This window comes from Acinetobacter sp. WCHA55 (genome assembly GCF_002165305.2).
In the GTDB taxonomy this organism is placed as follows: Bacteria; Pseudomonadota; Gammaproteobacteria; order Pseudomonadales; family Moraxellaceae; genus Acinetobacter.
Genome location: NZ_CP032286.1, coordinates 1,441,791 through 1,499,461, shown reverse-complemented (window position 1 = coordinate 1,499,461; position 57,671 = coordinate 1,441,791). Strand labels below are relative to the sequence as shown.

General features: G+C 40.9%; 54 protein-coding genes and 1 pseudogene (2 of these 55 cut by a window edge). 27 read left to right on the top strand and 28 right to left on the bottom strand.

Features of this window, described 5'->3' with window-relative positions:
• Together CDG62_RS10095 and CDG62_RS10090 are read left to right on the top strand one after the other, a co-directional pair.
• On the top strand, nucleotides 1–1,157 hold the 3' end of the coding sequence (locus CDG62_RS10095) for an LPS-assembly protein LptD (RefSeq protein WP_087527108.1). The gene continues 1,303 nt to the left of window position 1, outside the view; the window shows 1,157 of its 2,460 coding nt (coding positions 1,304–2,460); the start codon falls outside the window, past its left edge; its stop codon occupies nucleotides 1,155–1,157.
• The gene (locus CDG62_RS10090) at nucleotides 1,157–2,461 is read left to right on the top strand and encodes a peptidylprolyl isomerase (RefSeq protein WP_087527107.1); all 1,305 of its coding nucleotides are present in this window, start codon (nucleotides 1,157–1,159) and stop codon (nucleotides 2,459–2,461) included. Before CDG62_RS10095 ends, CDG62_RS10090 begins: the two co-directional genes overlap by 1 nt.
• 111 nt (nucleotides 2,462–2,572) lie before the next feature.
• On the opposite strand, the gene hfq is transcribed toward CDG62_RS10090, so the two are convergent.
• The 4 genes from hfq to tsaE all read right to left on the bottom strand — a co-directional run bounded on the left by hfq (nucleotide 2,573) and on the right by tsaE (nucleotide 6,530).
• A complete protein-coding gene (hfq, locus tag CDG62_RS10085; protein ID WP_087527106.1) occupies nucleotides 2,573–3,085 on the bottom strand; it encodes an RNA chaperone Hfq in 513 nt (170 codons plus the stop codon).
• 93 nt (nucleotides 3,086–3,178) lie between these two features.
• Nucleotides 3,179–4,123 (bottom strand): tRNA (adenosine(37)-N6)-dimethylallyltransferase MiaA, encoded by a 945-nt coding sequence (miaA, locus tag CDG62_RS10080; protein ID WP_087527105.1) that lies wholly within the window; start codon nucleotides 4,121–4,123, stop codon nucleotides 3,179–3,181.
• A 6-nt stretch (nucleotides 4,124–4,129) separates the two neighbouring features.
• On the bottom strand, nucleotides 4,130–6,061 hold the full coding sequence (gene mutL, locus CDG62_RS10075; RefSeq protein WP_087527104.1) for a DNA mismatch repair endonuclease MutL: 1,932 nt from the start codon (nucleotides 6,059–6,061) through the stop codon (nucleotides 4,130–4,132).
• Nucleotides 6,054–6,530, bottom strand: a complete 477-nt coding sequence (gene tsaE / locus CDG62_RS10070; RefSeq protein ID WP_087527103.1) for a tRNA (adenosine(37)-N6)-threonylcarbamoyltransferase complex ATPase subunit type 1 TsaE — start codon at nucleotides 6,528–6,530, stop codon at nucleotides 6,054–6,056. The genes mutL and tsaE overlap by 8 nt, the downstream gene beginning before the upstream one ends.
• 123 nt (nucleotides 6,531–6,653) lie before the next feature.
• Here tsaE and CDG62_RS10065 point away from each other — a divergent pair, with 123 nt between their 5' ends.
• The 3 genes from CDG62_RS10065 (at nucleotide 6,654) to CDG62_RS10055 (ending at nucleotide 8,550) form a co-directional block, all read left to right on the top strand.
• Nucleotides 6,654–7,568, top strand: coding sequence for a pseudouridine synthase (locus CDG62_RS10065; RefSeq protein ID WP_213070688.1), 915 nt, complete (start codon nucleotides 6,654–6,656; stop codon nucleotides 7,566–7,568).
• Nucleotides 7,569–7,680: 112 nt separating this feature from the next.
• Entirely contained in the window at nucleotides 7,681–8,016 is a 336-nt protein-coding gene (locus CDG62_RS10060) for a type II toxin-antitoxin system RelB/DinJ family antitoxin (RefSeq protein ID WP_004696803.1), read from the top strand.
• Between the two features lie 93 nt (nucleotides 8,017–8,109).
• Complete coding sequence (locus CDG62_RS10055; protein ID WP_087527101.1) at nucleotides 8,110–8,550, top strand: GNAT family N-acetyltransferase; 441 nt, start codon at nucleotides 8,110–8,112, stop codon at nucleotides 8,548–8,550.
• Nucleotides 8,551–8,569: 19 nt separating this feature from the next.
• Here CDG62_RS10055 and CDG62_RS10050 read toward each other — a convergent pair whose 3' ends face one another.
• Nucleotides 8,570–9,295 carry a pseudouridine synthase gene (locus CDG62_RS10050; RefSeq protein ID WP_087527100.1) on the bottom strand — a complete coding sequence of 242 codons (726 nt, stop codon included), beginning with the start codon at nucleotides 9,293–9,295 and terminating at the stop codon, nucleotides 8,570–8,572.
• Nucleotides 9,296–9,430: 135 nt separating this feature from the next.
• Between CDG62_RS10050 and CDG62_RS10045 the strand changes: the two genes are divergently transcribed.
• Both CDG62_RS10045 and CDG62_RS10040 read left to right on the top strand, forming a co-directional pair.
• On the top strand, nucleotides 9,431–9,889 hold the full coding sequence (locus CDG62_RS10045; protein WP_087527099.1) for a DUF441 domain-containing protein: 459 nt from the start codon (nucleotides 9,431–9,433) through the stop codon (nucleotides 9,887–9,889).
• A 228-nt stretch (nucleotides 9,890–10,117) separates the two neighbouring features.
• Nucleotides 10,118–11,338 carry an MFS transporter gene (locus CDG62_RS10040; protein ID WP_087527098.1) on the top strand — a complete coding sequence of 407 codons (1,221 nt, stop codon included), beginning with the start codon at nucleotides 10,118–10,120 and terminating at the stop codon, nucleotides 11,336–11,338.
• 215 nt (nucleotides 11,339–11,553) lie between these two features.
• Here the strand turns inward: CDG62_RS10040 and CDG62_RS10035 are convergent, their stop codons facing one another.
• The 3 genes from CDG62_RS10035 to CDG62_RS10025 all read right to left on the bottom strand — a co-directional run bounded on the left by CDG62_RS10035 (nucleotide 11,554) and on the right by CDG62_RS10025 (nucleotide 16,447).
• The gene (locus tag CDG62_RS10035) at nucleotides 11,554–12,537 is read right to left on the bottom strand and encodes an ion transporter (RefSeq protein ID WP_087527097.1); all 984 of its coding nucleotides are present in this window, start codon (nucleotides 12,535–12,537) and stop codon (nucleotides 11,554–11,556) included.
• 101 nt (nucleotides 12,538–12,638) lie between these two features.
• The gene (locus CDG62_RS10030; protein ID WP_087527096.1) at nucleotides 12,639–14,354 is read right to left on the bottom strand and encodes an AAA family ATPase; all 1,716 of its coding nucleotides are present in this window, start codon (nucleotides 14,352–14,354) and stop codon (nucleotides 12,639–12,641) included.
• Between the two features lie 128 nt (nucleotides 14,355–14,482).
• Complete coding sequence (locus CDG62_RS10025; RefSeq protein ID WP_087527095.1) at nucleotides 14,483–16,447, bottom strand: hypothetical protein; 1,965 nt, start codon at nucleotides 16,445–16,447, stop codon at nucleotides 14,483–14,485.
• 239 nt (nucleotides 16,448–16,686) lie between these two features.
• Between CDG62_RS10025 and mdh the strand changes: the two genes are divergently transcribed.
• Entirely contained in the window at nucleotides 16,687–17,898 is a 1,212-nt protein-coding gene (mdh, locus tag CDG62_RS10020) for an iron-dependent methanol dehydrogenase (protein ID WP_087527094.1), read from the top strand.
• 192 nt (nucleotides 17,899–18,090) lie between these two features.
• Nucleotides 18,091–19,062, top strand: a complete 972-nt coding sequence (locus tag CDG62_RS10015) for an alpha/beta hydrolase (RefSeq protein WP_087527093.1) — start codon at nucleotides 18,091–18,093, stop codon at nucleotides 19,060–19,062.
• 45 nt (nucleotides 19,063–19,107) lie between these two features.
• Here the strand turns inward: CDG62_RS10015 and CDG62_RS10010 are convergent, their stop codons facing one another.
• Nucleotides 19,108–20,283 (bottom strand): helix-turn-helix domain-containing protein, encoded by a 1,176-nt coding sequence (locus CDG62_RS10010; protein WP_086210169.1) that lies wholly within the window; start codon nucleotides 20,281–20,283, stop codon nucleotides 19,108–19,110.
• A 198-nt stretch (nucleotides 20,284–20,481) separates the two neighbouring features.
• Here CDG62_RS10010 and CDG62_RS10005 point away from each other — a divergent pair, with 198 nt between their 5' ends.
• The 4 genes from CDG62_RS10005 (at nucleotide 20,482) to eutC (ending at nucleotide 25,930) form a co-directional block, all read left to right on the top strand.
• Nucleotides 20,482–21,993 carry an aldehyde dehydrogenase family protein gene (locus CDG62_RS10005; RefSeq protein WP_086210170.1) on the top strand — a complete coding sequence of 504 codons (1,512 nt, stop codon included), beginning with the start codon at nucleotides 20,482–20,484 and terminating at the stop codon, nucleotides 21,991–21,993.
• A 266-nt stretch (nucleotides 21,994–22,259) separates the two neighbouring features.
• On the top strand, nucleotides 22,260–23,705 hold the full coding sequence (gene eat, locus CDG62_RS10000; protein ID WP_087527092.1) for an ethanolamine permease: 1,446 nt from the start codon (nucleotides 22,260–22,262) through the stop codon (nucleotides 23,703–23,705).
• A gap of 13 nt (nucleotides 23,706–23,718) precedes the next feature.
• A complete protein-coding gene (locus tag CDG62_RS09995) occupies nucleotides 23,719–25,104 on the top strand; it encodes an ethanolamine ammonia-lyase subunit EutB (RefSeq protein ID WP_087527091.1) in 1,386 nt (461 codons plus the stop codon).
• Between the two features lie 10 nt (nucleotides 25,105–25,114).
• Nucleotides 25,115–25,930 carry an ethanolamine ammonia-lyase subunit EutC gene (gene eutC / locus CDG62_RS09990; protein ID WP_087527090.1) on the top strand — a complete coding sequence of 272 codons (816 nt, stop codon included), beginning with the start codon at nucleotides 25,115–25,117 and terminating at the stop codon, nucleotides 25,928–25,930.
• Nucleotides 25,931–25,994: 64 nt separating this feature from the next.
• On the opposite strand, the gene CDG62_RS09985 is transcribed toward eutC, so the two are convergent.
• Both CDG62_RS09985 and CDG62_RS09980 read right to left on the bottom strand, forming a co-directional pair.
• Nucleotides 25,995–26,591, bottom strand: a complete 597-nt coding sequence (locus CDG62_RS09985; RefSeq protein ID WP_087527183.1) for a 2-hydroxychromene-2-carboxylate isomerase — start codon at nucleotides 26,589–26,591, stop codon at nucleotides 25,995–25,997.
• A gap of 11 nt (nucleotides 26,592–26,602) precedes the next feature.
• On the bottom strand, nucleotides 26,603–27,370 hold the full coding sequence (locus CDG62_RS09980) for an SDR family oxidoreductase (RefSeq protein WP_087527089.1): 768 nt from the start codon (nucleotides 27,368–27,370) through the stop codon (nucleotides 26,603–26,605).
• A gap of 94 nt (nucleotides 27,371–27,464) precedes the next feature.
• Here CDG62_RS09980 and CDG62_RS09975 point away from each other — a divergent pair, with 94 nt between their 5' ends.
• Both CDG62_RS09975 and CDG62_RS09970 read left to right on the top strand, forming a co-directional pair.
• Entirely contained in the window at nucleotides 27,465–28,028 is a 564-nt protein-coding gene (locus CDG62_RS09975) for a TetR/AcrR family transcriptional regulator (protein WP_087527088.1), read from the top strand.
• 113 nt (nucleotides 28,029–28,141) lie between these two features.
• Nucleotides 28,142–28,846: a glutamine amidotransferase gene (locus CDG62_RS09970; RefSeq protein ID WP_087527087.1), complete on the top strand. Its 705-nt coding sequence runs from the start codon at nucleotides 28,142–28,144 to the stop codon at nucleotides 28,844–28,846.
• 101 nt (nucleotides 28,847–28,947) lie between these two features.
• Here CDG62_RS09970 and CDG62_RS09965 read toward each other — a convergent pair whose 3' ends face one another.
• From CDG62_RS09965 to tkt, 4 genes are all read right to left on the bottom strand, one after another.
• Nucleotides 28,948–29,544: a YceI family protein gene (locus tag CDG62_RS09965; RefSeq protein WP_087527086.1), complete on the bottom strand. Its 597-nt coding sequence runs from the start codon at nucleotides 29,542–29,544 to the stop codon at nucleotides 28,948–28,950.
• Nucleotides 29,545–29,667: 123 nt separating this feature from the next.
• Nucleotides 29,668–30,117: a GNAT family N-acetyltransferase gene (locus CDG62_RS09960; RefSeq protein WP_087527085.1), complete on the bottom strand. Its 450-nt coding sequence runs from the start codon at nucleotides 30,115–30,117 to the stop codon at nucleotides 29,668–29,670.
• A gap of 117 nt (nucleotides 30,118–30,234) precedes the next feature.
• Nucleotides 30,235–30,450 (bottom strand): hypothetical protein, encoded by a 216-nt coding sequence (locus CDG62_RS09955; RefSeq protein ID WP_004696769.1) that lies wholly within the window; start codon nucleotides 30,448–30,450, stop codon nucleotides 30,235–30,237.
• Nucleotides 30,451–30,565: 115 nt separating this feature from the next.
• Nucleotides 30,566–32,554 carry a transketolase gene (gene tkt / locus CDG62_RS09950; RefSeq protein WP_087527084.1) on the bottom strand — a complete coding sequence of 663 codons (1,989 nt, stop codon included), beginning with the start codon at nucleotides 32,552–32,554 and terminating at the stop codon, nucleotides 30,566–30,568.
• Nucleotides 32,555–33,274: 720 nt separating this feature from the next.
• On the opposite strand from tkt, the gene metK reads away from it, so the two are divergent.
• A complete protein-coding gene (metK, locus tag CDG62_RS09945; protein WP_087527083.1) occupies nucleotides 33,275–34,441 on the top strand; it encodes a methionine adenosyltransferase in 1,167 nt (388 codons plus the stop codon).
• A 94-nt stretch (nucleotides 34,442–34,535) separates the two neighbouring features.
• Here metK and CDG62_RS09940 read toward each other — a convergent pair whose 3' ends face one another.
• On the bottom strand, nucleotides 34,536–34,781 hold the full coding sequence (locus CDG62_RS09940; protein ID WP_162904071.1) for a hypothetical protein: 246 nt from the start codon (nucleotides 34,779–34,781) through the stop codon (nucleotides 34,536–34,538).
• Between the two features lie 314 nt (nucleotides 34,782–35,095).
• Between CDG62_RS09940 and CDG62_RS09935 the strand changes: the two genes are divergently transcribed.
• Nucleotides 35,096–35,308 carry a hypothetical protein gene (locus tag CDG62_RS09935; RefSeq protein ID WP_087527081.1) on the top strand — a complete coding sequence of 71 codons (213 nt, stop codon included), beginning with the start codon at nucleotides 35,096–35,098 and terminating at the stop codon, nucleotides 35,306–35,308.
• Here CDG62_RS09935 and CDG62_RS09930 read toward each other — a convergent pair.
• Entirely contained in the window at nucleotides 35,270–35,911 is a 642-nt protein-coding gene (locus CDG62_RS09930) for a LysE family transporter (RefSeq protein ID WP_087527080.1), read from the bottom strand. The genes CDG62_RS09935 and CDG62_RS09930 overlap by 39 nt on opposite strands.
• A gap of 130 nt (nucleotides 35,912–36,041) precedes the next feature.
• Complete coding sequence (locus CDG62_RS09925; protein ID WP_087527079.1) at nucleotides 36,042–36,623, bottom strand: FxsA family protein; 582 nt, start codon at nucleotides 36,621–36,623, stop codon at nucleotides 36,042–36,044.
• A 122-nt stretch (nucleotides 36,624–36,745) separates the two neighbouring features.
• On the opposite strand from CDG62_RS09925, the gene ruvC reads away from it, so the two are divergent.
• Nucleotides 36,746–37,291 carry a crossover junction endodeoxyribonuclease RuvC gene (ruvC, locus tag CDG62_RS09920; protein ID WP_086210186.1) on the top strand — a complete coding sequence of 182 codons (546 nt, stop codon included), beginning with the start codon at nucleotides 36,746–36,748 and terminating at the stop codon, nucleotides 37,289–37,291.
• A 4-nt stretch (nucleotides 37,292–37,295) separates the two neighbouring features.
• Here the strand turns inward: ruvC and CDG62_RS09915 are convergent, their stop codons facing one another.
• Nucleotides 37,296–37,622, bottom strand: a complete 327-nt coding sequence (locus CDG62_RS09915; RefSeq protein WP_087527078.1) for a hypothetical protein — start codon at nucleotides 37,620–37,622, stop codon at nucleotides 37,296–37,298.
• A 131-nt stretch (nucleotides 37,623–37,753) separates the two neighbouring features.
• Complete coding sequence (locus CDG62_RS09910; RefSeq protein WP_087527077.1) at nucleotides 37,754–38,614, bottom strand: LysR family transcriptional regulator; 861 nt, start codon at nucleotides 38,612–38,614, stop codon at nucleotides 37,754–37,756.
• 104 nt (nucleotides 38,615–38,718) lie between these two features.
• On the opposite strand from CDG62_RS09910, the gene CDG62_RS09905 reads away from it, so the two are divergent.
• From CDG62_RS09905 to CDG62_RS09895, 3 genes are all read left to right on the top strand, one after another.
• Nucleotides 38,719–38,931, top strand: coding sequence for a tautomerase family protein (locus tag CDG62_RS09905; RefSeq protein ID WP_087527076.1), 213 nt, complete (start codon nucleotides 38,719–38,721; stop codon nucleotides 38,929–38,931).
• Nucleotides 38,928–39,620 (top strand): aspartate/glutamate racemase family protein, encoded by a 693-nt coding sequence (locus CDG62_RS09900; protein WP_087527075.1) that lies wholly within the window; start codon nucleotides 38,928–38,930, stop codon nucleotides 39,618–39,620. Before CDG62_RS09905 ends, CDG62_RS09900 begins: the two co-directional genes overlap by 4 nt.
• Before the next feature lie 438 nt (nucleotides 39,621–40,058).
• Complete coding sequence (locus CDG62_RS09895; RefSeq protein ID WP_087528927.1) at nucleotides 40,059–40,991, top strand: IS5 family transposase; 933 nt, start codon at nucleotides 40,059–40,061, stop codon at nucleotides 40,989–40,991.
• 398 nt (nucleotides 40,992–41,389) lie between these two features.
• Here the strand turns inward: CDG62_RS09895 and CDG62_RS09890 are convergent.
• From CDG62_RS09890 to CDG62_RS09875, 4 genes and pseudogenes are all read right to left on the bottom strand, one after another.
• Nucleotides 41,390–41,815 (bottom strand): annotated as a pseudogene (locus CDG62_RS09890) (GlcG/HbpS family heme-binding protein).
• A gap of 75 nt (nucleotides 41,816–41,890) precedes the next feature.
• Nucleotides 41,891–43,189: a glutamate-1-semialdehyde 2,1-aminomutase gene (gene hemL, locus CDG62_RS09885; protein WP_087528823.1), complete on the bottom strand. Its 1,299-nt coding sequence runs from the start codon at nucleotides 43,187–43,189 to the stop codon at nucleotides 41,891–41,893.
• Between the two features lie 42 nt (nucleotides 43,190–43,231).
• On the bottom strand, nucleotides 43,232–43,852 hold the full coding sequence (gene thiE, locus CDG62_RS09880) for a thiamine phosphate synthase (protein ID WP_087528824.1): 621 nt from the start codon (nucleotides 43,850–43,852) through the stop codon (nucleotides 43,232–43,234).
• A gap of 517 nt (nucleotides 43,853–44,369) precedes the next feature.
• Entirely contained in the window at nucleotides 44,370–44,753 is a 384-nt protein-coding gene (locus CDG62_RS09875) for a DUF962 domain-containing protein (RefSeq protein WP_087528825.1), read from the bottom strand.
• Nucleotides 44,754–45,038: 285 nt separating this feature from the next.
• Here CDG62_RS09875 and CDG62_RS09870 point away from each other — a divergent pair, with 285 nt between their 5' ends.
• A complete protein-coding gene (locus CDG62_RS09870; RefSeq protein WP_087528826.1) occupies nucleotides 45,039–46,499 on the top strand; it encodes a CYTH domain-containing protein in 1,461 nt (486 codons plus the stop codon).
• Between the two features lie 386 nt (nucleotides 46,500–46,885).
• A complete protein-coding gene (locus tag CDG62_RS09865) occupies nucleotides 46,886–48,346 on the top strand; it encodes a CHAD domain-containing protein (RefSeq protein WP_087528827.1) in 1,461 nt (486 codons plus the stop codon).
• A 68-nt stretch (nucleotides 48,347–48,414) separates the two neighbouring features.
• Here the strand turns inward: CDG62_RS09865 and CDG62_RS09860 are convergent, their stop codons facing one another.
• A complete protein-coding gene (locus CDG62_RS09860) occupies nucleotides 48,415–49,047 on the bottom strand; it encodes a hypothetical protein (protein WP_087528828.1) in 633 nt (210 codons plus the stop codon).
• 114 nt (nucleotides 49,048–49,161) lie between these two features.
• On the opposite strand from CDG62_RS09860, the gene CDG62_RS09855 reads away from it, so the two are divergent.
• Together CDG62_RS09855 and CDG62_RS09850 are read left to right on the top strand one after the other, a co-directional pair.
• The gene (locus CDG62_RS09855; protein WP_087528829.1) at nucleotides 49,162–49,557 is read left to right on the top strand and encodes a DUF3144 domain-containing protein; all 396 of its coding nucleotides are present in this window, start codon (nucleotides 49,162–49,164) and stop codon (nucleotides 49,555–49,557) included.
• A gap of 121 nt (nucleotides 49,558–49,678) precedes the next feature.
• Nucleotides 49,679–50,746, top strand: a complete 1,068-nt coding sequence (locus CDG62_RS09850) for an amidohydrolase family protein (RefSeq protein ID WP_087528830.1) — start codon at nucleotides 49,679–49,681, stop codon at nucleotides 50,744–50,746.
• Nucleotides 50,747–50,825: 79 nt separating this feature from the next.
• Here CDG62_RS09850 and CDG62_RS09845 read toward each other — a convergent pair whose 3' ends face one another.
• The 3 genes from CDG62_RS09845 to CDG62_RS09835 form a co-directional block, all read right to left on the bottom strand.
• Nucleotides 50,826–53,603 carry a M16 family metallopeptidase gene (locus CDG62_RS09845; protein WP_087528831.1) on the bottom strand — a complete coding sequence of 926 codons (2,778 nt, stop codon included), beginning with the start codon at nucleotides 53,601–53,603 and terminating at the stop codon, nucleotides 50,826–50,828.
• Nucleotides 53,604–53,749: 146 nt separating this feature from the next.
• Nucleotides 53,750–54,577 (bottom strand): PhzF family phenazine biosynthesis protein, encoded by an 828-nt coding sequence (locus CDG62_RS09840; protein ID WP_087528832.1) that lies wholly within the window; start codon nucleotides 54,575–54,577, stop codon nucleotides 53,750–53,752.
• A gap of 152 nt (nucleotides 54,578–54,729) precedes the next feature.
• Entirely contained in the window at nucleotides 54,730–56,118 is a 1,389-nt protein-coding gene (locus CDG62_RS09835; RefSeq protein WP_087528833.1) for an L-cystine transporter, read from the bottom strand.
• Between the two features lie 160 nt (nucleotides 56,119–56,278).
• Between CDG62_RS09835 and CDG62_RS09830 the strand changes: the two genes are divergently transcribed.
• Entirely contained in the window at nucleotides 56,279–56,884 is a 606-nt protein-coding gene (locus tag CDG62_RS09830; protein ID WP_087528835.1) for a flavin reductase family protein, read from the top strand.
• A 108-nt stretch (nucleotides 56,885–56,992) separates the two neighbouring features.
• Nucleotides 56,993–57,671 carry the 5' portion of a YbfB/YjiJ family MFS transporter gene (locus CDG62_RS09825; protein ID WP_087528834.1) on the top strand. It continues 524 nt past the right edge of the window, so 679 of the gene's 1,203 nt are visible here — the first part of the coding sequence; its start codon is at nucleotides 56,993–56,995; its stop codon lies beyond the right edge, outside the window.

The window sequence follows — 57,671 nt, the reverse complement described above, 5'->3', positions numbered from 1 at the left end:
TACTCAACTATAAGGCGGGTAATGCACTAGGCTTAGAATACGAATTCAACAACGATACAGCTTACTTTAAAAAGGACTTTGGGACTATCAATGGTGACACCAATGATAGCTTTGAACCAAGCGGTACCCGTGTCTATAATGACTTTTCTGTACGCTATAACTACCGTACACCGTGGGCTTTTGCCATTCCAGAAGTATCTATTCGTAATGTGAACACATTCTACGATCAAGACACCATCAATGAGTTTGACAACACCAACCGCTCATCGAACGACAAATCTTATGTCGTACCACAGGTGACTTTTGATGCAGGTTTAACCTTTGAAAAAGAAGGTACTTTCTTACAGACCTTAAGTCCACGCATGTTCTATGCCTATGCACCCTATAAAAATCAAGATGGTGCGCCTAACTTTGACTCTGCAACAGCATCGATTAACTATGATCAGTTGTTTAGTGCAAATCGCTTCTATGGTCATGACCGCCTAGAAGACAATAACTTCTTGTCACTGGGTTTAAGCTATAGCTTATTTGATACGGTGGGTTTAGAGCGTTTAAAAGCCAGTGTGGGCCAAAGCTATTACTTTGAAGATCGCCGCGTAACGCTTGACCAAACAGCAGATGTCTTTGACAGAGAAAACCACTCTGGTCCGATTGTCAGCGTATCTAGCCAGCTCTCTCAAAACTTTACCCTCGGTGCAAACTCAGCATGGATGGCAAATGGCGATAATGCTCAACGTGACTTACAGCTTTACTTTACGGGTGATAAAGGCAACCTTTATAACGTTGGCTATTTCTACCGTAAAGAAATTGCAGACCGTCAAGAACATTACGACCAAGTAGTTGCATCTTTTGTACAACCAATCCATAACAACTGGCGTATTATGGGCCATGCTCAATATGACTTAGACAACAATGTCGCTCGTGAATACCTCCTTGGTATCAATTATGAGTCTTGCTGTTGGGGCATCTCCGTTTATGGTCGCGAGTACTATAACGACTTGGATGATGTCAATGCTGCAGGCGTAGAACCTAAACGTGCAATTATGGCCGAAATTACGCTTAAAGGTTTAGGCGGACTCAACAGTAAACTTTCATCATTACTAGAAAATCGTATTCTAGGCTTCAACAATATTAATCAGACTTGGACAGACCGTTAATGAAGACAAAACAGTTCAAACAATTTTTTAAAGCGAGTGCTTTGGCTTTAGCTCTCGCAACCGCTATTCCAACTTTTGTACATGCGTCGGATGAAGTTGTTGCTGTTGTCGATAACAGTGTCATTTTAAAAAGTGACTTAGAAGCAAGTATGGCTGAGCTCAAACATCAACTTGAGAGCCAAAAGAAACAAGTCCCACCAGAGCAATATTTGGCACAACAAGCATTAGAGCAACTAATTATTCGTCAAACTCAGCTTGAACAAGTGAAACGTTACAACATTCAACCTGATGAAAAAAGCTTGAATGAAGCAGTTTTAAATGTCGCAAAACAATCTGGTAGCACAAGTCTAGAAGCATTCCAACAAAAGCTCGATCAAATGGCCCCTGGAACCTATGCTTCTTTACGCAGTCGTGTTGCTGAAGATTTAGCCATCAATCGTTTGCGCCAACAAGTCGTTACCTCTCGTATCCAGATTTCAGATCAAGATGTTAAAAACTTCTTAAATACACCACAAGGTCAAGCAGCACTCGGAAACCAAGTGCATGTGCTACATGTGCGTGTTTCAGGTGACAATGCTGACACTGTGGCGAAGCAAGTTAAAGCTGCACTAGCAAATGACAACGATGTCGCTGCAATTGCTAAAAAGTTCAGTACTACTGGCACTAAAGTTGAAGGTGCGGATATGGGTTTTAGAGCACTTTCTGACATTCCTAGCGAGCTTGCAGCACGTGTGAGTCCACTCCAAGTGGGACAAACCACAGATTTAATTACAGTACGAGATGGCGTACATCTTTTAAAGTTAGTTGAACGCAAAGGTGCTGAGCAAAAAGCGATTGTGCCTCAATACAAAGCACGCCATATTTTGATCCAACCATCTGAAGTGGTTAGCCCTGAAAATGCTAAACAAATGATTGAAAGCTTGTATAACCGTGTTCAAAAAGGTGAAGACTTTGCCGTCTTAGCTTCCACCTATTCTAATGACACAGGTTCAGCACGTGATGGTGGAAGCTTGGGTTGGGTTAGCCCAGGTGTAATGGTTCCGCAGTTTGAGGAAACCATGAAAAATACACCTGTAGGTCAAACCAGTAAACCTTTCCAAACCCAATTTGGCTGGCATATTCTTCAAGTGACTGAAACACGTCAACAAGACATGACTGCTGAATACCAAGAGCGTATGGCACGTCAAATTTTAGGTGAGCGTCAATTTGATGCAGAGCTTGATAGTTGGTTACGTGAAACACGCAACAGAGCTTTTGTCGAAATCAAAGATCCAAATTTAGACCGCAAGAACAATAAGTCATAAGTTTGAACACCTAAAAAGACCAGCATTTATGCTGGTCTTTTTTCGTTTGGACGGAAAATAAAAATTAGACATAAAAAAGCCTCTCATGTGAGAGGCTTTTTTAACAATCAATTAACGATTATTTTCATCATCTTGAGTGTCTTCAAATTTTGATTCGCCATCAAAACCAGTCGATTGACCACCGAAGCCACCTTGACCACCGAAGCCACCTTGACCACCGAAGCCACCTTGACCACCGAAGCCACCTTGACCACCAAAGCCGCCTTGACCACCAAAGCCGCCTTGACCACCGAAGCCGCCTTGTTGACCGCCAAAGCCGCCTTGTTGACCGCCAAAGCCGCCTTGTTGACCACCAAAGCCGCCTTGTTGACCACCAAAGCCACCTTGTTGACCAGCGCCAGCAGGAGCACCAGCAGGACGTGGGTTACGTGCAGGAACAACTGTAGAAATTGCATGCTTGTAAACCATTTGGCTTACTGTATTTTTTAATAAAACAACATATTGGTCGAAAGATTCAATATGACCTTGTAACTTAATGCCGTTTACAAGGAAGATAGATACAGGAATACGTTCTTTACGGAGAGAATTTAAGAACGGATCTTGCAAAGTTTGACCTTTAGACATGTTATAACTCCAAAAAATTTTAAAAATCAGCGCAAAAAACTATCTTTATTTTTCAATTAAAAATTATAAAAAAGATAGTAGCTAAATTTTGCTTTATCCGTAGCAGTTTCGCAAGTCTTCTTGTGCCTGCGTGATAGTAGAATACGTTGTAAATTTATGCACCTCTTGCAAAGATCTTAACCAAGTGTATTGACGTTTAGCAAGTTGTCGTGTCGCAAAAAGTGCTTTATCCTCCATTTCACGTTGTTTTTCGACAGTTTTATCTCCTTTTTGTAAAAATTCGAGTGCTTGTCGATACCCCACTGAGCGCATAGAAGGTAAATTTTCATCTAAATCGTATTTTTTCATAAGTGTTTCCACTTCATTCAAAAATCCGATGTCCCACATAATTTTCAACCTTTGTGCAATTCTTTGGTGCAATTCAGCACGGTCTGGCATCAAAGCATAATTATGAAAATTATAGCGATAAGGTACATTTTTAGGCTGTTCAGCTTGAAGTTTAGTAATGGGCTGCCCAGTCAATTTGTAAACCTCTAAAGCACGAATAATCCGTTGTTTATCACTTATTTTAAATTTTTCGCCCGCTAGTGGATCCACAATACATAATTCCGCATAGACCGCAGACCAACCCTCCCTTTCACCTTTTGCTTCTATTTCTGCACGAATAGCATAATCAGCACTTGGTAAATTACTCGAAAGGCCCTCTAATAGTGCTTTAAAATAGAGCATGGTTCCACCGACTAAAATCGGAGTTTTGCCTCGTACATGCATGTCATCTATTAAACGACATGCATCTTCAACAAAGTTTGCAGCCGAATAGACTTCTTCTGGGCTAATAATATCGATAAGGTGATGGGGATATTGTAGCAGCTCTTCTTTGGTCGGCTTTGCTGTACCGATATCCATATCCTTAAAGACCAATGCTGAATCTACAGATATCAGTTCAAAATTTCCTTGCTCATAGAGCTGACATGCCAAAGCAGTTTTACCACTTGCAGTTGGCCCCATTAAATTGATGACCGGCAATTGAGTTGACATGTACAACTACTCTCCTCGAGCAAAAAGCTTATCTAGTTGAGCCAATGGAAACGCACGCCAAGTTGGGCGACCATGGTTACATTGGCTAGCAAATTCAGTTTGTTCCATTTGACGAAGCAAAGCATTCATTTCAGAAAGACCTAAAATGCGATGTGCACGAACAGCTCCATGGCAGGCCATACCCGCTAGAATTTGATCACGCTTTTGCAGTAAGCCCTGTGCTTCATCATTTGGATCCAAATCGTTAAGTAATTCAGGTACCAACGCCTCAAAATTGGCTTTGTGTAAAATCGCAGGCACACCACGAACAATGACCTGCTCATCGCCATATTGATCAATTTCAAGACCCAAACGCGCCAATTGATCTTTGAGTTCTTCCACTCGCATCGCTTGCATTCGCGTGATATTAATCACTTTGGGAATGAGTAACTGCTGAGAAATCCAAAACTCTGGTTTATCCCATGCTGACTTCATTTGCTGTAGCAGAATACGCTCATGCGCTGCATGCATATCAACAATAATCAGCCCTTCTGTATTTTGAGCCAACACATAAATACCATGCAGTTGCGCAATGGCAATTCCCAACGGATGTTCGTCGATTTTAGGGCTTTGCAATGTAACATCATGAGCTTGATCAACAGCAGATGAAGTACCACGCAGAGGTGCTAAATAGCTTTGCAAGGCATTATTGAGCTGTTGTGAGCCATGATAGCGTGAAAGTTGCTCCGAATAATGGACGCCTTGCGGTTGGCTTGAACTAAAGTCACTGAGCACATCCATTGTGACTGGCTCACTGGCTTGTTCAGGTTCAACACAACGATGCAATTGCAAAGGCTCTTGATAGCGAGGCTGCACAGATATCAAAGCTTGATTCTCTGCGATCTTCATTGCATCCGAAAGATCTGCGGTTGCCGTTTGAAACTGCGATAAAGTCTCTTTAGCATAATGACGTACAAATTCATGTACTTCACGTTGATTCAAAAAGCGAATTTCATGTTTGGTTGGATGTACATTGACATCAATATTTTCAGGGTCGACTTCCAGAAAAAGCAAATAACCCGCATGCTGATGTCCATGCAAAATACCATCATAAGCCATACGCAGCGCATGAGCGATGGTTTTATCTTTAACAATTCGACCATTCACATAAACATATTGCAAGTCAGCCTGAGCCCGCGCATCGGAGGGATGTCCCAACCAACCTGTTAAACGCATGTTGATGCTATCGGCATCCATCCAATAAGCATTTTCAGTAAATGCGCGCCCTAGCAACTGCTGTACTCGCTGAAAACGTAGTTCACCACTATCTGCAATCGGCAAGTTCAGTTTGATGCTTTGATTATGTTCAAGTACAAAACGAATATCGAAATGCGTCAGCGCTAAACGCCGGACGATTTCCTCAATGTGACCAAACTCTGTGCCAGGTTTTTTAAGGAATTTTCGACGTGCGGGCACATTGAAAAATAAATCTTGTACCCGAATATGCGTACCTTTCGGTGCAGCTACAGCCTGAATCTCTTGATGGTCAAATGCAGTTCCATTGACTTCAACTTGATAGCCAATTCCATCATCCACTTGACTACTGGTCAAGGTTAAACGCGAAACCGCTGCAATAGAAGCCAAAGCCTCTCCGCGAAAGCCTAAACTGACAATTGCATGTAAATCTTCAGCAGATTGGATTTTACTGGTCGCATGGCGCATCACCGCCAAAGGGAGATCTTCAGCGTGAATCCCTCGACCATTGTCCATGATTTCAATTAAAGTACTGCCGCCTTGCTCTACCCGAATAATCAGCTCTGTTGCACCTGCATCAATCGAGTTTTCAAGTAACTCTTTGACCACAGACGCTGGACGCTCAATGACTTCGCCTGCTGCGATTTGGTTGGCTAAAGCAGGATTTAAAGTATGAATACGACGTATCTTTAAATCATCACGCATTGTTTAATTGGCTCTCTAAAGCTTGTAATAATGCTACTGAATGAAAACGTAAAGTAGCAGACCGTGTCAGTTCATCTTCAGATTTTTGAATATCAATAATTAAGTCTGCCTCAGGGATCTCATCGCCCCCTTTAGACGGCCATTCAAACAAAAACAGCGCATTGGGCGTTTCCAAATAGTCACGGATGCCCATTAACTCCAACTCATACGGATCGTTTAAACGATACAAGTCAAAATGGAAAATATCACGTCCTTGAACTTGGTAAGGTTCAACCAAGGTATAGGTGGGGCTTTTCACGGAACCTTGATGGCCTAAATGCTGTAAATAGTGACGTGTTAACGTAGTTTTACCCGCACCTAACCCCCCAATTAAATACACTACACCCGTCGTAAAATGCTGTGCCAAAATTTGCGCTAAATTTTGGGTATCTTGTTCATTATTGAGCGTTAAATTAAATGAATACTGCATAATACTCACGACAAGTGACAAAAGAGCAATTATGATAGCATCGCACCCATAAAATGCCCAAGTCGCAAGTTTGAAAACTCGTATTTTCCTGTATCAACCGTCTAGATATTACCTACAAAAAACATGTCCAACCACCAAACTTCTGAATTTTGTCCACCTATGCTCAATGGCGTCACTGCCAGTAAGGTGTACTTACCTAAACTTGAACCTATGCCTAAAAGCATACTTGCTTATTTATGTGCGCAATTTCCGCATATTGAAGCAACTGAGTGGCAGCAACGTTTTCATGATGGCTTGATCTATGATGCTGTAGGTAATGTACTCAGCACAGATTCGGCATATCTTGAAAATCAGCATGTGTTCTATTACCGATTTTTAGCGCGTGAAATTGAAGTACCATTTCAGCATGACATTTTATTTGAAAACGATCATTTCTTAGTGGTAGATAAGCCTCACTTTCTGACTATCAGTCCAACGGGACAATATGTGCAACAAACTCTTTTAGTTCGCCTAAAACAACAGACAGGTATTGAGCATTTAACCCCTATCCATCGCTTAGACCGTGAAACTGCCGGCTTAGTACTTTTCTCCAAGTGCATTAAAACACGTGGGGCTTATCAACAAATGTTTGCGGAACGGCGGGTGCAAAAGACCTACCATGCAATTGCACCTTTTAACACAGAACTTAATTTCCCACGAACAGTAAGGTTACACATGCAAAAAGGTGAACCGTTCTACACTATGCGGGTATTAGACAAAGCACCCAATAGTGAAACAGATATTTCCCTGTTGGAATATGACTCAACATGGGCAAAATACGAACTTAAACCACATACAGGAAAACAGCATCAACTCCGTGTACACCTTAACTTCTTAGGCCTACCGATTAAAAATGATCCGTTCTATCCTAAAGTTGTACATAAAGCCGACGATGATTTTAATCAGCCTTTACAGCTCTTAGCCAAACATCTTTCATTTAAAGACCCAATAACTCAAAAACTTATGCAATTTAGCTCCAATCTTGAATTGACATTGTAATCTGCTTGTCATTACAAAATTTTTTAAAATTCCATTGTATGAATATTGAAATTACAACGGAATTGATTAAAATAACTTCTACCCTTAAGTCGTTCAAATTATTTAAAAAATCATGAGAAAAACAGAAGTCTATCAAATTCGACTCGATTCCCAAGAAAAGAAACAAGCTTTTGCAGTGTTTAAACAACTGGGAATTACACCTGCACAAGCCGTTCGTTTGTTCTTCAAACAAGTGGTTTTAACTAAATCTATCCCATTCTCAATCGAAAACCAGAACATCAATCTTGAACAGCTGATTAAGCTACGTAAGCTCAAGCAAGAACAAAAAGCAGTTGAACACATCACCAGTGCAGACTCAACTGCAACCAATGATTTATTTGCAGACGATGAACATATCGATCTATTTGAGGAGTTAGCTGCAATCTTGGGAGAAAGTGACAAAACTTAACAGTGTTGCATTTCTAAACAAATTTTAGAAATATCCCTTTCAAAACTTAGGTATGCTTCATGTAAACATTATAAATACAGCATGGAGTAATACATGATCGTAAGACGTGCCACTTTAGAAGACTTAGAAAAACTTGCTGTATTATTTGATGAATATCGCCAGTTTTATGGTGCATCTTCCAACTTAGCGCTTTCCCAAAAGTTCCTTAAACTTCGCCTTGAAAACGAACAAAGTGTCATCTTCATTCATGTCAAAGATGATGCGATTACAGGTTTTGTGCTGCTATATTTGGGTTTTTCATCTATGGCCTGCGCAACCTACTATATTTTAGATGATGTCTATGTTTCGCCACCGCATCGTCGTCATGGTTCAGCAAAACAATTGATTGATACCGCGATTTTATTTGCACGACACGAAAAAGCCATACGTATTACGCTTGAAACACAAAAGAATAATTATCAATCCCACAGCTTATATGAAACCATGGGCTTTGTAGCGGATAATGAATTTAAGACCTATCATTGCTTTCTTTAGCAATCAACGTCTAAAGACCTTATCTCTCAAAATCATTGCGTATCTTGGCTAAAGCCACTTGTTCGGCATTTAAATAGATCCAACGTCCCTCGACTAAATCTGGTATACCCGTTAAGTCGAGCGCCCCAATTTGCTGACGATGCAAACTCTCAACTTTATTTCCCACTGCCGCAAGCATACGTTTCACTTGATGATATACCCCCTGATGCACCGTCATTTGCAGTTCACATTCGGCTAAGCGTTTTACATCTGTTGCTGCAAATATCCCTTTTTCATTACGTAACTCAACGCCTTGTTCTAACTGCTGGATTTGTTCATCTGTAACAGGGTCGGCAGTTTTCATCCGATATACTTTTGCCACATGCTTTTTAGGATGTGTCAATGCCTGTAAGAATTGACCATCATCAGTAAGCAACAACAAGCCAGTCGTGTCTTGATCCAGACGTCCAACACACTGAATACCACGATTCAAGAGCACATCATCAAACAAATCGAAAACACTAAAGTGATGTGTTGCCTGATGTGAACATTCATAACCCTGAGGTTTATTTAAGGCAATATAGACTTTTTCACGATATTCAAAACTCTCATCATGTACTTTGAAGTGCAAACCATCTAATTTGAGTTTATGTTTAGGGTCTGTAATGATCTGCCCATCAATTTCGATGGTTGCATTTTTAATCAACTGTTGGCAATGCTTCCGCGAACCGAATCCTTGCGACTGCAACATTTTTTCCAACAGCATCAGCACACCACATTTTTAAATAAAGGTTCATTTTATACTGAAATACAAGAACATCAATCAAAGGACTCGGATCATTCGGCAGACTGGCTAAAAAAACGTTACAATGCACATGTTTTTTTGACCAGCCTCTCCCCTATGCCGAACTTAGATTTGAACCTGATCGTCCTATTGATCCTGCTTGCTTGCGGTATTTTCAGTCACAACTCTGCAGTAACCATTGCTGCTGCTGTACTCATTATTTTGCGGATGACGCCACTAAGTGAATACTTACCTCTAATTCAACAACATGGATTAAATATCGGGATCATCATTTTAACCATTGCAGTTTTAGTGCCTATTGCAAGTGGTAGAATTAGCGGTGAAAGTATTTTTAAATCTTTTTTAAGTGTTAAATCGTTACTTGCTATCGCCATTGGTGTTTTGGTTGCATGGCTAGGTGGTCGTGGTGTGAAACTAATGTCAAACCAACCCGATGTTGTTGCAGGCTTGCTGGTTGGAACCGTTGCAGGGGTTGCTTTACTGCGTGGCGTTCCAGTCGGCCCACTCATTGCTGCTGGTTTACTTACCCTAATCATTGGTACAGGACAGTCCTAGCCTAGCAAATCCAAACTCTCAGGTCAGGTTAATCTTATTTGCTGCTTTTAAATTTAATTTTTTAAAAAATGGGCACTCAATCTAGCGCTATGAATAAATATGCATCATGCAGAATCTTCAGAGTTCATATAAATATTACGCTTGCTTAGTTCACTTATAACTTTTTTAGAACAACCAAATTTTCATGTGATAAAGAACGTATAATACTTTTCATTTTCTCCTCTGCTTATGTCCTCTCAAGAAAATAGCCCCCCGCCAACCCGCCACTTGTTTGTCATTATTTTGGCATTGGCACTCGGTGGTTTTTGTATTGGTACAACTGAATTCGTTGCAATGGGACTCATCCAAGAGATCTCACAAAGTTTCAAGCTCAGTATACCTATCACAGGGCATTTCATTAGTGCCTACGCTTTGGGAGTGACTATTGGTGCGCCAGTGATTGCCATTCTAGCAGCAAAGGTTCCGCGTAAAACGCTCTTAATTGGACTTATGCTATTTTATGGTATCGCCAATGCCAGTACAGCACTCGCAAATAGCTATGAGTCTATGTTGGTTTCACGTTTTATTGCTGGTTTCCCTCACGGCGCTTACTTTGGTATTGCAGCTTTGGTAGTTGCAGAGTTTGCAGGAAAACAAAAACGTGCTTCGGCTGTTGCAATGCTCATGATGGGGCTGAATGTTGCGACCGTGATTGGTGTGCCTTTTGCGACATGGCTGGGTCAGCTGTATGGTTGGCGGGCAGGTTTTGAGTTTTCTGCATCTATCGCATTTTTGACTGTGGTCGCAATTTGTTTTGGCTTACCAAAAATGCAACTGGATCACACAGCCAGCATTCAAAATGAACTGCGTGGGCTTAAAAATACACAAATGTGGCTCACGCTTGCTGTCGGTGCAATTGGATTTGGTGGGCTGTTTTCTGTTTATAGTTATGTATCGCCTATTTTGACTGAATATACCCATGCCAGCATTCAAGTCATTCCATTTGCACTGGCATGTATTGGGCTCGGGTTGGTGGTCGGCGGTGTCGTCGCAGGACACTTTGCCGATAAGAACTTAAATAAAGCGATTATTTGGGTCCTAGTTTCCAACGCCTGCTCTTATGTGCTTTGTGCTTTATCTATGGATCACCTTGCCACTGCTTTTATTGCTCTTTTCTTGGTTAGCTTTAGTATTGCTGGTTTGGGGCCTTTACTACAAACTCGCTTGATGGATGTCGCTGGCAACGCACAAGGTTTAGCAGCCTCGCTGAATCACTCCGCATTTAATATTGCCAATGCTTTTGGTGCCTTCCTCGGTGGTTGGTTAATTAGCCAAGGTTTAGGCTGGCTAGCCCCAATCTGGGTCGGGGTTTTACTGAGCTTAGGTGGATTGATTATTTTATTGTTGGCTTTTCAGCATGAGAAAAAGTCGATATCCACATGTAAAAATGATGCAAATCAGACTTGTTAAACCCCAATTAATGACTTCATCTAAAAACAATCAGCGTGTATAAAAGTTCAGACGTATTTTTATACACGCTTTTACAATCGGTCATTCAGATTAATGTCAGACCATAAAGAATCCTACTGGCATTTTCTTTTTAAACACTAGATTTTATTCGATACGCGATAACGTCATCCACAATAGGAAGTTAAATACGAAACTCCTTAACTGACTGGCATAATTCATTCGGGTAGTTTTTTACCGCAGTGCGGACAATAGGCATATTGGTCACGCTCTTGCCTTAAAGACTCTTCTTTTTGTTCACGAATGAGTTGTAGAATAATATCGTGTGTTTGTTCTTTGGTTAGCCCAACTTCTTTACGAACTTCATCAATTTTTTCTGTTTCTAAGACAAAATCAATATCGCTATTTTGGATTAATTCTCGAAATCTAAGTTCAAGTTTTTCTTTACGCTGCTCCAATTCATTGGCTAAACCATTCGCCAAAATACCCGCAGGTAATGCGGCTAAACCTACACCTAAGATGGTAATAATCGCTCCAAGAAAACGTCCTAACGGAGTAATAGGTGTCACATCGCCATAGCCCACGGTGGTCAGTGTAACTACGGCCCACCACATTGAGGCGGGAATAGAGCTGAAAACTTCAGGCTGGGCCTGACTTTCAATCAAATACACCCCTGCAGCCGCCATAATGATCATAATTACTAAAATGAAAATAACTGCTTGAAACGAGCCTTTTTCGCGTTCAATAACCCGTAATAAAATTTGTAACGAGACAAAGTAGCGGGTTAATTTGAGAAGTCGGAGTAAACGAACAATTCTTAAGAATCGTAAGTCGAACTGAACAAAGAAGTTTAAATACGCAGGTAGAATAGCCAAGAGGTCGATAATCGCCCCACCACTTTTGACCCAATTGAGGCGGTTTTTCCAATCTGACTCAAAACTATTAGATTCGGCAATCGACCAAAAACGTAAAAGATATTCAACACTAAAAACAATAATAGAAAAGATTTCAAAATAATAGAAAAAGTCTTGATACGATAGATAGTACTTTTGTACCGACTCCAGTAAGACTGCAACAGCATTACTCATAATCAGTGCAATGAGAAAATAGTTGAACCCTCGACTTAAGGGTGTCTCATAGTCTTCATTATGCAAATTGTTATAAACAAATTTGCGTAGCGTGTACCAAGCTGTCAATTTCATTACGATTCTAAGTTATTCTTATCCCTTAAAATTCAGTTTAACTGAAGTTCTGGGCAAAGTAAGTAAGAAATTTCTGCACGAGCCTCCCTGCCTTTAAGATGCTATTCAATATATAACAGCGCTAAGCGAACTTGGTCATAGCCCATACGTGGATTGGTTAGTTCCACAATAGGGCGAAGCTTAATCGCACCATCTTCACTAAAGTGTTCGGCTTGCTGACGTTTCATGAGACGTTTATAAATTTTTCGCACTTGCTCTACCACTTCTTCGCCTGGATGAGCTACAGAAATGTCTAAGCCCTGTTCTTTATGTAGCTTCGCCAAATGGTTGATAATCGTTGCAGCCGTCAACCCGCGCTCTTGTGCGATATCGGCAATTTCATAACCACCTTCAAAAAGTTCACGTGTTTCATCGAGTGTTGCAGAAGCATAGTTGGCTTTACCTGCATTACGGGCAATTTTCTTTTCGTTACGCTCAATCTCAACTTCATTGAGCGTTCCGCCACAGTGACGAATAAAGGCCTTGTGTTGTGGCTCTAGATCAATGAGCTCAAAGTGTGTTTCGGCTTCATCGGACAGTTCTTGGAAACGGCGGTCTGCTTTAATGGCTAGACTATCTAGCTCCAAAGCTTGTTCATTAAAACCCAGTAATCTTAAACCCTCTAAAGTCTTTAAACGCGACAAAGCCACATAGCCCTGTCCTTTTTCAAAAGTATGGCTCAGGTTAATTTCTGCTGCCGCTAAAGTCATGCCTTGAGATTTGTGAATAGTTATGGCCCACGCTAATCGCAATGGAATCTGCTGAAAACTGGCAATGGTTTTGCCTGCATCATTGTCCACCGACCATGTTTCAGGCTCGACCACCAGTACCGTACCATCAGTCAGTTTGACCTTCGGCAAGATCCCAAAGTCTTCATCTTCCTCAAAACCCACCACTTCACCTAAGCTACCATTGATATAGCCCACATCGAAGTTGTTCTTTACAAACATCACTTTGGCATTTTTCTTGAGAGTGAGGTTTTCAGGTGCGCGCACAGACGACTTTAACGTTTCAATAAGCTTATCATTGCCATCACACACCGCCTCAAACTGTCGGCCTTCATTTTCAATTTCATTTAAATGTTTGAAGTTGATGGTGTCCACGTCCATATTATGGGTGTATAAACGTGTAAAGGTTTCTCCAATATCTTGCTGACGTGTGGCTTGTAAAGCCTGCAAGTGCTGAGAATTAATACTCTGACTGCGAATGGCATTTAAAATATCATTAAGATAATCATTGCCCTGACGGTGCTGCTCGGTCAAATAGCACACACGAAACTTGGCTTCCACCCAAGCATCTGACATAAAACAGAATTTATCGCGATTGCGTTCTTCATTTTTACCAACGGGCGGTAACTGGAAGAAGTCACCTGCCACAATCACTTGAATCCCGCCAAATGGTTCTTCACTTTCTTTAAAGAACTTAAGGACTTTATTGACCAAATTGAGCTGTTTCGCATGTAGCATCGAAATTTCATCGATGATTAAGACTTGGGCATTTTCTAAATGCTCTTTTAAGTATTTACGTTCTTTCATGCGTTTGAGTTCATCTTCCCCCAACGCATCTTTAATTCCAATGCCGGCCCAAGTATGAATGGTCATGCCATTCATATGCGTTGCGGCAATACCGGTAGAGGCTGTGATCGCCACTGGCACTTTGCGGGCTTTTAAATAGTTAATGTATTGGTTCAGCGTATAGGTTTTTCCTGCACCAGCGGAACCGGTTAAAAAGACATTTTCGCCCGCTTTTAAGAGTTTGAGTGCAGTTTCTTGCTTCATAAGACCTATACCATTGATGAACGGCTATAGCCTACCGATTTTTTGCTAAAAAGTTAAGCAGATCTCGTCTCACAGTAAATGTTGTGCGACAAATTAAGTCCATTGTTGTTTAATTTTTAAGACCTTGGTTATAGGGTTTGATTCAGCATGGCAATGAATTGTTCAGCGACCACAACATCATCGGGTAGCGCTTTTTGGTTGTTTGGATATTCAAGCTGATCAAATAACAGTTGTCCTGCAATATAGTGACAACCGAGCGTCAAGTGCCGCTGTGCATCGGTATGACTCATATGAAATGCAACATATTCACGTACAATAATTCGCTCAGCAAAACTGGCCGCTAAACAATGTTGAAAACGACGTGACTCGGCAATGATACGATCAATATCTTTGAGCTCCTCAAACACCCAACTCTCAATAAAATAATAAGCTTCATGACTGATTGGTTGCCATGAGATGCAACCAAGCTTTCGTTTCAGTTCAGCGAGTAACTCTTGGCTATGCAATTGATCATGCCACTGCACAGCCTGATGAAATAGGCTCTTCCATGTGACATTTTTTAAAACCTCCTTTTGCGTCTCAAAATGTTCAGGCAAATAATCGCGCACATAAGCATCAAACACCGAAACTCGTAAAGGAGGCCGATTTAGATAAAACAACTGTCTAAAGCGTTCAATATGCAGTTTATGTTGCTTTAACTGAAAATAAAAATCACGGTTTTGTTGCTTGTCTTCACTAAAATAAATCACTAAGTCCTCAGGAAGTTTCTGCGCAATTTTATCTAGATGCTGAATATAGGCCTGCATTACACGACTCAATTTTGTGTAGACCCGTTTCCCCCATTCAGGTTGTTGTTCGACCACACGGTGCAACAGTTCGAGCCATTCATCTAAATACAAAATAGACGGGCTAATTGCTATACGCTGATCATCCATATCTTGGCGTCTATTTTTTAAGACCACATGCTGGTTAGCTTCAAGCTCAAACCAATGCTGTTGTAGGGCATGTTCATAGCAACTTTGTATAAATAAACGCGCCGCGACATGTTGGAAGTACTTTAAGGTGGTCACAATAATTTCGGGATGATAAGACTGCGTATCGAGATAACTTAAAGCCGTTACTGCAACGCGTATACTACTGTGTTGAATATTTTGACTAACCCAATCTGCCACCACCGCTTTTTGTTTGAATAACCAGTTTACAGTACGACTTTCATCAAAAATCGGGAGTTTTGCGACCTTCTTTTGCCATAACTTATTTTCAACTTTTAAGAAATGTCGCTTTGCCAATAAATTAGGAGATGCCCAAAGATCCCGATGCATAAGTCGCACAAAGCAAAGTAGATGGGGCTGCTCTTTAGCATGTGGATATAACAAGTGAATGTCATGCTTATGATCCATCAACTCTTGTAAAGAAAACCTTTCAGGAAATGCCGTTTGTACAATGCGATACACATACGGATCTAAGAATTGACTAGCACTACAACACAGCTCATCATAACTACTCATCAAAGACTGCAGCGGTAAAATATTTTCCGCCTGTTCTGTATCTAAGCTGCATAAGTGCTGCAACTCGGCTAAAAGACTTCGCTCAGAAGCTAGATCAGCTGTATTTAATCCAAATTGCTGGCACAGTTGTTGAAAGAGTTCTGATTGCGTTTGCCGTATTTCAGTCAAAACCGTTTGCACGCGATTCGGCCCATCGAATAAAACAAATACCTGTTGAAGAATCAACTGACGCAACTGTTTAACTTTATTGCGCAAATACAAAGAATGTTGTGGTGATTGATCACCCACTAAAAACATAATGTCGTGTAAACAAAACTCTTCTAGCGCTTCTGCATAGTGCTCCTGATAGATAAACTGCGGGACACATAGCTCCGCTTGTTCCGTCGGTGCATAAAACTGAATATGAAAACAATGATTTAAAATTTGAATCCGCTGTTGTTTTACGTCAACACTTAAAACGTTTTGCACATTGAGTGTGGAAAGAAAAGCGGACTGCTCGTGATAAAGCTGCTGAATACTCGGAACAACTTGTCTTAACTGTATTGCAAGACTTTGATATTGTTTAAGCTTATCATTTTGCTCCACAGCTGACCCTCTTTGAATTTGGCTATTTTCACCACAACTTCAAAACTAATATAAACAAATCCTGAACCACAGGCTATGCCTTTTATCGCTAGCAACTCTCTTCGATGAAGCTATTTCTCCTCATTCCCTTACTCATGGTAGGTATTTGGTAGGTACACAAGTTTTTTGAATCATTCAATACTCTAAAAACGGTAATGAGCACCGATAACAACATAAATAATGGTAGAAGGAATCGCACCATGGCTTTTAAAAATATTGCAGATCAAACGAACGGTTTTTATATCCCTTGCGTTTCACTTTTTGGCCCAGGCTGTGCCAAAGAAATTGGTGGTAAAGCACAAAACCTCGGTGCAAAAAAAGCACTGATTGTAACCGACGCAGGTTTATTTAAATTTGGCGTAGCTGACACCATTGCAGGATATCTCAAAGATGCAGGTGTTGATAGCCACATCTTCCCTGGTGCAGAACCGAACCCAACTGACATCAATGTCCACAACGGCGTGACTGCGTATAACGAACAAGGTTGTGACTTTATTGTGTCCTTAGGTGGTGGTTCTTCGCACGACTGCGCTAAAGGTATTGGACTTGTGACTGCCGGTGGTGGTCATATTCGTGACTACGAAGGAATTGATAAAAGTACGGTTCCAATGACCCCTCTTATTGCCATCAACACCACGGCAGGTACAGCATCAGAAATGACACGCTTCTGTATTATTACCAATACAGATACGCATGTAAAAATGGCAATTGTAGACTGGCGCTGCACTCCACTGATTGCTATTGATGACCCTAAACTGATGATTGCAAAACCTGCAAGCTTAACAGCAGCAACAGGTATGGATGCATTAACCCATGCAGTAGAAGCTTATGTTTCAACAGCGGCAAATCCAATCACCGATGCCTGTGCTGAAAAAGCCATTTCGATGATTAGCGAATGGTTAAGCCCAGCAGTTGCGAACGGTGAAAACTTAGAAGCTCGTGATGCAATGAGTTATGCTCAATATTTAGCAGGTATGGCATTTAACAATGCATCTCTAGGTTATGTCCATGCGATGGCTCACCAACTTGGTGGCTTCTATAACTTACCTCACGGCGTATGTAATGCAGTCCTACTTCCACACGTTTGTGAATTCAACTTAATTGCCTGCCCTGACCGTTATGCACGTATTGCTGAGCTGATGGGAGTTAACACCACGGGCTTAACTGTGACAGAAGCTGGATATGCTGCAATTGACGCGATTCGCGAATTATCTGCATCTATTGGTATTCCATCAAGCTTGTCTGAACTGGGTGTAAAAGAACAAGATTTGGGCATTATGTCTGAAAACGCGCAAAAAGATGCCTGCATGCTGACGAATCCACGTAAAGCAACCCATGCTCAAGTGGTTGACATCTTTAAAGCAGCGCTCAAATCAAGTGCTTCAGTAGTCGATTTTAGAGCGGCTGTCTAAGTTCTCTCCTTAACACTTTGTTTGCTTTGACAATTTAAGTGGAATGAAACAGACGTCCATACTGTTTCATTCGGGTAAGCCTAATCCTTGCTTACCTTTGCACTTAAATTGTCTTTTTTTATTTGTGGTTGACAAAAATTCTGACTTCATCAAGGATAAGGGAACTCATGACAATAACAACCAGAGTAAACTATGTCAGCACTACAAAACCCGCTCGCGTATCAACCAGATGTCCTTGGTGAAGACTACGAACAACTCAAACTCAGTTTTGCTAATGACTACGAAGGTGAAGTTTGCGCAACTCTCATTCGTAAAAAAGCCACGCAAACCACAACCAAAGCAGTGCTGTATATTCATGGATTTATTGACTACTTCTTCCAAACAGAAATGGCTGAACAGTTCAATCAGCATGGTTACGACTTTTACGCACTTGATTTAAGAAAATATGGTCGCTCCCGTTTAAGCCACCAAAACTACTACAATGTCCGTGATCTGCGCGAATATGACGATGAAATTACTCAAGCTCTTGAGATTATAGGTGCTGAAGGTCATCTTTCTGTTGTACTGGCAGGACACTCGACTGGCGGTTTAATTACCACACTATATGCAGCGCACCATCCACAACACCCTCTAATCAAAGCGCTATGGGCCAACAGTCCTTTTTATGATTTTAATATGCATCCAATTAAACGCAAACTTGGCGTGCCGCAACTCAGCCGACTTGCAAAGCATTTCCCAGACTTAAAATTTCCAAGTGAACTGAATAAATGGTATGTACCAAGCCTACATCAAAGTGAACACGGCGAGTGGAACTTTGATTTGCAGTGGAAACAACCAAGTTATTCTATGGTTCGCATCAGTTTTGTCCGTGCCATCCATGAAGCACAAAAAGAAATTCATCGTGGCGGTTTAAAGCTTTCTGTTCCTGCACTGATTATGCATTCACATCAAACACTCAACCCCAAAAAATGGGGCGTAGCTGCACAAACCAGTGATGTAATTTTAGATGTCAAAGACATTGAAAAACAGGCGAAAAATCTACAAGGTGACATCTGTGTCGAGACCATTCAAAATGGTTTACACGACTTAGTCTTATCTGCACCAGATGTTCGTGCCGAAGTCTATACCAAGCTATTTCAGTGGCTAGAACAAAAGAATCTTTAATCGCAAAATTTTTATTAACCTATTCCATAACTCAAATCAAAACTATTAAATTTTGTATTTCTCAAGTAGCTGATGCGCCGGGTGTCCACTCGGTGTCAGCTCAATAAGTCGTTCAACAGCATCAATTGCTTCTGGGTAGCGTGCCACATGCTTAAAGAGCATATCAGTTTCATTGGCTTTAAAAATCGCACTACTTAAACGTGACTCCAAACAGTCGCGCCATGCGCAAAGAAACGGACTTTCTGTTTTAGGCAATAACACACCTGAGCAAAGCTTTAAGGCCGTCTCAATATATGCAGCATCTAATGCCTGCTCTGCTTGTAGGAAATCTGCTTCTATATGCGCCAAAATTCGGTAAGGACGAGATCCCAACATCCCCCCCAACAGATCCCTTAATTGCGACATTTCTGCTTTAAGTGTGCCTATACTCACTTTTCGCTCACCATATAATGCCTGATGTAAGGTATCTAAAGTCATACCTTGTGGACATAGCGCTAAAATAGTCAGAATTTCAATTTGACGTGGTGTGAGCACCATCACTTTGCCATTAAAAAGCACTTGTGGCACACCAAAAGCACGAATATACAGTTGTTGACGCTGGTATTCCAATAATGCTGTTTGAATGATAGATGCACAGCGCTCTGCTGCCAGTAAACCAAGGCTATTATGATTTTTCCACGTGGTCGATAAATCAATTACCCCCAAAACATGTTTTGAATAGGGGTCGATGATTGGTGCTGCATAGCAAACCCAATCATGGATGGAACTCATATAATGTTCATTAGAAAACACACAACTCGATTGTTGGGTTTTAAGTGACAATGCCAATGCATTAGTCCCCACCAACTCCTCTCTCCACTGCCCGCCTTCTACAAAATGTACACTTTCCGCAGCATTACGCATTTGCTTACTTGAAGCACTCCAAATAATCGTACTACCAATATCACCCACAGCAACGACCATTGAGGACTGCTGTGCAATATGCTTGAGCTCATCCGCGCAGTAACTTAAAGCATGTTGTAATGCTGAACCTTGTGACATCGAACCTTCAGAAATGGGCGCTGCAAAACGATCCTTAGGAATCTCTGCCGAATTAGAACGCTGCCACGAACTTGCAATGCTTTTTCCGAGCTGTTCAGCTTGTACCGTCGAAATACTGCTGCTGGTTCTAAGCTTTTCTATTTCTTGTCTTTTCTGTATTAAATGTTGCATTGCCATCATTCCTTATTCTCAAAACAATTCCTGATACACATCCACTGTATTGCATGGTTGTAAACATTTGTCGGAAGCTTGTAAACCTGCATCCTTCCAACCTTTTTCCAACCTTATATTAGGTATGCTACTTAAATATTGTACTGATGTACCTTATACCAAAGCTGTAGATGCTTTTAAAAAATCAATAAGCAAAGGAACTTCAATATGCGCTACGTAGACCCTAACCAACCTGGTTCAAAAGTAGAATTTAAAGCACAGTATGAAAACTTTATTGGTGGCGAGTGGGTTGCTCCAATAAAAGGTGAATACTTTGAAAATATCTCTCCTGTCGACGGTAAAGCCTTTACTAAAATCCCACGTTCATCTGCTGAAGATATTGAGCTTGCTCTCGATGCTGCACACAAAGCTAAAGCACAATGGAATAAATCTTCTCCAACTACACGTTCTAATTTACTCCTTAAAATTGCTGATCGTCTAGAGGAAAATCTAGAGAAATTGGCTGTAGCTGAAACTTGGGATAACGGTAAACCAGTACGTGAAACCTTAGCTGCAGATATTCCACTTGCAATTGATCATTTCAGATATTTTGCAAGTTGTATTCGTGCACAAGAAGGTGGTATTTCTGAAATTGATGAAGACACTATTGCCTATCACTTCCACGAGCCATTAGGTGTTGTGGGACAAATTATTCCATGGAACTTCCCAATTTTAATGGCAACATGGAAAATTGCTCCAGCCCTTGCAGCAGGTAACTGTATTGTTCTTAAACCAGCTGAGCAAACGCCTGTAAGTATTTTAGTCTTGGTTGAACTGATTCAAGACTTACTCCCACCAGGTATTTTAAACATTGTAAATGGTTATGGAGTTGAAGTAGGCCGTCCACTTGCAACTAACCCACGTATTGCAAAAATTGCATTCACAGGCTCAACCGCTGTTGGGCAAATGATTATGCAGTATGCAACTGAAAATATTATTCCAGTAACTTTAGAGCTTGGTGGTAAATCTCCTAACATCTTCTTTGAAGATATTATGGATCAAGACGATGATTATCTTGACAAAGCGCTTGAAGGCTTTGCTATGTTTGCGTTGAACCAAGGTGAGATTTGTACTTGCCCTTCACGTGCATTAGTTCAAGAAAGCATAGCCGATAAATTCTTGGAAAAAGCAATTGAACGTGTCAAACGCATCAAAACAGGTCACCCACTAGACACTGAAACGATGATTGGTGCACAAGCTTCTTTAGAACAACAAGAGAAAATTTTAGGCTGTATCGCAACAGGACGTAATGAAGGTGCTCAATTACTGACGGGTGGTAGTGAACGTAATGAAGTGGGTACAGGTTTCTATATCGAACCAACCATTTTCAAAGGCACAAACGACATGAAAATTTTCCAAGAGGAAATTTTTGGACCAGTGCTTTCGGTTACAACGTTCAAAGACTTTGATGATGCGATTAAAATTGCAAATGACACCATTTACGGTCTAGGTGCAGGAGTATGGTCACGTTCTGCTCATACGTCTTATCGCGCGGGTCGTGCAATTGAAGCGGGTCGTGTTTGGACCAACTGTTATCATATCTACCCTGCGCATGCGGCATTTGGTGGTTACAAAAAATCTGGCATTGGTCGTGAAAACCACAAAATGATGCTTGATCATTACCAACAAACTAAAAACTTGCTTGTAAGCTATGCCACTAAGCCAATGGGCTTCTTCTAAGCACTTAGTTTATTCGCATACAGTTCTCTACGTGTTTAGGGTAATTCGTTACCCTGAACAGTCTCCACCATCAACCATCAACCATCAACCATCAACCATCAACCATCAACCATCAACCATCAACCATCAACCATCAACCATCAAAACAATAATTCAAAGCTGTGTCATTTAAACATTAGACAGGACGTCTAATCGCTTGGTACTGAAATTGCATAAATATTGCATCCATCAAGCCATCTATAAAAACTCAAGATATGGAGCTTCACATGACCGATTCTCCCATTAACAGCTCAACGACTCCGCTCTCGACTTCAACTGTAAGCACATCTGACGATTATTTTGAAAAAAGGCAACTGAAACAAGGTGCAGTAGGCTGGCTATTATTAGTCGGTTTAGGTGTGGCTTATGTCATTTCAGGTGACTTTGCTGGCTGGAACTTCGGTCTTGCTCAAGGTGGCTGGGGCGGTATGTTTATCGCAACGGTTGTCGTAGCCATCATGTACTTATGCATGTGCCTGTCTATGTCTGAAATGGCCACCATGCTACCTACTGCGGGAGGTGGCTATAGCTTTGCGCGTACCGCATTTGGTCCACTTGGCGGTTATCTCACAGGCACAGCGATTTTAATTGAATATGCCATCGCCCCTGCGGCTATCGCATGCTTTATTGGTGCTTACTGCGAGTCCTTATTTGGTGTCGGTGGATGGATCATTTATCTAATCTGCTATCTGGTTTTTATGGGCATTCATCTCAAAGGTGCAGGCGAAGCACTCAAGATCATGTTTGTCATTACCGCCATTGCAGCCGTAGCTCTTTTTGTCTTTATCATTGCGATGGCGCCACATTTTAACAGCGCCAACTTATTTGACATTGCACCAACTGAAAATATTGGAGCAAGTAGCTTCCTCCCAATGGGTTATATCGGTATTTGGGCGGCAGTACCCTATGCCATTTGGTTCTTTTTAGCAGTAGAAGGTGTACCACTGGCAGCCGAAGAAGCCAAAGATCCATCCAAATCATTACCGCGTGGTTTGATCGGTTCAATGTTGATTTTGGCCGCTTTTGCCCTACTTATTCTGCTCTTAGGTGTTGGTGCTGCTGGCGCAGAACAACTCAAAGAATCAGGCGCACCCTTAGTTGATGCATTGGTGGCAGTCTATGGTCAAAACAGTTGGTTAGCAAGTTTTGTCAATTTTGTCGGTCTAGCAGGTTTAATTGCGAGTTTCTTCTCTATTATCTATGCCTATTCACGTCAAATTTTTGCCTTATCACGTGCGGGGTATTTACCGACCTCGTTATCACTGACCAATAAAAACAAAGCACCCTATTTAGCGATTATTATTCCCGGCATCATTGGCTTTTTATTGTCCCTAACAGGTGAAGGTGATCTACTCATCCTGATGGCGGTATTTGGTGCGACCATTTCTTATGTCTTGATGATGCTTTCTCACATTAAACTGCGCATCAGCCGTCCAGAGTTACACCGTCCCTATAAAACCCCAGGTGGAATTGTCACCTCATCGATTGCTTTGGTTTTAGCCAGCATTGCAGTGATTGCTGGTTTTGTGGTGGATCCTAAAGTTTGGTTTATGGCTGCCGCTATTTATGCGGTCTTTATTGCCTACTTTATTTTCCATAGTCGCCATCGACTCGTTCAAGGCACGCCTGAAGAAGAATTTGAAAGTATTCGTAAGGCCGAACAAGACTTATAGAAGGACCTATAACATGGCTTATAAAACGTTGATTAGACATCAGCACTATACGTTTAATGATTTAAAAACTTTAATGGCAAAAGCGACTCCTCTGCGCTCAGGCGATCAACTTGCAGGTGTTGCAGCTGAAAATGCCACAGAACATGTTGCCGCACAAATGGCATTGGCCGATGTTCCACTCAAACAATTCTTAACTGAGGCATTAATTGACTATGAACAAGATGAAATCACACGCTTAATCATTGATGAGCACCGCAGTGATTTATTTGCGCCGATTTCACATTTTACCGTAGGAGACTTTCGTAATTGGCTACTCAGTGAAGATGCGACTACGCAGAAACTACAACAACTTTCGCTCGGCTTAACCCCTGAAATGGTGGCTGCAGTGAGTAAGATTATGCGCAATCAAGACCTCATCTTGGTTGCGAGTAAATGTGAAGTCGTCACCCAATTTCGCAACACCATCGGTTTAAAAGGCCATCTCTCAACCCGTTTACAACCCAATCACCCAACCGATGATCTCTTGGGTATATCGGCCAGTATTTTGGATGGTTTGATGTATGGTAATGGTGATGCCGTCATTGGGATTAACCCTGCAACCGATAACCTACAAAATTTATCGGAGCTACTCAAATTACTTGATCATGTGATCCAAGAGCATCACATTCCAACCCAGTCTTGTGTACTGACGCATATCAGTTCAGGGATTCAATTGGCTGAGAAAAATGTGCCGATTGATTTAATGTTTCAGTCCATTGCAGGCACACAGCGTGCCAATGAAGGTTTCGGCATTAACCTTGAATTACTGCGCGAAGGCTATGAAGCGACACTAGCTCTCAAGCGTGGGACTGTGGGACAAAATGTGATGTATTTTGAAACAGGTCAAGGTAGTGCTTTATCTAGTAATGCACATCACGGCGTAGATCAGCAAACTTTAGAAGTCCGTGCCTATGCGGTAGCCCGTAAATTCAACCCACTGCTGGTGAACACAGTTGTTGGCTTTATTGGCCCAGAGTATTTATACAATGGCAAACAAATTATCCGTGCAGGCTTAGAAGACCACTTTTGTGGCAAGCTCTTAGGCTTACCTATGGGTTGTGACATTTGTTATACCAACCATGCCGATGCCGACCAAAACGACATGGATGTACTACTCACACTATTTGGTGCAGCTGGCCTGAACTTTATTATGGGTATTCCAGGCTCGGATGACGTCATGCTGAACTATCAAACCACGTCATTTCATGATGCACTGTATTTAAGGCAGCTTTTGGGCTTAAAAGCCGCACCTGAGTTTGATCTGTGGTTGGCTGAACAAGGCATCTTTAAACAACAGCAACAGCACATTCTCTGGCCAAAACATATCCCACCACAATTTGAAAAACTTCTACATATATAAGGAGCAACTTATGTCACTTGTTCCTCTAGAAAATTATCAATCTGAACAGCATCAGGATGTTTGGGAAAACTTAAAGAAATTTACTGATGCCCGCATCGCCATTGGTCGCGCTGGCTGTAGTATTCCGACCCATGAACTGCTGAAATTTCAACTGGCACATGCGGAAGCACAAGATGCGGTACATCAAGCTTTAGATGTCGAACAATTAGTTGCAAGTTTTAATACACTAGGTTTGGATAGTCTGACGATACACAGTCAAGCTGAAAATAAGCAAGAATACTTAAAACGTCCTGACCTTGGTCGCCTGTTAAGTCCAGCTTCACAGCACGGCTTAGAGGTTTTTAAATCCAGTAACCCACAAAACTATGATGTCTGTATTGTGATTGGTGATGGACTATCAGCACGGGCAATTGAGGAAAATGCTGTACCTTTTATTCAGCATTTCATCTCACATCTACACACTGAGCGCTGGAGCATTGCACCGATGGTTATTGCGACTGGAAGCCGAGTCGCTTTGGGTGATCCTGTTGCAGAGTGCCTACAAGCGACTATGCTCGTGATGCTAATTGGCGAAAGACCCGGTCTAAGCTCACCTGATAGTATGGGCATTTACTATACATGGAAAGCAGCCTCAGGCACGTTGGATTCTAAACGGAACTGTATTTCAAATGTTCGGCCTGCGGGCTTAAGCATTCCTGTTGCAGTTCAACGGCTAATGTCTCTCATGCGTAGCTCTAAAAAACTCGGCTACTCAGGTGTAGACTTAAAAGATGAACATGAAATAGTCAGTCTAGACATGGAACATACGCCTAAACGATTGTTTTAATGTGAAACAGATCAGCCGTGATTTTATGGCTGATCTTTAATGGTGTGTTCTTTTAACTTGTATTTTAGCCAGCTTTATTCAACGCTTGTTCTACAAAATGTAGGCGATCTTGGCCCCAATACATTTCATCACCCACAAAGAATGTCGGTGCACCAAAAATGCCACGCTGAATGGCCAATTCTGTTTCAGTGATCAGTTTCTGTTTCACTACATCCGACTGAACCATACTCATAATATCTTCTACAGAGAAGCCACTCGGTTTTAGCACTTCTGCCAAGGCAGTAGGTTCATTCAGATTTTGTGGTATCCTAAACATCGCATCGAATAAAAGTTTTAAAACTTGCTCAAACTTTTCGAGATGCAACAATTGAACGCCTGTCAAAATGCGCATTAGGGTTAAAGTGTTCATCGGAAAATGCGGGTTCATCTGCATTGGAATATGGTAATACTCCGCCCAGCGCTGCATATCTAAAATTGAATAACCCCCTTTGACTGGAATCTCAATCGGACTACGATTGCCTGTTGCTTTAAACACCCCGCCCAATAAAATAGGCTTATAGACAATCTGAATCTCTTGCTGCTCTGCCATTTGCAGTAAACGATAGTAAGCCAAATAACTATATGGGCTGCCTAAATCAAAATAAAATTCTACGCTTTTCATGCTTTGTCCTTTTACCACGTTTCCATCCAAGGTCTTAAATCTAACTCATGCGTCCATGCATCACGCGGTTGCTGCGACAAATGCCAATAATTTTCTGCAATATGCACGGGATTTAATATGCCATCGTGTTCTTTCCGCGCGTACATGTCAGGAAAACTGTCTTTAATAAAGTCGGTATCAATTGCGCCATCCACCACTACGTGTGCCACATGAATATTTTTCGGGCCGAGCTCACGTGCCATACTTTGCGCTAAGGCACGCAGTGCATGTTTCGCCCCTGCAAAAGCTGCAAAGTTTGCTGCACCGCGAATGCCTGCAGTTGCCCCCGTGAAAATAATACTACCGTGTTCACGCACGACCATACGCTTCGCCACTTCACGCCCAGTCAGAAACGCCCCGAAACAAGCCATTTCCCAAATTTTAAAATACTTACGTGCAGTTTCTTCTAAAATACTACATGGCACATTCGCACCAATGTTAAACACCAAAACATCGATTTCACCAATATTGGCTTCAATTTCTTCCACCAAAGCGATCACTTGCTCTTCTTTACGTGCATCAGAAGCAAAACCATATGCAAGACCACCTTCAGCTTCTATTTCTGCAATTAAGGGCTGAAGCTTTTCCGCATTTCTTCGTGTCATGCAGGCAACGTATCCACCGCGTGCAAAACGTTTCGCGATTTCACCCCCTGTAGCATCTCCTGCGCCAATCACTAATGCAACTTTCTTTCTCGCATCAGCCTTTTGAAACTGCTGCTCTGGCTGTAATCCATCCATAAATACACTCCCTTTATAAAATAACGATCGTTATCATAACGATCACTATGTTATAATTCTCAGCATCAGTCAATTTTATTTTGATGAAACTCCTATGCGCTATAAAACAGGCTATAAAGAAGAAAAACGTCGTGAGCTACTCAAAATCAGTGCTCAACTGGCCAAGAAACAAGGCTTTTCCAATACAGGTGTCGACGGTTTTATGAAAGCGGCTCAAATGACCAGCGGTGCTTTTTATTCGCATTTTTCATCAAAACATGAACTATTTGAAGCACTGATCCAATTCGAGTTGCAACACAGCTTCCAAGCATGGCAAGCCAATCCGCATGACAACCTCGAAGATTGGATTGACTTCGAACTTGAACGTTATTTAGCCCTTTCTCATGTGCAACGCCCAGATCAAGGCTGCGTTATTCCCTCTCTTGCAACCGAGGTAGCACGCAGTAGTGAAACAACAAAACTGTATTTTCAACAAGAAATGCTTCGTGGTCACGCACTCTTTACACAACAACTAGGCAGTGAAACACAAGCTTGGGCGGTACTGTGTCAACTGGTCGGTGCTATCGTCATGGCACGCAGCATGGCGGATGAAGATCTACAACGGGAAATTTTAAGCTCAAGCAAATGGATGATTAAAAACATGCTACAACTCAAGTAAAACCTTGGATTGAATTTAAAATTTTCTACATCTTTTCTGATTTATTACCTTCAACTTCCACGCATTTCCCTGTACATTTTTACACTCCTTTAACCCCTGTGAACGAGCCAGCTATGACGACACTACCCGATACCATTTACGCGATTCAGCATCTTGCTTTTGAAGATTTGGGCGCATGGGAAGATGTATTATATCAATTAGGTTATCGGGTACGCTATTTTGAAGCAGGCAAAGATGACTTAGCTAAAGCATTGAACTACACAGGTCTAACCGTCATTTTAGGTGGCCCGATTGGGGTGTATGAAACTGAAGACTACCCTTTCTTACAAAAAGAAATAGACTTACTGAAAGTTCGTTTAGAAAAGAATTTACCGACTGTAGGCATTTGCTTAGGTGCGCAGTTGATTGCACATGCGCTCGGTGCAAAAGTATATGCAGGTCATAGCAAAGAAATTGGCTGGAGTCAGTTACAGCTCAATGCCGTTGAACATAACCCATTACAAGCATTGGTAGAAACTGAAGTACTTCATTGGCATGGCGACACCTTTGAACTCCCTGCTCAAGCTGAGCTGTTGGCCAGCTCAGAAGTTTATCCCAACCAAGCTTTTCGTGTAGGCAATAATATTCTTGGCTTACAGTTCCATCCAGAGGTTGCAGCCGATGGTTTAGAAAAATGGCTAATCGGGCATACTGCTGAACTTCGTCAAGCGAACATTAATATTCCAGCATTGCGTGCAGAGAACCAACGCTTTGCAGCCCAACTAGAACATGTCTCTGGACAAGTTTTGGCAGCGTTTTTAAAAGCACTGGTTTCATAGTTCAACCTTACTCCGTTCGGCTGATCTTTTGCTCTAACTTTTAAGTTTACAGCAGACATAAAAAAGCACCTCTAATAAGGTGCTTTTTTGGTAGATATCGCTTATTTCGCAGCGGCTTTAGGCTGTGGAACAGATGCTTCAGTGGTGATATTCACAGTGATTTTATCACCCACGTTAGGCACATATGCACCTACACCAAAAGCAGAACGGTCAAAAGAAGTTGTCGCATTGAAACCAATAGATTGAGCTTTCGTCATTGGATGCTCACCTTGCTTATTCAATACAGCATCCAATACAACAGGCTTAGTCACGTTTTTAACAGTTAAGTCACCTGTGATTTTGTATTTGTTTGCACCAACCGCTTGTACTTTAGTACTTTTAAAAGTGATGTTTGGATATTTTGCTGCATCAAAGAAATCTGCACCCTGTAAGTGCTCATCCAAAGCTTTTACGTTCGTGTTTAAGCTAGATAAAGGAATCGTTACATTCACCGATGAATTTGCAGGTTTTGCATTGTCAACGTTAATCACACCTTGAATGTCGCTAAAGTTTGCAGATGGCGTTGAAAAACCAAAGTGACTCCATGTGAAAACTGTTGCTGTATGTGTAGGGTCAATTTGATATGTCACAGGTTTCGCCATAGCAAATGTAGTCGCAGTTGCAACAGCCAAACCGATTGTTAAAGCTTTAAAGTTCATGTTTTTATCTCACATTGGAATACTGCTTAGTCTATAGAGTTCTACAGTGAATACATCTATAAAGATAAAACGATATGTTGCAACTTTAGAACGATATAATTGTTTTTAAATGTAGCAACTTAGCTACGCCCGATATTGAATGAAACCAGTCTTCTTCGCGACTTTATTATAAAGTTGCTGTGCGACCAAATTGTCCTGATGGGTGAGCCAATAAACCCGATCACATGCTCGCTTTTCGGTATGCATTTTGACGTGTTCGATTAAAGCGCTTGCAACCCCTAGCCCACGATAGTCTTCATGCGTAAACAAATCTTGTAAGTATGCGTAAGGCTTTAACGTCCAACAACTTTCATGCTCTATCACATGTACAATTCCTACAACCCGACCTACCATAAGTGCCGCAAAACCATACATATGCTCACACTTAGAATCAGTTAGTTTATGCCATGTGTTTTCAGATATCTGCTCCAATAAATCAACCTGATAAAATGCCTGATAAGCTTGCCATAATGTAGCCCAGATCGAAGGATCAATTTCTGTCAGTGGCACGATATGAATATTTGGTATTTCCATTTTGTTCTCAAAGTAATATTTATTTTTTGTAAGGCTTATATTTAAGCTGAAATCACTACAAAGAAAAAGCCTTATTGAATCGCTTCAATAAGGCTTTTTCTTTAAAGGTGACAGCCATCATAGTTTTTCAATCAGAATCCGATCAATCAACTTCATACCTGTCTGCTTTTCATGATTTTTACGACGAATCTTAATTTGCTTATCTTCTGCTAAATCTTGCAATAACAGTTCAACTGCAACCATAGCCTCCAAAGGTAAATCTGGTCCAATCCACTTCTGTTCGCCCGCATCCATCAATACAACTTCATCATGAATTTGATCGTACAAGCTCATATCATCACCTAAAATTTATGTAGCTACTTCAGCAGCAGCTGGCATATTACATACACCTTTCAAAATAAAAGACGCCCCTAAACTGGAGCGTCCTTCAAACAGTTAATTTTTTAAATTAAGCTGTCAATTCTTTTACCGCAGCAACAACTGCTTCAGTCGTAATACCGAAGTATTGGTACAAGTCTTTCGCAGGTGCAGATTCGCCATAAGTCGTCATACCAATTACACGACCATCTAAACCTACAAACTTCCACCAGTAGTCCACGTGAGCTGCTTCAACAGCAACACGCGCACGAATGTTTGATGGAAGAACCGCTTCACGGTACGCTGCATCTTGCTTCACAAATTCTTCTGCACATGGCATAGACACGACGCGCACACCTTCAAGTTGTGCATGCGCTTCGATTGCTAAAGATACTTCAGAACCCGTCGCAATAATAATCGCTTTTAATTCACCTTTTTCTTCAGCCAATACATAACCACCTTTCGCTACATTTGCAATTTGTGCATCTGTACGTGTTTGGAATGGTAGGTTTTGACGAGAGAAGATCAACGCAGTTGGGCCTTCTGAACGTACAAGTGCAGATTTCCAAGACACAGCGGCTTCAACGGTGTCACATGGACGCCAAGTATTTAAGTTTGGTGTACCGCGTAAAGATGCAATTTGCTCTACAGGTTGATGCGTTGGACCATCTTCACCCAAACCAATTGAGTCATGTGTATATACATGGATTACACGTTGTTTCATCAACGCAGACATACGTACTGCATTACGCGCATATTCCATAAACATAAGGAATGTTGCAACGTAAGGAATGAAACCACCGTGAAGCGCAACACCGTTTGCAATTGCAGTCATACCAAACTCACGTACGCCATAGTGTACGTAGTTACCCGCTGGATTGTCTTGAACACCTTGGCAACCTTTCCAAAGGGTTAAGTTAGAACCAGCCAAGTCCGCAGAACCGCCTAATAATTCAGGCAATAATGGACCAAATGCTTGCAATGTGTTTTGGCTTGCTTTACGTGTAGCAATAGTTTCAGCTTTTGCATTAGTTTCAGCAATAAACGCATCTGCTTGAACAAGGAATTCAGCTGGCAATTCACCTGAAAGACGACGTTTCAATTCAGCTGCTTCAGTTGGATATTTTGCTGCATATTGCGCAAATAACTCATTCCAAGCCGCTTCAGAAGCTGTACCTTTTGCTTTTGCATCCCATGCTGCATAAACGTCAGCAGGAATTTCAAATGGACCTTCTGCCCAACCTAATGCTTCACGTGTTAATGCGATTTCGTCATTACCAAGTGGCGCACCGTGACAATCTTCTTTACCTTGTTTGTTTGGTGAACCTAGACCAATAATCGTTTTACAAATAATGATCGTTGGTTTTTTCGTTTCAGCTTTTGCTTGCAAAGTTGCAGCACGTAATGCATCTGCGTCATGACCATCAACTTTAAGTACTTGCCAACCGTAAGCCAAGAAACGTTGTTCTGTATCGTCAGAGAACCAACCTTCTACTTCACCATCAATCGAAATACCATTGTCATCATAGTAAGCAATCAGTTTACCCAGACCTAAAGTACCTGCAAGTGAACATGCTTCGTGAGAAACACCTTCCATTAAACAGCCATCACCTAAGAAACAATAAGTGAAATGGTCAACAACACTTAGGTCATCTTTGTTGAACTGCGCTGCTAAAGTTTTTTCAGCTAGAGCAAAACCAACTGCGTTTGCAATCCCCTGACCAAGCGGGCCAGTCGTAGTTTCAATGCCCGGTGCATAACCTAACTCTGGGTGACCCGGCGTTTTAGAGTGCAGTTGACGAAATGCTTTTAAATCTTCAATTGATAAATCATAGCCCGTAAGGTGCAATAATGCATATTGCAACATAGAGCCATGACCATTTGATAGTACAAAACGGTCACGGTTCGCCCATTGTGGGTTAGTCGGGTTATGGTTGAAAAACTCACGCCATACCACATCAGCGATATCAGCCATCCCCATTGGCGCACCTGGATGTCCAGAGTTTGCTTTTTGCACAGCATCCATTGCCAATACACGAATTGCGTTTGCAATACGACGTTCGTTAAGCGGGGTTGTCATAGGTCAGAGTCCAAACAAATGATTTAAAGAGTAAGATGAATAGAATTCAAAGATAGGTATATTGTCTTAAAAAAAGAGGAATGGGTAAAGCCTAATGGACAATATTTCGCTATTTATTCATCATCAATGTCTAATAAATGCGGGCATTGCCTAAAATCACAACAATTTCACTCAGAAATGCCTCACTAGCTTTTCTCTAGTTCAAATCCCATACGATAGAATCTTCAACTTTTAAAAACAAAGCTCAATCATCCTATTCACTAATCAGAACAAACCGTTATCTTTGAGTATCAAACACATCTCAGCATACATTTGTATTTTTTACATACAATTAAACACGCATGGTGAATTTTATTCATTTTTTTAGATTTTTCATGAATTAGGACAAATTATAGATTCTTTTATGATACATATTTTGAGCATTTTTTATTTAATGCCAAAACAAGAAAACCAATAAAAAATAAGTCAAGTTTTTGTTTTATATTAAAATATAAACAGCGCATAACACTCCAAAATACATGCCTCTATATTTTGAAGAAAAACCCGTTAATTTGCCATTTCGAACTAAAAATAAACGCTATATCAATTTTTTAGATGCCTATATCAGATAAAAAGTCGTTGAATTGAAATAAATTCAGTCATTTTGGTCGTGTAGAACTGGCTCAAACGGCTAAGTCGATGTACCATATTGCGTCTTTTAAATTAACTGTGATAGGACTTATGCGCGAGTACGCTGTATTTACCTCGGAATCTGTAAGCGAAGGCCATCCAGATAAAATGGCTGACCAAATCAGTGATGCTATCTTGGATGCGATCTTAAAAGAAGACCCATATGCGCGGGTTGCTTGTGAAACGCTTGTAAAAACGGGTGCGGTAGTACTTGCCGGTGAAATCACAACAACTGCAAATGTTGACTTCGAAGCGATTGTTCGTCAGACCGTAAATGGCATTGGTTACCACCATTCTGACCTTGGTTTTGATGGTTCAACATGTGCAGTCATCAACATGATTGGTAAGCAGTCACCAGAGATTGCTCAAGGTGTAGACCGTCAAAAGCCTGAAGATCAAGGCGCAGGTGACCAAGGTTTAATGTTTGGTTATGCAAGCCGTGAAACTGACGTGCTTATGCCTGCTCCAATTTCATATGCACATCGTTTAATGGAAAAGCAAGCTGAACTACGTCGTAGTGGCGCTTTACCATGGTTACGCCCAGATGCAAAAAGCCAAGTGACTTTTGCTTATGAAAATGGCATGCCTGTTCGTTTAGACGCAGTGGTTCTGTCTACCCAGCACGATCCTGAAATTTCTCAAAGCAACTTAAAAGAAGCTGTGATTGAAGAAATCGTGAAAAAAGTGATCCCTGCTGAAATGTTCCATGCAGAGACCAAATTCCACATCAACCCAACAGGGATGTTTGTGATTGGTGGCCCAGTGGGCGACTGTGGTTTAACAGGTCGTAAAATCATTGTAGACACTTACGGTGGTATGGCACGTCACGGTGGTGGTGCTTTCTCTGGTAAAGATCCATCTAAGGTTGACCGTTCTGCTGCATATGCAGGTCGTTATGTTGCGAAAAATATCGTAGCTGCGGGTCTTGCAGACAAATGTGAAATTCAAGTGTCTTATGCCATTGGTGTGGCTGAGCCAACGTCTATCTCGATCAATACGTTCAATACAGCAAAAGTATCTGAAGAGCTGATCATTGCATTAGTCCGTGAACATTTCGACTTACGTCCATATGGGATCACTCGTATGCTCGACCTCATTCAACCAATGTATAAGCAAACTGCTGCTTATGGTCACTTCGGTCGTGAAGGTTCAGATACAGCATTTACGTGGGAAAAAACAGACAAAGTGGAAGCGCTTAAAGCTTCAGCTGGTTTATAAGTTTGATCTCAAAAAAACCCGCTTAATGCGGGTTTTTTTATTTTGACTGCTGCAAAATAGTCCATCAATTCAGTCGTGAAGTCATTGAACTCCACTACTTGGGTTTATTCTCATGGTTGAGTACATCAAAGAGCGAAGTCACGGCAGCGGGTTCACTGTTTCGGTCGGCCAAATAGACTTGTACAGATTTAACGATAATCGCCGCTGCAAGACATGCAACAATACAAAAAATCCAAAATCCAAAAGGACTTCGAATATTATGTGATCCACAGTTTGGACAGTCTTTTTCTGTTGATGCAACAACTGTTTCACAACATGCACAGTGATATTGATAGAGCATCGCTTTACCCCCTTGTTTTTGTCCTTTCTTGTTTTTATTGTCCATCACCCTGCCTCACAGAATGTTAGATTCATTTATCTTATGTGAGTATTTGTTGAGACTCAAGCGCAATTCACCTGAAGTGATGTCAGCAACGGCTTACACTGAAAGATTAATCAATTGATTTAACGCATATTCTTCTTTATGACACCGAATCATGACAATTTCATTTTGTAACATAATAGTTTTTGACGTATTCCATCATATTTACTCAAAACCCTTTAGTTTTTTAGCCATTGTTCATTAAAATAAGATGCAACGATGAGGAAGAAAGAATGGTTCAGTTGATTAAAAAAGGCGGTTTACGCGAACGTGCCAACCGCAGCCGCAGCTATAAGGGATCAGAAAATACTGAAACGACATTGCAGCCCAACCGCTATACACAAAGTAAAAAAGACGAAATGTCTAGCGTGGAACAGGCTCAATCATCTAAAGAGCTTAAAAATGACTTAGATGTAGATTACAAAAGCATCGTACCAAAGCCATAAAGCAAAAATCAGGAACAACCCACCAGAAAAAATGTCGATATAACTTCCTGAACGTTGATATGCTGCTTTAATTTTAGGTAATGATAAAAGCAGCATCAACAGTGCAAAAGTCATAAAAGTTTGGATTGGAATAATGACCGCAAGTTGTATTTTTAAATAGGGACTTGCGCTAGAACTCAAGGCTAGTGAAAACACACTACTAAAATAAATCAGTGTTTTCGGGTTAGACAAGTTCGTTAGCAAACCTGACATAAAATAGTGGTTGGCCGTAGGCGTAGGAAGTTTTTGACCATCATCCAGTAAAGCTTCTTGCTGCAATGTGTTGAGACCTGCTTTTAACATCAGCCAACCCATACGTGCAAGGAACACCCCACCAACCACCATCAATACCTGTTGAATCCACGGCATTTTGTCGATGAGTACGGTAAAACCTAACAAGGTTAAAATCACCCAAATTACGATACCAACGGAAATACCCAAGATCGTTTTTAACGTATTTTTTTTTGTGGTCGAAGCTGAACTTTTGGCAATCAGCAAAACATCAGGGCCAGGACTTAGCTGTGCAACAAAATGTAATGCGCAAATCGTGAAAAGCAATGACATAAAAAAGCGGCATAAATTTAAAAAATAATTATATCGTTTGTTATATTTATTTTAAATCATAAGCACTTAAAACATTTTTATAATGAAAAAAAAGCCGAGTTAGAACTCAGCTTTAAAATTAGGCATGAAATTACTTATTCACATCTTTCATTTCAATTTTTTTTGCATCTGGCGTGACTTCTCGCGCTTCACCATCAATAATACTCGAGTCACGATAAGCTGAACTGCCCTGCTGTTGTTGCATTTCTTGCATCTGACGCATAATATCTGCAAATGGGTTTTGACCTTGAGCACCACCGCCCATGCCATTCATATCTCCCATCATGCCACCCATCATTTTTTCCATCATCGCTTGCTGACGTTTCATCATCACATTCATCAGTGCGGCTGTCATCGCTTTTTGTACTGCTGGAATAAGCAACAACACCGCAACCACATCTGTCACCAAGCCTGGAATTAATAAAAGAAAACCCGCAATGATTTTTGGCAGATTGTTGGTTAATGCAGGGTCTGCACCCATCTGGCCTGCTTGCATTTGCTGCATTTGTGGCATTAAACCAGCTGAATACTTACGAATCAGGCTCATACCAATAAAGAAAGCAGCAATAAACCAGAAGAACACGTACCACATGCTACCAACGAGGTCGCCCACGCCAATCCATACGAAGACTTCAAGAATGACACCAGCTAATATAAAAAGAAATAATTTCATGAAAATTAATCTAATCTCAACAAAATGAATAAGGTGCAAGAATCAAGTGCTCAATCAACATCAAGCTTTTTTGATACGCTTATGTAACAATATGGGCATATTATTTTTTTTAAAGGGCAAGCATGTCATTAATTATTGGTATTGACCCCGGTTCTCGCCTCACAGGCTACGGTATTATTCAAAAAGAAGGTCAAAAACTAATTTTTGTCGATGCTGGCACGATTCGCACCGAAACAGCTGAAATGCCTGAGCGTCTAAAGCGTATTTTTGCAGGGATTGATCGTATTGTAAAATTTCATGGTCCAACTGAAGCTGCTGTTGAACAAGTCTTTATGGCACAAAACCCTGACTCCGCACTGAAGCTAGGCCAAGCACGTGGTGCCGCAATTGCTGCACTAGTAAACTTAGACTTACAAGTTGCAGAATACACAGCCCGTCAAATTAAACAGTCTGTGGTCGGTTACGGTGCTGCAGACAAAGAACAAGTACAAATGATGGTGATGAAACTTTTAAACCTGAGCATCAAACCACAGCAAGATGCCGCCGATGCACTTGCTGCTGCTATCTGTCATGCACATGCTTCGGGCAGTATGACCAAACTTGCTGTACTCAATGCTTTAGGCGGCATGGCACGTGGACGCAGCCGTAGTAGCTCTCGTCGACGCTAATGAATTAAGTGACATAGCCTTTAAAGTCTTTACGCATTTCACGTACTGAAGGTGCTTTGGGATAGGTGACGATCAGCATTCTTCCTGAAGTGCGCAAATTTTTCTTTTGAGCAGGGTCAATACGGATAAAGACCAACTCTTCTGGTTCATTGCGATGGTTGATCTCACAAATCATAATGGTGTAATTTTTTTCGATCACTTTATAACGACTAAATGCCTGTTGCACAATTTGCTTAAAGTTTTTTTGCCCACCTGTTGGTGCAAGCTGAGTGTAAATCACCAAAAGTATACATGCACCAACCACCAAGGTGACCAGTAAGTATTTATCCATTCTTCCCCCATTTTTATTTTGGAATTCAATAGTTTCTATTCAAACGCTAGAAACATCATAAGTTTGACCAATAATATATGCAAAAAAAGATCATCCAAAGCTTCATACGAGCATAAGATTAAATCAATCATTTACGTCCTATTCAGGAGGCACTTTTCTAAAGCTTGTATATTTGCAGAAATTAATTCTTTTCTCCAAATTAATTCAATCTGGATGCGTCCTAATGCTGAATCTATATAATGTACGGACAATAAATCTTGATTTGGAAAAGTATCGAACATCGCTTTGGGAATAATCGCAATCCCCATGCCCGCGGCTACACCACCTAGAATTGCGTGATAGGATGCAACCTCAGCTATTCTTTTTGGTGAGATATTAAAGGACTGATACCAGTTTAAAAGTCGATCCCGATAAGAACAACCCTCTTTAAATGCAAGAATAGTTGCACTTTCAGCATCTGAAGGCATTAAAATATTAGGATGCCCCTTAGGCGCAATAATTATAAGTTCTTCATCATAAATGAGCGAACGATTCAACAGTGGATTTTGAGGAGCATCTCCAATTAGAACAACATCTAACTCGCCACCCAATAAAGATTGATATAAGCCATCGCGTATACCTGTAACCAGTTCCAATTCAATTGCAGGATAAATCGAATATAACTGAGCTAGTGGTGCGGGTAATCTTGTTGCCGCCATACTTTCCAATGCCCCCACTCGTAAAGGCCCACAAGGTTGATCAGCTTTGATTGTATTTTCAGCTTCATACGCCAGTGCTACAATTTGCTTTGCATATTGATACAGTAATAATGCTTTGGGTGTCGCAATTAAACTTTTTTTCTCTCGAATAAAAAGTGATACTCCCAAATACGCCTCAAGCTGCTGTAAGCGAATAGTAATTGCGGAAGGTACTCGGTTTAACTTTTTTGCTGCACCAGTAATACTTCCAGTTTCAATAAGCACAATAAGCGTTTTAAGTTGGCTAATTTCCATGATTTAATAAAATTAAACGATTTACTCAATATTATTTAATTTTCTTGAAGAATAATACCCTCTAACATTTGAGATCTTAATTTTATACTGTGTAGAGAATGTCGATGCCTTTCGTAAATGTGAAAGTGACAGGTGGAAATGAAGCGCCTACAATTGAACAAAAGAAGCAGATTATTAATGGGATTACTCAGCTCTTAGTCACTGTTTTAAATAAAAATCCAGCAACAACGATGGTCATTATTGATGAAGTTGAAATGGACAATTGGGGTGTCGCGGGAAAAACCACAACAGAACGTCGACTAGAGGCTCAAAAATGAAAAAACTTGGATTAATTGGTGGTATAGGACCCGAATCGACTCTGCTTTATTATAAAAAACTGGTTTACTCCTTACAGGCAAAAGTTGGACCAACATTCTTCCCCAACTTAACAATCGAGAGCCTAAATGTATTTGAAGTTTTAGCGTTCTGTGAGCATGAAGATTTTGATGGGCTGATTTCGTACTTAATGAAAGGAATTAATAGCCTAATTGCTGGTGGTGCAGAAATTATTGCCCTAACAGGCAACACCCCTCACATTGTTTTTGATCAACTTCAAGCAAATTCGACAGTACCATTAATAAGTATTGTGGAGGCGACAAAAAAGGTAGCACAACGTCAAAATTACGCAAAAATTGGGCTATTCGGAACACAATTTACAATGCAGGCAGCGTTTTTTAAAAAGCCTTTTGTTGAATCTGGAATAAATATTGTGATGCCTCACGCGGATGAGCAGTTATTTATTGCAGACAAAATTTCTAACGAATTAGAGCATGGGATTGTTTCCGTTGAAACACAAAAACAGATGCTCCAAATTGTGCAACGAATGCATGAAGAAGATGATATTGATGCCATTATATTAGGCTGTACGGAACTGCCTTTAATATTTAAGGATACTATTTTACCGCTCCCTACTTTGGATACCTTAGAGATTCACATTCAAGAGTTAATCAACGTAATTTGTAATTAACATGTCCCCTAAAAGTGACTTCATCTAGGTTCCCAGAAAGTTCCAATTGTGCAAATAGCGATTAATGAATTTTATATGTTTACTCCTAAACCATCCATTTTATAGTGCAATAAGCATATTTAATACATCCAAGACACTGATCAGCAAGTATTTCAGGAGAATTATAGCCTTTCTGTTATATCAGATGCTTTATTTAAAAATTCAGTCAAGTAAAGAAATACTGAATTATATATTTTCTACTCTTCGCATATTGAAAAGCTTTCGTCCCTATCTATCTAACGTCTCTTTTTTATTCTGCATCTAAAATAATATAAAAAAGCCCATCAAATGAGATGGGTTTTTTATAACTGGTTTAAAGCTTACTTTTTCTTTTTAGATTTTAGAGGCTTTGTTGCACAAAGCTGTTCTTAAGGGCTTCTTCAGCAATATAATTTCCAAATGAAGAAGCCTACACACAAAATCTACCGCACAACCAATTGGCCCGCATATAACCGAGCTCTCATTAATCGTGGGAATATTGCCATTTGGTTCGATCCAAAAACACAATGGTATGCAGAACCTCAAGGCAAACAAGGTCGAAGTCAAACCTACTCCGACATAGCGATTCAATGCTGTTTGATGATCAAATCTCTATTTAGACTTACTTTACGCATGGTCACTGGCTTTGTTCAAAGCTTAATTAAACTTTGTGGATTAGATTGGACAGCACCAGATTACAGTACGCTTTGTAGAAGACAAAAGCATATTGATATTGCAATTAGTTATCAGAAAAACAGTGATGGGCTTCATCTACTCGTAGACTCTACTGGCTTAAAGTTTTTGGGCGAAGGTGAATGGAAACGTAAAAAGCATCAGTCTGAATATCGTCGCCAATGGTGTAAACTTCATATTGGTATAGATGCTAGAACCCTGCAAATACGAGCCGTTCAGCTCACGACCAACAATGTAAGTGATTCACAGGTGCTTGGGGATTTACTCAATCAGATTCCATTGGATGAGCAGATTGACTCCGTATATACCGATGGCGCTTATGACACCAAGCAATGCCGACAGGTCATTGCAGATCGGCAAGCACATGCAGTGATTCCACCTAGAAAAAATGCCAAGCCTTGGAAAGATAAAAAAGTTCATTCGCTAGAGCGAAATGAATTACTTCGCACTGTTAAACGTTTAGGCAGGACACTATGGAAAAAATGGTCGGGCTACCATCAGCGAAGTCTGGTTGAAACCAAGATGCACTGCATCAAATTATTAGGCGATAAACTCAGTGCTAGGAACTTTCAAAGCCAAGTCAACGAGGTACATGCTCGTATAGCCATTTTAAATAGATTTACAGAATTAGGCCGACCTCATACCCAAGTTGTCACTTAAATTTGAGCAACTTAGGAAAGCTCTATCTTTAAGGGCTTTATGCAACAAAGCCACTGTTAAAATACGCCTCAGAAAATATAAATGCAAATATATTGGTTGTATTTATAAAAATGAATATTATTTATTTCAAAATTATTTAATTTTTATATCACCAACCAAAATAGTCAAAATTAATGTTTTTTCGTGTAACAAAAACCACATGTAATATTTAAAATAATTTTTATTATATGTATTTTATTTTTACATATTAATATAAATATATGATTTATTTATTTTAAAAAAATCTTGTTTTAATAATCCATTTTTTATATTGTGATTTAGTTCACAACTAGAATTTTAAAATTGCTCGCATCCTTGCGAATTTTACTCAACCATATTTTGTAGCTACTTTGAAGCCCTCAAGTTTCGAAATTGAACTGTGCAAAAAATATAGAAAGTGCATGTTGCGCAATTTCAGCATCTTGAAAAGATTTTGCACCTGATACTCCGATTGCTCCAACCAATTGCCCTTCATACATAATCGGTTCGCCACCTTCGAGCATTCCCGAAAAGCTTTGCATGCTCAGGAAGCCCATCTGCCCAGATCGAATCAAGTCTTCAAATAACTTTGATGGGCGACGACTCATTGCTGAACATTTGGCTTTTTCAATACATAAATTTGCTGTCATAGGCGATGCTCCATCCATTCGCTTCATTGTCAGTAAAACTCCTGTTTCATCTACAACAGCAATACTTACATTAAGTTAATGCGTCTGAGCATAATCAAAAGCATGACTTAGTATAAATTCAGCATCTACCAACGTTAAACAATGTTTGATTTTCATTTTTCATTCCTCCAAATACCTAATACAAAAAAGCCCATCGATTAAGATGGGCTGTATAATGATAGAACTGAAAATTTACTTCATGCTGGCAAAAACATCTTTTGCGGCCTGAAGAGTAAATTCAATGTCTTCATCTGTATGTGCGGCAGAAATAAAACCTGCTTCAAATGCTGAAGGTGCAAGGTTCACGCCACGGTCTAACATACCATGGAAGAATTTACGGAATGCGTCGATATCGCACTTGAGCATCGAGTCAAAACTAGTAATGTCTTCTTGATCGGTAAAGTACAAACCAAACATACCACCTACTTGTTGTGTTTTAAATGCAATACCCGCCTCATCAGCCGCGGCTTGTAAGCCAGCAAGAAGTTTTTCTAGCTGTGTCGTCAATTTTTCATAGAAACCATCTTGGCGGAGGTGTTTAAACATCTCAATCCCTGCACGCATCGCAAGTGGATTCCCCGACAATGTTCCTGCTTGGTAAACTTTACCCAGTGGCGCAATACACTCCATCACTTCTCGTTTACCACCAAATGCACCAACAGGTAAGCCTGCACCAATAATTTTACCTAAAGTGGTTAAATCAGGAGTCACTCCATAGTGAGCTTGTGCACCACCCAATCCAACACGGAAACCAGTCATCACTTCATCGATGATAAAAACAGAACCATGTTCATCACATACATCACGAATCGCTTGTAAGAAGCCTTCGATTGGTTTGACTAAGTTCATATTCCCTGCCACAGGCTCCACAATCACCCCTGCAATCTCTGAACCAAACTTAGCAAAGCACTCTTTTAAAGTAGCAATATCGTTATATGGAAGAGTAAGTGTGTGTTTGGCGAAGTCGGCAGGAACACCTGCTGAAGTCGCTTCCCCTTCACCGCTAGTTAACAAACCTGAGCCTGCTTTTACTAACAGTGAATCTGAGTGACCGTGGTAACAGCCTTCAAATTTTACAATCTTGTCACGACCTGTGTAGCCTCGCGCAAGACGAATCGCAGTCATAGTTGCTTCAGTACCTGAATTGGTCATACGTACCAACTCAATTGACGGCATAATTTCGCAAATAATGTCGGCCAACGTCGTTTCATGTACCGTAGGTGCACCAAAACTTAAACCATCTACCGCAGCACTTTGTACAGCTTTAATAATTTCAGGATGAGCATGACCTAAAATCATTGGTCCCCATGAACCCACATAGTCTACATAGCGCTTACCATCCACATCATACAAGTATGCACCTTGTGCCTTTTCAATAAAGACAGGCGTTCCGCCTACGCTATTAAATGCACGTACAGGTGAGTTCACACCACCCGGAATATGCTTGCTTGCTTGTTTAAACAATTGTTCTTGCTTTGGAGATAAGCTCATGAAGTTACTCAACTCAAAAAATAAAAAAACATCTAAAAACGCTTAAGCTTTAGATGCAAATAAATCAGCCCACTGTTCTATACGATCAGGAATCGCAGACATTGATAGCCCTAATATATCACTAATCACCGCACAAAGGTCGGCACCCGCTTCTATCACTTCACCTGAATTTTCAACGGTTAAACCACCAATCGCACAAATCGGCACATTCAATTTGGCTTTGGCTGCCTTTAAAGTCTCCAAACCGATATTGCCTGCTTCTGGCTTGGTCTCAGTTGCGTAAATTGCACCAAAAGCGACGTACGTTGCACCTTCAGCAATTGCCTTTTCAGCTAGCTCAATCGAGTTCAAACACGTACGACCAATTACGACATCTTTTGGCAGGCGCGCGACAGCTTCGGCAACTTCGCCATCACCTTGCCCTAAATGCACACCAACACCATATTTGACTGCCATTTCTAAGTCATCGTTGATCACAAAAGGAACACGATACTCAGCGCACATCGCTTTCATATACTCGACTTCGTAAGCCTGTTCTTCTTTAGGTACTTTTTTACGGCGATACTGCAAAATGGCAACTTCACGTGTTGCCATTGCGCCTTCTAACTTAGCCAAAAGTAGCTCTAAAGGATCATCATTTGTAATTAAATATAAACCGCGCATTTAACTCTACCTTTGGGTTATGTCGTTCTATTATAAAGCTAATGGTGACTGATTCTTTAAAGTATTGGGGCTGGAGATGCTTTGTTTTGCACAAAAATCCCGCGACCAAGCTCAGACTATATAAAAATACCTATTTTCAGTGATAGTAGTCCCACCGCTTTCGCAGTTTAATGGATACACAAAGCAACAAGAATAAAATAAAAACAACAACTTTATAACAAGAATAAAAGATATGCAGCGATCTGATACGGCTTTTTAGCTTTTTAAACCAGTGGTGTTGAAACAACATCATAAAAGCTAAAAAGCCGCATATTTTATTTAAAATCCATATAAAAAAAGCCTAGAGAAGGTCGCTCTAGGCTTGGAAAACTAAAGTACTTTGCAACTCAAAGCACTTATATATAACTTGATGAAAATATAAACAACGACATCATTATTAGAACATTCATCTTGACTTTGCAACTGTTAATTTCAAGCTTTTCATAAAATTGTCATAATGAAGTCACAAAGTGCTTCACTAACTTGGAATTTTGTCCAAGGTACGATCTTGTAAACTTAAATTGCCGCGTAAAACATCGGAAAACATGCGCCAATCCGAAATAAAACTATACAAAGGCTGTTTAAAACTGGCTGGCTTATTTTTTTCAAAAACAAAATGACCTACCCATGCACAGGCGTAGCCAGAGACTAAGCCGTATATAAAATAACGTGGCTTAAGTTGAAGTATGGCTTTAGAGAAAAAGTACAGTCCAATCGAACTGCCCGTTACATGCAACCGACGACTCATGATATTACGGTGTTCTGTTAGATAAAAACGATAAAACTGGTGATAGTCCTTAATCGGCAACTGAAAATTTGGTTCAGCATCGTTTTCCTGTTTTGGTTCAACCTGAGCATTCATATTTCATCATCCTGATGGTTTTCTACCAACATAGCTGAAAATATGTAGTCTGCAAAGTGCAATTGCCTCTGGGCACGCTTCCACTAAAACAGAATTGTTTTTTGATCAATCTCTCACGGCAACTTTATTTTATTGTATCGTCAAGTCTTACATACGGTCTCTTTTTCGCTACAATCCGAGTATCTATTGATGTGCCTTTAGCGCACATAAAAACAAACTACAGATCATGCATCTAAATACATAAAGGCTTGGCACTGACTTAGTCCCTCAAATTAGGAATTTTTCATGGTTGAAATTGAATTAAAATTTCAGATTAGCGAAGCACGACGTACTGCCCTTCTTAAAGCTTTAGATCCTAAAAAATCTGAAACGATTCATCTTCAAGCCAAGTATTTTGATACGCCTGACCGCCTTTTGGCTCAACACGGCGCTGCTTTGCGTCAGCGTCTTGAAGGCACTTGCTGGATTCAAACACTCAAAGCCGCAGGTAAAAGTCATTTACACCGTTTTGAACATAATCGCAATTTGGGTGAGTTAGAGTCATCTCCTGAACTCGACCTCAGTATTTATGAAGCTATTCCAGAGGCACAACAAATTTTAACCCAAGCTTTAGGATCGGATGCGGCTGCGTTAAAGCTCACCTTTGAAACGGACATCCAACGTACCTATCGCGTTATTGAGTTTGAAGATGCTGAAATTGAAGTCTGTTTGGATGTCGGTGTGGTTCGTGCATCTGGTCGAGAACAGACCATCCATGAAGTAGAGTTTGAACTCAAATCAGGCTCTGTGCAGTCGCTTTTGGCTTTTAGTTTTGAATGGGTGAAGAAGTATCAACTGTGGTTAGATGTTCGTAGTAAAGCCGAAATGGGTAACCTACTGGCACTTGAGCAAACAGTGAGTCCAGCGCGCTTTGAAAAGCAATTTATCTTATCAAAAAAAGAAAGTGCGGCACATAACCTGAGTTTACTGATTGGTCAGCAAATGCAGCACTTACTGCCCAATATTGCCGCAATTTCGGCAGGTATTGCTGAGCAAAGCCATATTGATCAAGCACAAACCGCTTTAGAGCACTTACAATTGACCTTAGCTTTGTTTAAGGACTGGAATAGCAATATTTCTGATAAATGGGCGATGCAACTGGGCGCATTTAAGCATCAATTCGACCAACTACAGCATTTGCAACACATGCAAGATACCTTAGGTGCATTTTTACAAAATCCAACCACCACTGAAAATCTTGCCAAAGACATTTTATATGTTCAAGAAAAGCTTGGAAATTTAGTTAAATCGACGCAGAACGTCCATCATTATCTTGAGTTATTGGCCTTTAGTTTAAGTTCACATGATCAAGTGCAAAAGCAAGATTTAAAAACCTATGCACACAACACCCTGCAAAACCAATATCGACAGCTACAAGAAAGCTTAAATGCTGCGGATATTAGCCACTTTGAAAGCTTAGATGTATTGGCGCAGAAAATTAAGGAATTGAAGTTTAGCTTTCCTATTCTAACGTCAATTTATGATGTGAAAAATTTGCAGAAATACAGCAAAGCATTAAATGATGCCCAACAAGCTGCACATGAATATCAAATCTTAGCGACCTCTGCTGCGTACATTCAACAGACCGAACTTGAAGCCAGTGATTGGTTTGTTTTAGGCTGGCTCACGGCAAAACTTGAAGTCTATGCCGATAAACTTTTAGAAGCGACAGAGCAATTCTTGGTCAGCCGCAAATTCTTAAAATAACGCTCTGTATACCAAAGCAGTCATGATAATACATGACTGCTATCACCTGTCCACAAAGCTTGACAAACCGCAAAAGCAAGATAGAAAACGTGGTTGGATCTTCATACCACTAATTTATCTATAACAAAATGGCAAAAAAACAGGCTTTATATTAATTTTTATTCTTAAAAATCAAGGCGATACACCCCTACTCAATATAAAGTTATCGTCACTTCATGGCAACCATCAGTACTTATTAATCCACATACTTTTAACTTCCACCTCATTATTTTAAAAGTGACCTCTATCACACTGTTTCTGGTCTTTTAGCTTATATCTATTCAAATCCGCTCTTTTTTTATTCGATTTAGCATATAGTTAAATGCAGGTCGTTATGAGTCAGCGCTATGCAAGAGATTGAGTTTAAGTTCCAAGTTCCAGTTAAGAAGCGTAAGGCCTTACAAAAAGCTTTTACACTGCTCAAGGCTGAGCCGATTCATCTGGCAGCACAATATTTTGATACAGCTGAGCAAACTCTTGCTAAACATTGCATCGCGATTCGACGTCGTCAGGAAAATGATGAATGGAAACAAACCTTCAAAGCCGTGAACAACGCTAAAGCGCTGAGTCGATTTGAACTTGAATTTGATATAGCACCACCTGAAACAACGACTCTCGACTTACATAGCTATGATGCTTATCCTGCTGTCTATAAACAATTAAAGCGCGCTTTGGGGCTTCCACTTCCAACCCTTAAGTTGCTCTTTGAAACCAACATCCAACGTTTACGTGTTTTGCAGGATGTTGGGAACAGTACAGTTGAGATTGCACTCGATATTGGAAAAATTTTTAAAGCACAAAGCAGGGTAGATATTTTCGAGATCGAATTTGAATTAAAACAAGGCTCTATAGAGGATCTTATCGCATTTATACGGCCTTGGATTCAAAAGTATCAACTGTTGCTCGACACACACAGTAAATCTGACTATGGGCTTCTAGCTGTCCGTCAGCAAAGTTACTTTCCCGCACAGTATCAAACATCTCTTGCACTGGACAGAAGCTCAAGCGAAGTTGAGGCTCTGCAAAGCATAGTGGCTAATTGCTTACAGCACCTACTCCCTAATGCTAGTTCAATTGCGCGACAGCAATACTCTAGTGAGCATGTCCACCAAGCCCGCGTGGCAATCCGCCGATTACGTAGCGCACTGAAAAGTTTTTCTGCATGGTCGGATGCCATTCAACCGCACTGGAAAACGGGACTCACCACTATTTTTCAAGCCTTAGGTGGAACCCGCGACATTGATGCCTTAAATGAAGATTTACTTCCTCAACTGATTGAGGCAGGTTATCCATTAGACCATCTTGCGCCAAGTACAGAAGTCATCACTGATGTCTGCGCCCTATTCCAGCGACCCGAAACGACGCAACTTTGGCTTGAATTGATTTTATTTACAGAGCAACAACTAGATTCGCCTTCAAAAGCCAAACTGAAAAAGCATGCACTTAAAGTAATCCATGCTTTACACGATAAAATATGTGCACATGCCGAGCACTTTAGCCAGCTTGAGGATGAAGAAAAACACCGTATTCGCAAACAAGTCAAGCAACTGCGTTATAGCATTGAGTTTGTGGCGTCTTTACTCGACGCAAAAGCGTTAAAAACCTATTTAAAAAAACTCAAAGTAGTGCAAGAAAGCTTGGGGCACTATAATGATTTGGTGGTTGCAGACGCCTTATTTCAACAAGCTACAGAACCCAATGTTGCCTATAGTTTTGCTGCGGGCTGGATTGCTGCGGAACAAAGTAGAATGCTGAAATTGCTTGAACAACAGTTGATGCAGTTCAGTCAAACCAAAAAGTTGAAATAGACGTTTAAATCAGAACACACATCAGCAGTGAAAGGTTCTTCTAAAAGTGAATTCTGCAAGCACCTAAGTCAACGATACTTGCCGTATACTTTCCACGTGTTGTTATCTGCGAGTGGATCATTATAACTATCGCTACGCTGTTTACGTGGTTTGTCTCGCGCATCGACCAACTCAAAGTGTGCTTCGGTACTTAACACGATACCATTTACATAAAATCGGGTACGGGTATATTCACTCTGCCCATGCTGAAACACATAGGTTCTGAGGTCAATAAACTCCCTATGCGCAACCAAGGCTGCGTTATCATCGCTATCTAACCAAATGCGCATGGCTTGAATTTGCTCGGGTTCAAACTGCCCACATTTTTCGATTAAGCTTGCAATGCCACGAAAACTTTTAGACTCTTTGGCACGGGTTTTATTAATCCGAATACGATCGACATGAAAATAAAACAGCGGTAAGTTTAAATGACTAGGTAAATGAATCGCGTCCAGTACCTCATCTTCCATAAAGGGTTGGAATAAATCTTGCGCTCGCTCAATCAAACCCGTCCACTGACGGTAGTAGTCCTCGACCTCTGCTTTCGTTCCATAGTAGATCGGTAAGCCTTCAACATTGGCTAAATTTTGTGGTGGCCAAATGTTTTGACGCAATAATGCAATATCACTTTTTAAACTTTGTACCGCAATCGCGTCTTGCATGAATATTCTCTATTTTACTGCTTAGGCTATTTTTAGATTAAGGCAAAGGTTTAGTTTCTGCAAGGCTTTGCCTATAATGCAGTCTGAGTTATTTATGTATTTTAGGACAAGTTCATGGTTCAGAAGATTGAAGCAACAGATGTCACCGAAGAAGAAGCGTTGAATGCTAAATTCTTTGAACGTGCAGATGAATTTATTAAGCAAGCAAACGATTTTTGTCGCGCTGAAAAAGGTTCACAAGTGAAACCTGCTGAAATGCGTGGACAAGTCAGCGCAGCAATGTTGTTTGGTACAGCCCGTTTTAACACGTGGGTAGCAGCCAACAACTTTAAAGATGGCGACGAAATGCGTGATGCCAAAGAACAAGTGATGTCTTATATTTTGCAGCAGTTCCAAATGATGCTTGAAGACAACTATGATGAATATTGTGAACAGTTTGAAAACTATCTTCGTTTCCGTCATAACGAAGAATTTCATGCCAATAAGCATGACCACAAACACGATCACTGATCAATTAAAGCCTGCCTCGTGCAGGCTTTTTTCATTTCGTCGTATTTGAAATCAAATACAATGTTGCAATACCTCAATTTGCAGTAAGGTAATCCTGAAAGAATATAATTTAGGGAAAAACATGCAGCATTTGGACTTTGCACTCATTGATCCGCACATTCACCAGTGGGACCCCTATAACACGCCACATGCAGCGGCTTTGGCAGTCAAATTATTGGGCAAGCATCCTAAGCTCTTGGACAAAATGGTTCGTTTGGTGCAACCTAAAGATCTGATTGAAACTGTCGGTCTAACCCGTCATATCACACGTCCTTATTTGCCTCATGACTATAAACACGATACTGGCCCATACACAGTAGAACAAGTGGTACATGTCGAAGCCAGTTGGCATCACAGCAAAGGCAAAGGGGTGGTTGAGGAAACTCAGTTTATCGAGTCTTTAGCTTTTGGGGCAGATACGGTCAAATTGGGTGGCATAATCGCAACAGCTGACCCGCGTGATCGTAACTTTAAGAAGATCCTAAAATTACACCATAAAGCTTCACCACACTTTCGTGGTATTCGTAAAATGGCGTCTTTTCATGAAGACAAAGCAATCCATGCGTGGACAAATGAGCCACACTTATATCGCAATAAAAAATTTCTCAAAGGCTTCGAAGTACTGTCCCAATACAACTTGAGTTTTGATGCTTGGGTTTATTCCACACAGCTTGAAGATGTGATTTATCTGGCCAAGCAGTTCCCTGAAACCTCCATTGTGCTAGACCATTTGGGGACACCCGCAGGTTTATTTGGCCCAATTGGCGCAAATACAGGGATGACACAGACGGCACGGGAAAATATTTTCTTCCGTTGGAAAGACGACTTAGCTGAGCTTGCAAGCTGTCCAAATGTCTATACCAAAATATCGGGACTCTTCATGCCAGTATTAGGACATCGTTTTCATAAAGAAGACCGGCTGGCGTCCAAACAAGAAGTCTTTGATCTGGCACATCCCATGATTACGCATGCCCTCTCCTGTTTTGGCACCTATCGGGTGATGTTTGCCTCTAACTTTCCGATGGATTCGGTCAGTACATCATTGGTCAATATTATTGATGCCTTTAGTGATGTCGTCGCAGCCTATGACCCTGATGCTTTAGAGCGCGTATTTCACCACAATGCCAAACAGTTTTATCGGCTTGATTAGAAAACTAATTTCTAAAACCTATGACAAAAAGAACCCCCTCTATTTTGAGGGGGTTCTTTTTAGATGAGAACTGAAATTTTTACTTTTTCAACGCTGGCTGCGCTTTGCCATATTGATCAGCCATCACTTCAACCAACTGATCCAGTTTAATATATTTCTGAATTACGGCATCAACATCAGCCTTGCTAATTTTTGCTAAAGCTAAATCGCGTTGCTCACGATCCAGTAAAGTACGATTACGCTTCATTTGAGGAATCAGCATACGATGGATATTGCGACTATCTTCAAGTGCAGTCACACGCTTTTTCAAAATATCGGCCTTGGCAGCTTCAACTTCCTGTTCAGTAACGCCTTTTGCCAGTAACTCATTCAACACTTTATACACGGCTTGAGACACTTGAGCTGATTTGCCTGCGCTATAGTTTGCATCAATCGTCAGCGCTCCTGACTCCGTCCAGTCATCCAGCGAAATGCTACTGCCAAAACCATAGACCAAGGCATTCTTTTCACGTAGCTCTTGCGCCAAACGAGAGGACAACTGCGACTCACCTAAGATGTGCTCGAGTACCTGTAAAGCAGGTGCATCTGGGTGATACGTGCCAACAGGGAACGTCATAATGCTCTGATAGCTACCAAATTCACGCTGCTCTGACAGTGCATGTACTCGCTGCGCTTTATATGCCGTAAAGTCAGAAGTAATTCGCTGATAAGGCGCTGCTGAATTCCAGTTTGCAAAAGCCTGATTTAAAGTCTTTTTCATCTTTTTCGTATCAATCACACCCGTTACCGAAATTTGTGCATGATTCATTGCAAAAAATTGCTGATACAGCTGTTTAACCTGTGCTTGTGTTGCTGCTTGGTACTGCTTCTTGGCATATTCAGGTTCAAAATGATGGCGAATATCCCCAATTGGATAAGTTTCAAGTAAACGCGCAATGGTTAAAGCTGCTACAGTTTCAGGCTCCGTATAAGGTCGGTCTAGACTTGCTAAGCTTTGTGACTTAATCAAATCAAACTGGCTTTGTTCAAAAGTTGGATTTTTAAGGACATCTACAACAAAGTTAAAAAACTCATCAAACTTTTCTTTCTTCGCCACGATTGAGATATTGATGCCGTTACCATTACTTGAGGCACTTGCTCCACCGCTCGCATCAATAGAATGATCAGCAATGTCTTGCAAACTATATTGAGTTGACGCTCTGAGCAATAAATAAGAAGTCAGGTCTAATAGCTCGGCCTTATTAAACAAACTTTCTGCCGTACCAAAATCAATCGAAATGGTGGCATAGGTCTTATCATCACGTGTGGTACTCGGGTACAGCGCGTATTGCATACCATTTTTTAGCTTGCCACGCTGAATTTGTTTTTCAGCACTTTCTAAATATTGCTTTGAACTTTTTATATACTCAGCCACTTCAGCTTTATACACACTTGCATCTTTCAATGGCTCCTCAGCCACAGCTTGCTGATCTAAAGTTTTTGTAGGCGTGGTTGCTGCCGCTTGTTCAAGTGCTTTTTTTTGATCTTCTGGGGTTGGCAAAATAGTGCCTGAAATCCGATGCTCTGGGATCAAAAAGTCATCTAAGCGTTGATTGACTTGCGTAACGGTAAGCTGTTGTAACTGTTGCTGATCTTTAAAGTATTGTGTCCAATCACCATTGGCAGAGACCACATAGTCACTGAGCATGCCACCGACTGCCGTTGCACTACTGAACATGCTTTCTTGTGCATTTTTAATCATGCTTTTCACACGGTTGAGTTCAACCTCGTTGAAGCTTGGTGTTTTTTCTACCCCAGCAACCAAAGCCGACTCGACTTTTTTCACGTCATGGTTGGGGGCATAAACTGCGCCCATAAACACCATATTAAAATCTTGGTCTAACCATGTGGTTGACTGAACAGCTGTCGCCGTTCCCGTTTCTACGATGCTTTGATACAAATGCCCACTGGGTTGCATGGTATATAAATACGGTGACACCGCCAACGCAGTCTTAATGTTCTCGTTTTTACCATTCAGGTAAATATTGTATTTGGCGAAGTTACTGCCTTTTTTCACCACAAACTGGCGATCTTTAATCTTGCTGGCATCTAAGACAGGCACTTTGACTTTCGCAGGCACAGCGCGCGCTTTAATCACACTAAACTTTTCATCAATCTGCTTCAGTACAGCTGCTTGGTCAAACTTCCCTGAAATGACAAACACCGCATTATTCGGTGCATACCAGTCACGATAAAACTTATTCAGTTCAGCCATTTTGATTGACTGTAACTCGTTTAAATCACCAATCGGCAAACGCCCTAAATATTGATTACCATAAGCGGACTTCCACATCTGATCCATGAGTACCGAAAAAGGCTGATCCATACGGACTTCACGCTCGCGTTTTACAATCGCAATTTCAGACGGTACATATTTTTCTTGGAGCACCAAACCATCCATACGCTCAGCTTCAAGATGAATCAGCTCATTAATTGCATTTTGTTCAGGACGAACCACATTAATATATTTGGTTGAATAATAGTCCGTACTGGCATTATTCATTAAACCGTATTGATCTAAACGGCGCTGAAACTCGTCTCCTGGAACATTTTTAGTTCCCTTGAACGCTAAGTGTTCCAATAGATGCGCTAAACCACCCTTTCCTTTAGGATCGTTCAATGAACCAGTCAAATAGACCATATTCATATACACTTTATTTTCTTTATCGTTTGGCGCAAGAATAATGCGTAAACCGTTATCTAATTTATATTCTTCAATTTTCTGTTCCGATTTTACCAATACGGGTTGTGCCCATACTGTGCCCCCAAAGCCAAGTAGCAATACCGACAAACTCAATGTTTTAAAACGCATTAACATTATTTTTCCAAATAATTCGACAAAATATGAATGATTCTCAACATCATAGAGGAAAGTGAAATTTTTTTTATAGTAATTTGGTGAAAAACAGCATTTTAATCAATGCTTATTTTTCACCAGTAGTTTTATTTTAAGAGAATTACAACTTAATCTAAGTACAATTCAGCCGTCATATATAACTTGGCATAGCCAGAAATTTGGATCCGTGTTTCAGACTGGATATCGCAGTAAAGCAATCCTCCACGGCTCGATGCCTGATAGGCAAGCAATGAGGTTTTGCCTAACTTCTCTGCCCACAAGGGTGCAAGACCTGTATGCATCGAGCCTGTCACTGGGTCTTCATTGATGCCTTTATGTGGCGCGAAATAACGCGCGATATAATCATAATCTTGCGACGTTGAAGTCAGGGTAACATCCAAGTTCTTGGCGGTAATCGCAGTACTGACTTTATGCTTTTCTGCCATTTGACGAATTTTATCTAAGTTTGGCTTGGCATCTTTAACTGCCTGCTCAGACTCACATACTAAAATATAAGCCTGTGGATTTAAATAGACTTCTTTAATTTCACAGTCGACCAACTCATGAATTTCCCCAGGATAGTCTTCTAACTTTTGCGGTGCACGAATTGGAAAATTCATATGAATCTTGCCGTCAGCATCTTGATCAATGATAAAAATACCCAAGTCTTTTACATGAAACTGGATTCGTTTGGCATCGGTATAATCCCGAAACAGGACGAAACTACTGGCTAAAGTCGCGTGCCCACAAAAGTCCACTTCAACCTGAGGAGTGAACCAGCGAATTTCAAAGTTTTCAGCATCAATGACTTTCACAAAAGCCGTTTCTGCCAAGTTATTTTCCAAGGCAATATTCTGCATCAAATCTACTGCTAACCATTCATCACGCACAATCACAGCTGCAGGATTACCTTTGAATAATTCAGTTGTAAAGGCATCGACTTGATACATTTTCATCGTTTTTCTCCTAAATTGAGGCTTTATTTTGCAAAAATCTGGGTAAAAAAGTAGATACAGTTTTCCGTCATTTATGGATACACGCCCAATAAAAAGAAGCCTAATCATTAAGATAGGCTTCTTTTCAGTTCATAAGCGATATATTGCTCAGCTTAGACTTCTTTTAAGTCCACATTGTCTTGCTCAAAAATGCGCTTATCTGTTTGACCTAAGACTTGGCTGGTCACGACACCTGCGGTCATCGAACCATTCACATTCAAAGCTGTACGACCCATATCAATTAAAGGCTCAATTGAAATGAGCAATGCAACCAAAGTCACAGGCAAGCCCAACATTGGCAGGACAATCAGTGCTGCAAATGTTGCACCACCACCCACACCAGCCACCCCGATCGAGCTCAAGGTCACGACACAAACCAAAGTCAAAATCCAAAGTGGATCGAGTGGATTAATGCCAACTGTCGGTGCGACCATAACAGCCAACATTGCAGGATACAGCCCCGCACAGCCATTTTGCCCAATAGTCGTACCAAATGAGGCTGAAAAGCTGGCAATTGACTCAGGTACACCCAAACGTCGTGTTTGCGCTTCAATATTTAATGGAATACTGGCAGCACTTGAACGGCTAGTAAACGCAAAGGTCAGCACAGGCCAAACCTTTTTAAAGAACTGAATTGGGTTCATTCCTGTGAGCGCCAAAATCACGGCGTGCACGATAAACATAATCGCCAAGCCGATATAAGACGCAACCAAGAAGCCACCTAAGTTTAAGATGTCCGCCATTTTAGAGTTGGCCACAATATTGGTCATAAGTGCGAACACACCGTAAGGCGTGAGCATCATAATCAAACGCACCAACTTCATGACCCACGCTTGTAAGATGTCAATTGCAGACAACAGCTTTTGCCCTTTCTCAGCATCCGCTTTCATTAGATTCAAGCCTGCAATGCCTAAAAACACTGCAAAAATGACTACACTAATAATGGAGGTTGGATGTGCCCCTGTCAGCTCGGCAAAAGGATTGCTCGGAATAAATGACAGAAATAAATCAGGCACTTGCAAATCAGCCACTTGCCCGACATAGTCAGTTTGAATCGTATTTAAACGTTCAGTTTCTTGTGTCCCTTGTACCAAACCTGCCGCAGTTAAGCCAAACAGATTGGTCACCATCACACCGACAAATGCTGCAATCGCGGTGGTAAATAACAAGGTTCCAATGCTAATAAAACTAATTTTACCCAATGAACCCGCATCGTGCAGCTTGATCACAGCGCCTAGAATGGAAACAAACACCAAAGGCATTACCACCATTTGTAATAGTTTGACATAGCCTTTACCGACCACATTAAACCACTGTACCGACTCTTGCAGTACAGGCGAATGCGTACCATAAAACCCATGTAAAGCGAGACCAAAAACAATACCAAGACAGAGACCTGACAGTACTTTCTTCGCTAAACTCCAATCGGTTTTACGGGTTCGACCAAGTAAAATAAGCAATGCAATAAAAATGATGACATTGACGATTAAGGGGATATTCATATTGTTTCCCTAAATGATGCTGTCATAATTATAAATCAAAATTGAAACGGCCTTACGGTTTTGCGCCACATTCCCCACTGAATGTACAAATTTAGACTGAATCGGCAGTTTTAGAATGTGGTATAAAGCACTTAAAACGGCTGTTAAAGTGTTCTTTTACATGAATCAATCTCTGCTTAATCCTCACATTCTGTCCGTTCCTTTAGAAAAAGCATATCGGCTACTCAACCACGGACCAACCGTGCTGGTTTCCAGTCAAGATGATGAAAGCACCGATGTCATGACTGCGGCTTGGGCATGTGCCCTAGAGTTTAGCCCCGCCAAAGTAACGGTCGTCCTCGATAAATCTACGAAAACACGCAGTATCGTTGAAAAATCAGGTCTATTTGCGCTGCAAGTCCCTACACTTAAACAGTTAAAAATGGTCTATGCACTGGGCATGATCAGTCAATATGATGCTCCTGAAAAGTTGCGTCAGTGTGGGGTCGAACTGTTTCAGTTTAATCACAGCCCTACCCCAGTGGTTGAAGGCTGTAGCGCATGGATTCTGTGCGAACTCATTCCTGAACCGCATAATCAACAGCAACATGACTTATTTATTGGCAAAGTCATTGCCGCTTATGCAGATGATCGCGTTTTTAGAGATGGGCATTGGTACTACCATGAAGCCACAGAGCAATGGAAAAGCATCCATCATGTTGCAGGCGGACATTTTTATACCATTGGTGATGCAGTGGATATCAATACACTTAAAGACACTGATTAAATTGACTTCGCCTTTACTCCGCTCGACTAAAGACGAACATCACTGGATTGTTTTATTGTAAATTTCATCTTATAGTTCAAGTGTGTTTTTTAAACAAATAATCAAATAATGATGAACAGGACGTTCTCGAGCACTGTACAACTGAGTCTCTTTCTCTGCCTGAGCATGTGCTTGGGGATTGGCATCTTACGTTTTTCTTATACCGCTCTACTGCCGTCTACTCGTGAAGCCTATGAATGGTCACACAATTTCGCCAGCCTACTCGGTAGTGCCAATCTACTGGGCTATCTGATCGGCGCGTTCTGGGCGATGAAGCTGCCACAAAATGCAAAAATGCCGATCTATATCATTTTTGCTGCGCTGTTTGGTTCAATCAGCCTGTTTGCCTGTGCATTTTCACATTTTCATGAAGTTTGGTATTTGGTGTGGCGCATCATTTCAGGTATCGGCGGTGGTTTGCTGATGATTCTATCGCCCAGTATTGTGGCGCAGTGCAGTGAGTTACAGCATCGTTTTAAAATTAATCTGATTGGATTTAGCGGAATCGGGATTGGTGTATTGGCAGCCACGTTGTTTATGCCGTATTTAGATCGCATTGCTATCAGCAGCGCCTGGTTCATTCTCTGTGGCTTTGCATTTGTCTTGACATGGTTATTATGGACACTGGTTCGCCCTTTCCAAAAGCAACTGCACAGTATTCCTACGAGCCAGCCCCAAACTCATACAGTGAATAAAATTTACTATAGCTTACTCATTGTGTATGCCTGTAGCGCCTTTGCGTATATTC

Coding starts and splice junctions, on each gene's coding strand:
- CDG62_RS10005 (WP_086210170.1), top strand. CDS start 20,482: ATGCGCTACGTAGACCCTAACCAACCTGGTTCAAAAGTAGAATTTAAA.
- CDG62_RS09980 (WP_087527089.1), bottom strand. CDS start 27,370: ATGGATGGATTACAGCCAGAGCAGCAGTTTCAAAAGGCTGATGCGAGA.
- CDG62_RS10065 (WP_213070688.1), top strand. CDS start 6,654: ATGTCCAACCACCAAACTTCTGAATTTTGTCCACCTATGCTCAATGGC.
- CDG62_RS09910 (WP_087527077.1), bottom strand. CDS start 38,614: ATGGAAATTAGCCAACTTAAAACGCTTATTGTGCTTATTGAAACTGGA.
- CDG62_RS09905 (WP_087527076.1), top strand. CDS start 38,719: ATGCCTTTCGTAAATGTGAAAGTGACAGGTGGAAATGAAGCGCCTACA.
- CDG62_RS09925 (WP_087527079.1), bottom strand. CDS start 36,623: ATGAAATTATTTCTTTTTATATTAGCTGGTGTCATTCTTGAAGTCTTC.
- CDG62_RS10045 (WP_087527099.1), top strand. CDS start 9,431: ATGCCGAACTTAGATTTGAACCTGATCGTCCTATTGATCCTGCTTGCT.
- CDG62_RS09835 (WP_087528833.1), bottom strand. CDS start 56,118: ATGAATATCCCCTTAATCGTCAATGTCATCATTTTTATTGCATTGCTT.
- CDG62_RS10040 (WP_087527098.1), top strand. CDS start 10,118: ATGTCCTCTCAAGAAAATAGCCCCCCGCCAACCCGCCACTTGTTTGTC.
- metK (WP_087527083.1), top strand. CDS start 33,275: ATGCGCGAGTACGCTGTATTTACCTCGGAATCTGTAAGCGAAGGCCAT.
- CDG62_RS09965 (WP_087527086.1), bottom strand. CDS start 29,544: ATGAACTTTAAAGCTTTAACAATCGGTTTGGCTGTTGCAACTGCGACT.
- CDG62_RS09850 (WP_087528830.1), top strand. CDS start 49,679: ATGCAGCATTTGGACTTTGCACTCATTGATCCGCACATTCACCAGTGG.
- CDG62_RS09970 (WP_087527087.1), top strand. CDS start 28,142: ATGACGACACTACCCGATACCATTTACGCGATTCAGCATCTTGCTTTT.
- CDG62_RS09845 (WP_087528831.1), bottom strand. CDS start 53,603: ATGTTAATGCGTTTTAAAACATTGAGTTTGTCGGTATTGCTACTTGGC.
- thiE (WP_087528824.1), bottom strand. CDS start 43,852: ATGCGCGGTTTATATTTAATTACAAATGATGATCCTTTAGAGCTACTT.
- CDG62_RS09830 (WP_087528835.1), top strand. CDS start 56,279: ATGAATCAATCTCTGCTTAATCCTCACATTCTGTCCGTTCCTTTAGAA.
- miaA (WP_087527105.1), bottom strand. CDS start 4,123: ATGTCAACTCAATTGCCGGTCATCAATTTAATGGGGCCAACTGCAAGT.
- tsaE (WP_087527103.1), bottom strand. CDS start 6,530: ATGCAGTATTCATTTAATTTAACGCTCAATAATGAACAAGATACCCAA.
- mdh (WP_087527094.1), top strand. CDS start 16,687: ATGGCTTTTAAAAATATTGCAGATCAAACGAACGGTTTTTATATCCCT.
- CDG62_RS10010 (WP_086210169.1), bottom strand. CDS start 20,283: ATGATGGCAATGCAACATTTAATACAGAAAAGACAAGAAATAGAAAAG.
- eutC (WP_087527090.1), top strand. CDS start 25,115: ATGTCACTTGTTCCTCTAGAAAATTATCAATCTGAACAGCATCAGGAT.
- CDG62_RS10060 (WP_004696803.1), top strand. CDS start 7,681: ATGAGAAAAACAGAAGTCTATCAAATTCGACTCGATTCCCAAGAAAAG.
- eat (WP_087527092.1), top strand. CDS start 22,260: ATGACCGATTCTCCCATTAACAGCTCAACGACTCCGCTCTCGACTTCA.
- CDG62_RS09940 (WP_162904071.1), bottom strand. CDS start 34,781: ATGCTCTATCAATATCACTGTGCATGTTGTGAAACAGTTGTTGCATCA.
- CDG62_RS09860 (WP_087528828.1), bottom strand. CDS start 49,047: ATGCAAGACGCGATTGCGGTACAAAGTTTAAAAAGTGATATTGCATTA.
- CDG62_RS09875 (WP_087528825.1), bottom strand. CDS start 44,753: ATGAATGCTCAGGTTGAACCAAAACAGGAAAACGATGCTGAACCAAAT.
- hemL (WP_087528823.1), bottom strand. CDS start 43,189: ATGAGCTTATCTCCAAAGCAAGAACAATTGTTTAAACAAGCAAGCAAG.
- CDG62_RS09995 (WP_087527091.1), top strand. CDS start 23,719: ATGGCTTATAAAACGTTGATTAGACATCAGCACTATACGTTTAATGAT.
- CDG62_RS10050 (WP_087527100.1), bottom strand. CDS start 9,295: ATGCTGTTGGAAAAAATGTTGCAGTCGCAAGGATTCGGTTCGCGGAAG.
- CDG62_RS10055 (WP_087527101.1), top strand. CDS start 8,110: ATGATCGTAAGACGTGCCACTTTAGAAGACTTAGAAAAACTTGCTGTA.
- CDG62_RS09840 (WP_087528832.1), bottom strand. CDS start 54,577: ATGAAAATGTATCAAGTCGATGCCTTTACAACTGAATTATTCAAAGGT.
- CDG62_RS09935 (WP_087527081.1), top strand. CDS start 35,096: ATGGTTCAGTTGATTAAAAAAGGCGGTTTACGCGAACGTGCCAACCGC.
- CDG62_RS09955 (WP_004696769.1), bottom strand. CDS start 30,450: ATGAGCTTGTACGATCAAATTCATGATGAAGTTGTATTGATGGATGCG.
- CDG62_RS09900 (WP_087527075.1), top strand. CDS start 38,928: ATGAAAAAACTTGGATTAATTGGTGGTATAGGACCCGAATCGACTCTG.
- CDG62_RS09865 (WP_087528827.1), top strand. CDS start 46,886: ATGCAAGAGATTGAGTTTAAGTTCCAAGTTCCAGTTAAGAAGCGTAAG.
- CDG62_RS09930 (WP_087527080.1), bottom strand. CDS start 35,911: ATGTCATTGCTTTTCACGATTTGCGCATTACATTTTGTTGCACAGCTA.
- CDG62_RS10090 (WP_087527107.1), top strand. CDS start 1,157: ATGAAGACAAAACAGTTCAAACAATTTTTTAAAGCGAGTGCTTTGGCT.
- CDG62_RS10035 (WP_087527097.1), bottom strand. CDS start 12,537: ATGAAATTGACAGCTTGGTACACGCTACGCAAATTTGTTTATAACAAT.
- ruvC (WP_086210186.1), top strand. CDS start 36,746: ATGTCATTAATTATTGGTATTGACCCCGGTTCTCGCCTCACAGGCTAC.
- tkt (WP_087527084.1), bottom strand. CDS start 32,554: ATGACAACCCCGCTTAACGAACGTCGTATTGCAAACGCAATTCGTGTA.
- CDG62_RS09985 (WP_087527183.1), bottom strand. CDS start 26,591: ATGAAAAGCGTAGAATTTTATTTTGATTTAGGCAGCCCATATAGTTAT.
- CDG62_RS09895 (WP_087528927.1), top strand. CDS start 40,059: ATGAAGAAGCCTACACACAAAATCTACCGCACAACCAATTGGCCCGCA.
- mutL (WP_087527104.1), bottom strand. CDS start 6,061: ATGCGTGATGATTTAAAGATACGTCGTATTCATACTTTAAATCCTGCT.
- CDG62_RS10030 (WP_087527096.1), bottom strand. CDS start 14,354: ATGAAGCAAGAAACTGCACTCAAACTCTTAAAAGCGGGCGAAAATGTC.
- CDG62_RS09960 (WP_087527085.1), bottom strand. CDS start 30,117: ATGGAAATACCAAATATTCATATCGTGCCACTGACAGAAATTGATCCT.
- CDG62_RS09915 (WP_087527078.1), bottom strand. CDS start 37,622: ATGGATAAATACTTACTGGTCACCTTGGTGGTTGGTGCATGTATACTT.
- CDG62_RS10015 (WP_087527093.1), top strand. CDS start 18,091: ATGTCAGCACTACAAAACCCGCTCGCGTATCAACCAGATGTCCTTGGT.
- CDG62_RS09975 (WP_087527088.1), top strand. CDS start 27,465: ATGCGCTATAAAACAGGCTATAAAGAAGAAAAACGTCGTGAGCTACTC.
- CDG62_RS09870 (WP_087528826.1), top strand. CDS start 45,039: ATGGTTGAAATTGAATTAAAATTTCAGATTAGCGAAGCACGACGTACT.
- CDG62_RS09855 (WP_087528829.1), top strand. CDS start 49,162: ATGGTTCAGAAGATTGAAGCAACAGATGTCACCGAAGAAGAAGCGTTG.
- hfq (WP_087527106.1), bottom strand. CDS start 3,085: ATGTCTAAAGGTCAAACTTTGCAAGATCCGTTCTTAAATTCTCTCCGT.